Origin of the sequence: Streptomyces tremellae (assembly GCF_039540215.1) — a bacterium.
Classification (GTDB): Bacteria; Actinomycetota; Actinomycetes; order Streptomycetales; family Streptomycetaceae; genus Streptomyces; species Streptomyces tremellae.
Genome location: NZ_BAABEP010000013.1, coordinates 56,459 through 113,122, shown reverse-complemented (window position 1 = coordinate 113,122; position 56,664 = coordinate 56,459). Strand labels below are relative to the sequence as shown.

The following is a 56,664-nucleotide window of genomic DNA, read 5'->3' as shown; positions in this document are numbered from 1 at the left end:
AGCGCCTTCTCCACGCCGTCCGGGACCGGGACCCGCGTCAGCGTCGACGTGGGGAAGTCCAGTGTGATGCGGCCGTCCGCGTGCGCGTCGGCCGTCAGCACGCCCGAGAGCGTGCGCAAGCGCACGGGCCCCGCGGCCAGTCCTGCGGAGCGCAGCACGTGCGCGGTGGCGAGGGTGGCGTGGCCGCACAGGGCGACCTCGGCCTCAGGGGTGAACCAGCGCAGCGCCCAGTCGGCGCCGCCGTCCGGCGGCAGCGGGTGCGCGAAGGCGGTCTCGGAGAGATTCACCTCGGCCGCCACCTGCCGCAGCCAGGAGTCGGAGGGGAAGCCGGCGGTGTCGAGCAGCAGCACCCCGGCCGGGTTGCCCTCGAAGGGGCGCTCGGCGAAAGCGTCGACGATTCGGATACGCATGGCGCAGACCGTAGGCCGCGGGGACGCGCCCCGGCCAACGCCAATCCGCGCCGGGTGGCCCCCGCGCCGGGGCGTGAGCCCGTGCCGGTGGCCGCCGGACGGGCACACCGCCCGCTGGCAGTCCACCGGCCCGGCCGGGGCCCGTCGGCTGGTGGGGGCGGCGGCCGGGCGGGGGACTCGCCGTGCGGGCGGCCCACCAGGCGTGCGGCGCCGGGTGGGCCGGGACGGCCGGACCGCAGGCAGGCGGGGCCGGCCGGCGGGGGCCGGGTATCGGGCGGGCCATGAGCCCGACCGTCCGGTGTGCGACGTCGTGTCGGGTGGACGCCCCGGGGCCCGCGGCACAGCGGCGCACGCCGGCTCCGCGGCCGGGATCCGGCGCGGTGCGTCAGGTGCCGACGTAGGCGGCGAGGTGTGCGGCTGTGCGGGTGGTGCGGGCGGGTGGTGCGGGCGGCGACCAGGCCGGCGGGTGTGCCCCCGAACACGACCCGGCCGCGGTCGTGGCCCGCGCCGGGACCCAGATCGATGATCCAGTCGGCGTGGGCCATCACCGCCTGGTGGTGCTCCACGACGGCCACCGACGTGCCGGAGCCGACCAGGCGGTCCAGCGTCGCCAGCAACTGCTCGACGTCCGCCAGGTGGAGGCCCGCCGTCGGCTCGTCCAGCACGTACACGCCGTCGCCGCCCTCCGCGGGCTTGTGCGCCGCCAGCTTGAGCCGCTGCCGCTCCCCGCCCGAGAGCGTGGTCAGCAGCTGCCCGAGCTTGAGATTGCCGAGTCCCACGTCCGCCAGCCTGCGCAGCACGGCGTGGGCCGCGGGGGTGCGCGCCTCGCCCGCGCAGAAGAACTCCTCGGCCTCGGCCACCGACATCGCGAGCACTTCGCTGATGTCGCGCCCGCCGAGGCGGTGTTCCGCGTAAGGCCGGGCGTTCCAGCCGCCGCCGGTGGAGCCGGGGACGGTGAGGGCGCCCTCGGCCAGCGATTTCGAGGCGTCGTAGAGCCGGGCGGGGGCGATGTCGGAGACGGAGCCGCGGCCCTCGCAGCGCGGGCACATTCCGCCGGTGCGCCGGAAGGTCGCCTTCACCGCCTTGCGGTCGCCCCGCTCCACGGTGATCGCGCCGCTGGCGCTGACCGAGGGGACGTTGAAGGCGTACGCGTGGGGCGCCGGGCGGGGCGTGGGGGGGCGGGTGTGCGGATGGTGCGCCGGGCGGGCGCGGGCTGTGCGCCGGGCGGGCTCGGACCGGTGGGCTTGCCGACTGTACGGTCCCCGGCCGCGCGCCGGCAGGGCCCGTGCCGGGCGGCGCCGTGCCGTCAGCCCCTACGTGGCTGGTTGAAGCGCAGCATGTTGCCCGCCGGGTCGCGGAAGGCGCAGTCGCGGACGCCGTAGGGCTGGTCGACCGGCTCCTGGAGGACCTCGCCGCCCGCGGCGCGGATGTGTTCGAAGGTGGCGTCGCAGTCGTCGGTGCTGAAGATGACGCCGCGCAGCAGGCCCTTGGCCAGCAGCTCGGCCATGGCCCGGCGGTCGGCCTCAGAGGCGTTCGGATGGGCGAGCGGGGGTTCGAGGACGATGGCCACGTCGGGCTGCGACGGCGAGCCCACCGTCACCCATCGCATCCCCTCGAATCCGACGTCGTCGCGCACCTGGAGGCCCAGGACGCCCCGGTAGAAGGCGAGCGCCTTGTCGTGGTCGTCGACGGCGATGAAGCACTGGGAGAGTGTGATGTCCATGCGACTCAAGCTACGGGCGGGATGTCGCCTCTGCTTCTCCGTTCCTGACCGGTCGTGTGTGGAGCCTCGCGACGCAGGCCGGGATGGCGGCGCCCTCGTCGTGGCGGCGGGCCCGGTAGGTGCTCGGGCTCTCGCCGACGAGTGCGGTGAAGCGTGAGCTGAAGGACCCGAGCGACGTACAGCCGACCGCCCAGCAGACCTCGGTCACCGACAGGTCCCCGCGGCGCAGCAGCGCCTTCGCCCGCTCGATCCTGCGCGTCATGAGATAGCTGTACGGCGTCTCGCCGAAGGCGGCGCGGAAACTGCGGGAGAAGTGGCCGGCCGACATGAGCGCGCCGCGCGCGAGCGCGGGCACGTCGAGCGGCTCCGCGTACTCGCGGTCCATCCGGTCACGCGCCCGGCGCAGTCGGACGAGGCTCTCCAAGTCCATGCCCCCACCTTCGCACGGGCCTCGGACAGCGGTGGCCGGCATCCGCCCCGGCCCGGTGCCCTGACGTGTCGCCGCCCGCGCGGCCCGCTCCAGCCGCTCGCGGTAGGCCGACCGCCACGCGGCGTCGCCCGCGGGCACGTCGCTGCTGCCCTCACGCGTCCCCACGGAGGGCGCGCGGGGTCTCCCGGTGTCGGCGACCGCCCTTCAGCCGCCCTTGACCGGTGGCCACTGGTGCGCGCCAGGACAGTCCTTGCAGGTCGGGTGGGGGGTTGTCGTTGAGCTGTTTCCGATATATCGTTGAGGCATCGCGATCGGTCTTCGATCGAACGCGGAAAGGTGTACGACATCGAGGGGAGAAGGAGTACCGACATGCAGGGAGCACACGGATACGAGCACGAACACGGGCATGAGCGCGGGCCGGGGTTCGGGGGGCCCTGGGGGCGCGGGGGGTTCGAGGGGCGGCGTGCCGCCTTCGGGCCGTTCGGGCCGGGGTTCGGCGGGCCCGGCGGGCCGTTCGGCGGTGGCCGCGGACGCGGCGGCGGCCGGGGGCGTGCCCGCAAGGGCGACGTCCGCGCCTCGATCATCGCGCTGCTCAAGGAGCGGCCGATGCACGGCTACGAGATGATCCAGGAGATCGGCGAGCGCAGCGGCGGGGCCTGGCGGCCCAGCCCCGGTTCGGTCTACCCGACCCTCCAGCTGCTGGAGGACGAGGGGCTGATCGCGAGCCGCAGCGAGGGCGGCAAGAACCTCTTCACGCTGACCGACGCCGGTCGCGCGGAGGCCGACTCGGTCCCCGACGCGCCCTGGGAGGACGCGGGCAGGGGGATCGACTGGGAGACCATGAACGAGATCCGCCAGGCCGGGTTCGGCCTGATGGAGGCGTTCGGGCAGGTCTGGAAGACCGGCAGCGCCGACCAGCGCAAGAAGGCGCTCGGGGTCATCAACGAGAGCCGCAAGAAGCTGTACCTGATCCTCGCCGACGACGACGAGGGCGCCGCGGGCGACGAGGACTGACCCTCCTCGACGGCCCGTGGGGCGGTCTGCCGACGACGCCGGGGGGAGACGAGCGGGAGAACGGGGAAAGGGGGGGCGGCGGGGCTCCGTGGCCGGGTGCCGCGGGGCCACGCCGGTCTCCGGGAGGGGGCGCTTAGGGGGCGCTTACGGTGCGGACGGCGGGGCAGGCGCACCGCCCGTGCGGGAACCGCGCCGCAAGGGGCGTGGGAGACAACAGTTGGGGAGTCGTATGACCGAGACATGGACCGCGGTGGACGCGTACCTGGGAGACTGCCTGGTGCCGCACGACGAGGCGCTCGACGCCGCGCTGCGCGCCGGCGAGGCTGCGGGGCTGCCGCCCATCAGCGTCACGCCCCACCAGGGGAAGCTGCTGCACCTCATCGCGCAGATCCAGGGTGCGCGCCGGATCCTGGAGATCGGCACACTCGGCGGCTACAGCGCCATCTGGCTCGGACGCGCGCTGCCCGACGACGGCCACCTCGTGACCCTGGAGGCCGATCCTGTCCACGCCGACGTGGCGCGCAGGAACCTCGCCCACGCGGGGCTCGCCGACCGGACCGAGGTACGGCTCGGGCCCGCGCTCGACACCCTCGCCGCGCTCGTCGAGGAGGCCGTGGACCCCTTCGACCTGGTCTTCATCGACGCGGACAAGCCCAACAACCCGCGCTATCTGGAGTGGGCGCTCAAGCTGACCCGGCGTGGCAGCGTGATCGTCGGCGACAACGTCGTACGGGGCGGCGCCGTGGCCGACGCGGGAGCGGCCGACCCGGGTGTGCGGGGCATCAGGGAGTTCCTCGAACTGACCGGCCGCAACCCGCGCCTGTCCGCCACCGCGGTGCAGACCGTCGGCGCGAAGGGGTACGACGGGTTCTCGCTGGCGCGCGTCATCGCCTGAGCCGCGCCGCGCCGCGCGCGGGGCCGCGAGAGGCACGGCGGCCCCGCGCGCAAGGCGGCGCGAGCACTTCCGCCGGTGCCGGGCGTCCGTACTCCGCGATCTCATCCGCAAGGATGACGAGCCGTGCGGCCCGGCCCAACCAGTGACGGACGGGCGGATGCTTCCCGCCGGGGATGCCCTGGTGGGATGAGACTGATGTGGTGGAAGTGTGCAACGCCCCATCCCGCGGGGGAGTGGAACCCCCGCCGCCGTCCCCGTCGACCTCGACGCCCGGATCACCGTGGAACTCTCCTCGGTGGTCTCGGGCGCCCGCAGGCGCGCCCACCGGGACGGCGACGGGCAGCTCGACACCGCCCATCTGCTGCACTCGCTGCTGGAGTCCGACCCCGAGGTGCGCGCCGTGGTCGGCGACGGCGGTCAGGCGGCCCGGGTGCTCGGCTATCTGGTCCAGCGCAGCATCGGCTACGGCCTGCGCTGGCACGGCACCGTCGAGGACTCGGGCGCGGTGCCGCGTGTGACGCAGGCGGGACGCGGGGGCTGGTCGCCCGCCGCGGCCGCCGCGCTGGAGTACGCCCTCACCCGCGCGGCAGGGGACGGCGCCCGCCGGGCCCGCGGCGTCGACCTGCTGGCGGGACTCGCGGCCGACCAGGAGTGCCGGGCCGTCGAGGTCCTGGCCCGCGCGGGCGTCGACGCGGACGAGCTGGCCGGCCGGCTCGCCGAGGCGTGAAGGGCCCCGGCGGCCCGAGCAGGACCGTCGTAACCCAGGCTGCCGTACACCGGACCGCCGTACAGGGGTCACGGTGGTTACGCTCCTGACGCGGACTGTCATGATGGCGCCATGCGTCTCACTCAGGGCGGTCCCCCCGGCGGTCGGGGGAGCAGTCTCGGTCTCGCACTGGCCTCAGCCGTTGCCTTCGGCGGTTCCGGTGTCGCCGCCAAACCGCTGATCGAGGCGGGCCTCGACCCGCTGCACGTCGTCTGGCTCCGGGTGACCGGCGCCGCCCTGCTGATGCTGCCGGTGGCCGTCCGCCACCGGGCGCTGCTGACGCGCAGGCCCGCACTGCTCGCCGGGTTCGGACTGTTCGCGGTGGCGGGCGTCCAGGCGTGCTACTTCGCCGCGATCTCCCGCATCCCCGTGGGCGTCGCGCTGCTCATCGAGTACCTGGCGCCCGCCCTCGTCCTGCTCTGGGTGCGCTTCGTCCAGCGCAGGCCGGTGTCCCGGTCGGCCGCGGTGGGCGTCGTGCTCGCGGTGGCGGGGCTCGCGTGCGTGGTCGAGGTGTGGTCGGGACTGAGCGTGGACGCGCTCGGGCTGCTGCTCGCGCTGGCCGCCGCGTGCTGCCAGGTCGCGTACTTCGTCCTCTCGGACCACGGCAGCGGCGGCGCCGGCGGCGCCGACCCGCTGGGGGTCATCGCGTACGGGCTGCTGTTCGGCGCGGTCGTCCTGACGGCGGTGGCCCGACCCTGGCAGATGGAGTGGGGCGTGCTGGACGGCAGCGTGCGGATGGACGGCACCCCGGTCGCCGCCGCCCTGCTGCTGTGCTGGATCGTGCTGATCGCCACTGTCGTCGCCTACATGGCCGGTGTGGTCTCGGTGCGCCGCCTGTCGCCGCAGGTCGCGGGCGTGGTCGCGTGCCTTGAGGCGGTGGTGGCGACGGTGCTCGCCTGGGTGCTGCTCGGCGAACACCTGTCGGGTCCGCAGCTCGCGGGCGGCGTCGTGGTGCTCGTCGGCGCGTTCGTCGCGCAGCGCGGCGCGCCGGGCAAGCCCGTGGAGAGCGTCGTGGCGGCGGGCGGTGTGCCGTCGCGGACGGGGCCCGAGCCGGATGGCGCGGGGGAACCCACCGCGGTGGACGAGCGGTTGTCCGGCGGCGGCCACGGCACGTAGGCTGCGGATCATGCATTCGACCGTGCTGCCGCCGCCCGCCGCCTGACGCGGGCGGACACCACCGACGACGCGAGGCCCCGGGCAGTCCCCGGGCCGGCTCGTCGCTGCCCGCGTACCCGGGAGCAAGCGACCAGTCCGCGCGTTTCGTCCACGGAGCACTCACGTGTCGAGTTCGTCCCGTCCTTCGGAGTCTTCTTCCACGGCCTCCTCCTCCCTCCCGGCCTACCCGGCCGCCGCTTCCTCCGCACCGGCCGCTTCCGCCGCGGCCGTACCCCTGTCGCCCCTCGTCGCCCCGGCCGCCGCGCCCCTGCCGCCACGGAGCGGGGGCGCGCTCTCCGTCGGGCGCGGACTGCTGTTCCTGACCGTCGCCGGGCTCGCCTGGGGGACGGCGGGGGCCGCGGGCACGCTCGTGTACCGCGTCAGCGACCTGAGCCCGTTCGCCCTCTCGTTCTGGCGCTGCGCGGGCGGCCTCGTCCTGCTGCTCGGGGCGCTCGCGCTGCGCGGGCGCCGACGCGGGACCCCGGGCGCCGCGCCGTCCGGCGCGGCCGTGCCGGCCCGCCGCCGGGTGCTGCGGATCGCCGGGTCGGGAATCGCGTTCACCGTCTTCCAGACCGCCTACTTCGCCTCCGTCCACTCCACGGGGCTCGCCGTGGGCACCGTCGTCACGCTGGGCGCGGGTCCCGTCTTCATCGCGCTGGGCGCGCGGGTGCTGATGGGCGAGCGGCTCGGCGCGGGCGGCCTCCTCGCCGTCGCGGGGGCGCTCGCCGGACTCGGCGTGCTGACCCTGGGCGGGGACGGCACCGGCTCCGCCGCCGTACGGCCCGCGGGGGTGGGGCTCGCGGTCCTGTCCGCCGCCGGGTACGCCGCGATGACCCTGCTCACCCGGTGGCTCGGCCGCGAAGGATCGCGGTCGGACGCCACCGCCACCACGGCCTGGGCCTGCGCGATCGGGGTGGTGGCACTGCTGCCGTTCGCGCTGGTCTCCGGCGAGGGCGCGCTGCCGCACACCGCGCGGCCGTCCGAGGTGGTGTGGCTGCTGGTGTACGTGGCGGCCGTGCCGACCGCGCTCGCCTACGTGCTCTACTTCGCGGGCGCCGCCGTGGTGCGGGCCGCGACCGTCTCGGTGGTCATGCTGCTCGAACCGGTGAGCGCCGCGGTCATCGCCGTCGCGCTGCTGGGCGAGCGGCTCACCGCGGCCACGGTCGCGGGCACGCTCCTGCTGCTCACGGCGGTGGTCTGCCTGACCGCTGCCGAGGCGCGCGCGGCGCGCCGCCGCAGGCGCGCCCCGGTCGCCGCGGGGTGACGTGGGCGGCCCCGCGCCCGGACTCCGGTCGCGGGGCGCGGCCCGTCAGTCCCCCGAGCGGGCCCGGGTGTGGTGGGCGAGCGCCGCCGCGTCCCGCGGCGCGCCCCGGGAGCGCAGGCCCTCGGCCGTGCGGTCCTTCGCGTCCTCCGGCTTGTGCGCGCCGTACTTGAACTTGGCCCGTACGCCGGTCACTTCGAGGCGCAGGGCCCTGATGCCCGGCAGCATCCGGCCGAACGGCGGCTCACCCGGCGCGACCTGAGCCGTGACGCCCTCCTCCTGGAAGTGCCCGACCTGCCGGTTCAGCAGGGCGGCCTTCTCGGCGGGATCGTCCACCACATGGGCGTGGCAGGCCAGTTGGACCGCGGCGTAGAAGCTCGTCGGCGTCCCGTGCTCGGGCGGGGCGCCGCCCGTCGCCTGCCACGGACCCGGTATGTACGCGTAGTCGTCGACCACGCTCAGCAGTACGTGCGGCGACGCGCGGAGCGCGGCCCACAGCGGGTTGGGCCGCGCGAGGTGGGTGACGGCCTCGCCCAGCTCCCCGGCGGCCGGGTCGTACGCGAAGTGCAGCGGCTGGACGAACGGCGGGTCGCCCGGCAGGCCGCCCACCGCGAGCTGTCCGAAGTCGTGCTCCGCGAGCCAGGCGCGCCAGCTCCGCTCGTCGCGCGGCGCGTCCCAGGGGTGGACGAGCATCAGGACACCGCCCCCGCCAGATAGCCGGGCAACCCGATCCCCGGGGCGAGGCCGTCGGCGGGGACCGGTGTCCCGTGCGTCAGCGCGACCGGGACCACGCCGCTCCAGTACGGCAGGGCGAGGTCCTCGGGATCGTCGTCCGGGCCGCCCGTGCGGACCTTGGCCGAGACCTCGTCCAGGTCGAGCCGTACGACCGCGGTGGCCGCGAGTTCCCTGGCGTTGGCCCTGCGGGAGTCCTCGGCGCGGCCCGGCACGATGTGGTCGACGATGGCGTCGAGCGCGGTGCGCCGCTCTGCCTCGTCGGTGACCTGGCGGGCCACCCCGTGCACCACCACCGAGTGGTAGTTGAGGGAGTGGTGGAACGCGGAGCGCGCCAGCACCAGGCCGTCGACCTGGGTGACCGTCAGGCACACCGGCAGTCCCCGGCCCGCGCCGTCCCGGGGCCCGCCCGCCGCGCGCAGCGGGCGCGAGCCGGTGGAGCCGTGCACGTACAGCCGCTCGCCGATCCTGCCGTACAGCGTGGGGAGCACCACCGGCGCGCCGTCCCGTACGAACCCCAGGTGGCAGAGGTACGACGTGTCGAGCACCCGGTGCACCAGCTCCCTGTCGTACCGCGCGCGCTCCCTGGCGCGGGTGGGCACGGTACGGCCGCTCGCGCGGTACGCGCCGGCTTCGGGGGAGGGCGCCCCGGTGTCCGCTTCCGACATGAGGACTCCATTGCACTAGTGCATACTGTTCTTTGTGCTAGAAGAATATCGAATCGAGGGCCGCCGCGCAGCCGAGATCGCCGCGAGCGTGGAGCGCGGGGTCGCGTCCGGCGATCTCGCACCGGGTGAACTACTTCCACCTATGCGGGAGTTGGCGGGCCATCTGGGGGTCAATCCGAACACCGTCGCGGCCGCCTACCGCACTCTGCGGGAGCGGGGCGTGATCGAGACGGCGGGCCGCAGGGGCAGCCGTGTACGGCACCGGCCCGCCAGCACCCCCCGCGGGTCGCTCGGCGTGGAGGTCGCCCCCGGCGTGCGGGACCTCTCGGACGGCAACCCCGACACCGCCCTGCTGCCCGCGCTGGACGGCGCGTTGGCCGCCGCGGCCCGGCACAGCGCGGAACACCCCACCCTCTACGGGCACAGGACGGCCGTCGACCCCGACCTCGACCGCCTGGCCCGTGCGGGCTTCGACGCCGACGGCGTCCCCCCGGGGCCCACCGGGGTCGCGTCCGGCTCGCTCGACGTCGTCGAGCGGGTGCTCGCCGCCCACCTCAAGCCCGGCGACGCCGTGGCCGTCGAGGACCCGGGCTGGGGCAGCCTCCTCGACCTGGTGCCCGCACTCGGCCTGCGGCCCGTACCGGTCGGCGTGGACGACGAGGGTCCCCTCCCCGGCGACCTGGCGCGCGCCCTGGAGTCGGGCGTCCGCGCCGTCGTCGTCACCGACCGGGCGCAGAACCCCACGGGCGCCGCGATCGGCGCGGCGCGCGCCGTCGAACTGCGCGCCCTGCTCGCCGCCCGCCGCGAGGTGCTCCTCGTCGAAGACGACCACGGGCACGCGATCGTGGACGTACCGCTGCACCCGCTCGCCGGCACGACGGACCACTGGGCCCTCGTCCGCTCGGTCGCCAAGGCGTACGGCCCCGACCTGCGGCTCGCGGTCTTCACCGGGGACGCGGTGACCGTGGACCGGGTGATGGGGCGCCAGCGGCTCGGGCCCGGCTGGATCAGCACCCTGCTCCAGCGCGCCGTCGTCGCGCTGTGGGATGCGGGGGCGGTGGACGTGCCCGCGGTGGCCGCCGCGTACGGGGCGCGCCGCGACGCCCTCGTGCGGTCGCTCGCGGAGCACGGCGTCACGGCGTACGGGCGCAGCGGGATGAACGTATGGGTGCCCGTGCCGGACGAGACGGGCGCGGTGGCGCGGCTGCTGCGCGCCGGGTACGCGGTGGCGCCCGGCGCGCGGTTCCGTACCGCCTCGGCGCAGGGGCTGCGGATCACCGTCTCGCCGCTCGCGGCCCGCGACGTCGCGCCGCTCGCCGAGGCGGTGGCCGCCGCGGCGGCCCCGGTGCCCGCGCGCAGCTACGGGTGACGCGCGACGGAGACGCGGCCGGCCCCGTCCTCTCCCCGAGAAAGGACGGGGCCGGGGCTCTGCCTGGCGGGCGTACGGCGTCAGGCCAGCGAGATGGAGCCGCCCGCGACCTTGATCTGCTGCGCGGGCAGCGGCTTCGGCGCCGGCCCGCCCTTCACGCTGCCGTCCTCGATGCTGAACTCGCTGCCGTGGCACGGGCAGTGGATGATGCCGTCGCTGATCGACGCCACCGTGCAGCCCTGGTGGGTGCAGACGGCGGAGAACGCCTTGAACTCGTTCGCCTTCGGCTGGGTCACCACGACCTTCTGGTCGCTGAAGATCTTGCCACCGCCCTCCGGGATGTCGGTCGTCTTGGCGAGGGCGTCACCGCCGGCGGACCCGGAGCCCGCGCTCTTGCCGGCGTCGGCGGGGGCGGACGAGGTGTCGGAGCCCGACGCGCTGTCCGAGCCGCCGCCGCAGGCGACGAGGGCGGCCCCCAGGCCGGCAGCTCCGGCGGCGGCGACCACGGTCCTGCGCGTCACGATGCGCGCGGCTCCCTGCGTACCCGTCATGGCTTGCTCCCCTTGCGTTCTCGGTGATCCGGTCGTTCCGCTCGCGGCCGGCTGCCGCGCGAGCAGGTCACCCGGGGGTACGGGCGGTGCGCCTGGTGCGTTCAGCGGTACCGGGATTTTCCCCGCGCCGCGCCGGGAACTCCTCGCGGCCCGCGGTGGCGGAGCCTGTGTGATCTCTTGACGGCCCGGAGAATGGACCATACATTCATTCCGCATTTCAGAACCATTATTCCATAATGTGGAAATTGGAGAGCCCGTTCTCGTACCACGTTCCAGAGTGCAGGCGCGCGGCCCGTGCCGCCGCCGGCGAAGGACTAAGGAGCCGCAGTGGCGATGAAGCCCAGGTTCACCAGGCAGGGCAGGACAGCCGGCACCGCGACAGGGGGCCGCGCGGCCCCCGCCCCCCACCCTGTCGACGAGAGACTGCCGCCGCTGCGGATGGCGATGACCGGCCTCCAGCACGTCGCCGCGATGTACGCCGGGGTCGTGGCGCCGCCCCTGATCGTCGGCGCAGCCGCCGGACTCTCGCCCGCCGACCTCACGTTCCTCACCGGCGCCTGCCTGTTCACCGCGGGCCTCGCCACCTTCCTCCAGACGCTCGGCATCGGCCCGGTCGGCTCGCGCCTGCCGTTCGTCAACGGCGTCACCTTCGCCGGCGTGGCCCCCATGCTCGCGGTCGCCCACTCCGTGCAGGACGGACGGGACGCGCTCCCGCTGATCTTCGGCGCGGTGATCGTCGCGGGGCTCCTCGGGTTCCTCGCCGCCCCGTTCTTCTCCCGCATGGTCCGCTTCTTCCCGCCGGTCGTCACCGGCACGGTGATCACCCTCATCGGCGTCTCCCTGATGCCCGTCGCCTTCGACTGGATGCAGGGGCCCGACGCGGCCGCTCCCGACTACGGCTCACTGGCGAACCTGGGCCTCGCGGCCGCGACCCTCGTCATCGTGCTGCTGCTGCGCCGCTTCACCAAGGGGTTCGTCAAACAGATCGCCGTACTCCTCGGCATGGTGGCGGGCACGCTCGTCGCCGTCCCCTTCGGCAAGGCCGACCTCGGTCCCGTCCGCCACGCGGACGTGCTCGGCTTCCCCGCGCCGTTCCACTTCGGCGCCCCCCAGTTCGGCGGCGCGGCGATCGTGTCGATGTGCGTGGTCATGGTCGTCTCCATGACGGAGTCGACCGCCGACATGCTCGCCCTCGGCGAGATCGTCGGCCGGCCCGCGGACGAGCGCACCATCGCGGCGGGACTGCGCGCCGACACCCTCGGATCGGCGCTGAGCCCCGTGTTCAACGGCTTCATGTGCAGCGCGTTCGCGCAGAACATCGGCCTGGTCGCGATGACCCGGATCCGCAGCAGGTTCGTCGTCGCGGTGGGCGGCGGCTTCCTGGTGCTGCTCGGACTGTGTCCGGCCGCCGCCTCGCTGATCGCCGTCGTGCCGCGGCCGGTACTCGGCGGGGCCGGCGTCGTGCTGTTCGGCTCGGTGGCCGCGAGCGGCGTACAGACGCTCGTCCGCGCGGGGCTCGACAGGGACAACAACGTCCTCATCGTCGCCGTCTCGCTGGCCGTGGGCCTGATCCCCATCGCCGCGCCGGACTTCTACCACGCCTTCCCCGCGCAGGTGAAGATCGTCCTGGACTCGGGCATCTCGACGGGCTGCGTCGCGGCCACCGCGCTCAACCTCCTCTTCCACCACACGGGACGCGGACGCGCGGCCTGGGAGGAGACGGCGGAGCCGATGGAGCCCGCGGTGCGCATCGCCGCCTCCGCGGGGCCCGACGTCGGGGCGCCGGGGGCGCGCGCCTCGTGACGTGACGCCGTGGACCGGCGGACCCGGGACCCGGCCGGTGTCGTAGGGCTGCGCGTCGGGGTGGGCCCGCCGGTGCGGAGCCAGGGCCTCTCCCCGCGCCCGCGCGGACGGGACGTCACGCGCGAGCCCTTACGGGCCGGTTCGTGGCGATGTGCCGGACGGGCCGGCCCGCGCCGTCGCGATCGGTCCGCCCTGCGGAGGTTGGGCGTCCCCTCCAGGGGAACCCGGGTGTGGCCGAACCCGGCTCTCGGAGGTATGCCGTATGACGTCTGGCCCCGCCCCTTTCCTCGTCGATCCCGCCGTCCCCGCCACGCCCGACCGCGCTGTCCGGCAAGCGGGTGAACTGCCGTGGATCGAGGACCCGCAGGCGGTGGCCCCCTCCGACGCGCGAGCCCTGTCCAAGGTGTTCTTCGACCGGCTCCAGACCCTGGAGGAGGGCACGGCCGCGCACGCCTACGCGCGCAACACGCTCATCGAGATGAACATGTCCCTGGTCCACTTCGCGGCCCGCCGGTTCAACCGCAGGGACCAGATGGAGGACGTGGTCCAGGTCGGGATGATCGGGCTGATCAAGGCCATCGACCGGTTCGACCTGTCCCGCGAGAACGAGTTCGCCACCTTCGCCATCCCCTACATCGTCGGCGAGATCAAGCGGTTCTTCCGCGACACCAGCTGGGACGTCCACGTACCGCGCCGCCTCCAGGAACTGCGTACCGAACTGGCCAGGGCCAGGGACGTCCTGTACGCGCGGCTCGACCGCGACCCGACCGTCGCGGAACTCGCGGCGCACCTGCACCGGCCGCCGGAGGAGATCCGCGACGGTGTGGCAGCCGCCAACGGGTACAACAGCGCCTCCCTCGACATGCCCTACGACAACGGGACGGGAGGCGGCTCGCGGCAGACCAGCCTCGCCGACTTCACCGGCGCGGCAGACCCCGGAATGGCCCTCGTGGAGGACCTCGCCTCCCTGGCACCCCTCCTCGCCGCGCTGGGCGAGCGCGACCGGCGGATCATCCAGATGCGCTTCGGCCGGGAGATGACCCAGTCCCAGATCGGGGAGGCCCTCGGCTGCTCGCAGATGCACGTCTCCCGGCTCCTCGCCCGCGCCCTCGGCAGCCTGCGCACCGGCCTGCTCGCCGACGACTGAAGGACCGGAGCACGAGACGGGTCCGGCGCCCGGAACAAGCGCTGGCGTATCCCAGGCGAGAAGGAGCTACGGTGCCGATTCCGGCGTCCGGTGTGGAACGGTCCAGGGACGTCGGGGGATGGGCGCTGCTGGTCCTGTGGGGGGAGGCGGACGCGGCCGTGGTGCCCGCGCTGCGGGCGGCCGTCGACGCGCTGGTCGCCCAGCACAGGGCCCACATGGTCTGGGACCTCCAGGACGTCACGTTCATGGACTCCGCGGGACTCGGCTGCCTGGTCTACGCGATGCGGCTGGCCGAGGCGCGCCAGGGCGTGGTGCGGCTGGCCGGGGCGGTCCCGCAGGTACTGCGGCTGTTGGACCTGACGGGGCTCGGCACCGTCGTCGAGGTGTTCCCCGACGTCCGCTCCGCGGTCGCGACCGCACGCGGATGAGCGCGGGCGGAAGACCCTCGCTGCGGTACGGGCCGTGATCCGGGCACACTGGGCAGCGTGGACACCGGTCGTGGAGCCGACAACCCCGCGTCCCCGCTCTCGGGCGAGGCGCTGATGGCCGCGCTGACCGCGTCGGCGGGTGCCGGTGTGTACGCGGTCGACGCGGACGGGCACGTCATCGCGTGCAACCCGGCGGCTGAACGGCTGCTCGGCCATGCGCCGGGGGCACTGACCGGTGTCGACGCCCGAGCGGTCCTCGGCCCGGGTGCGGCCGGGGCGACCGGCGACACCGGGTGGGGGCCCGCGGACGCGCCGCCGCAGCGGCCCGGCGCCGACCGCGCCGTCCTGCTGCGGGCCGACGGCACGGCGCTGACGGTGTGGCGCTCCGTGGCGCCCCTGCCGCCGGGCGCGGGCCGCGGACCGGGCTCGGTGGTCGTCTTCCACGACATCTCGGCTCAGCGCGCCGGGGCCGACCGGCGCGCCGAGCGCTACGCGCGCAGCGAGACGAAGCGCGAACAGGCGGAGTACGACCTCGCGGAGATCACCTGGCTGAGCGAGCTGACGCTGGCCATGGTCAGCACGCTGGACGCGGACGAGGCGCTCGGGCGACTGGTGCGCCTGCTGGTGCCGCGGCTCGCCGACACCGCCGTCATCGACCTGGTGGAGGGCCGGGTGCCGCGCCGCACCGCCTGGGCCCACCAGGTGCCCGGGGTCCTGCCCGCCGACCCTGCCGGCCCCTCGGAGGTACCCGAGCACCCCGCGCACCGCGCCGCCCTCGCGGGCGTCCGGCAGGGCGCCGGAATGCGGAACGTCGGCCTGTCCGGGGCCGACGCCCCCGCGCACGGCGACCTGCTGGGCCTGGTGGACGCCGCCCACGCCCTGGTCGTGCCCCTGCGCCTGCGTGCGACGACGCTGGGGACGCTCACCCTGGCCCGCTCGGCGGACGGCCCGCCGTTCGACGAGGGCGACCGCGTCCTGGCGGACGAGGTCGCCAGGCGTACCGCCCTCGGGCTGGAGAACACCCGGCTGCACGCCGCCCAGGCCGACATCGCCGCCACGCTCCAGCGGGCCCTGCTCACCGACCTGCCGACCGTGCCGGGACTGGAACTGGCAGCCCACTACCGGCCCGCGCAGCGCACGGCCGAGGTCGGCGGGGACTGGTACGACGCCTTTCCCCTGCCCGGCGGCGACGTCGCCCTCGTCGTCGGGGACGTGACAGGTCACGACATCCAGGCCGCTTCCCGCATGGGTGAACTGCGCAGCATGCTGCGCGCCCTCGCCGTCGACCGCCCCGAAGAGGACCCGGGCCGGATCCTGCGGCGGCTGGACACCGCCCAGTCCCGGCTCACCCTCGCCGACTCGGCCACGCTCGTCCTCGCCCGGCTCCACCCGCTGCCGGGCGGATGCTGGGAACTGTCCTGGTCCGTGGCGGGCCACCCCCCGCCGCTGCTCCTGGGGCCCGAACCCGCCGCCGCATACCTCGACGGGGCCCACGCCATGCTCCTCGGGGTGCGGCCCACCGCGCAGCGGCCCACCGCGCGGACGACCCTGCCGGCCGGTGCGACCCTCCTGCTCTACACCGACGGCCTCGTGGAGTCGCGCGTCCAGAGCATCGACACCGGGATGACCCGCCTCCGCAGGCATGCCGTCGCCCACCGCGATCTGTCCCTGCCCCGCCTCTGCGCCCGGCTGGCACGGGACCTCGGCGACGTGCGCGACGACATCACCCTCATCGCCGCGCGCCTACAGGCCCCGCCGCGCGGCGGGCGGCGTCCGGGGTGAGGAGGAGACCCGCGCCGACGCGGGCCGGGGAGCGCGCGGCCTCGCACCCGCGGGGAAGTGGTCAGGCGGGCGCCTTCCCGGCGGGCGCGGGGCGCTGCGGGTAGAGCGCGGCGCGGGCCCTTGCCGGGTCGAAGTCGTCCTCCCACTTGCCGATCACGATGGTGGCGACGGCGTTGCCGAGGACGTTGATGAAGACGCGGCCCTCGTTGAGGATGCGGTCGATGCCGACGATCAGCGAGAGCGCGGCCAGCGGCACGTGCCCCACGGCGGTGATCGTGCTGGCCAGCACGATGAACGCGCCGCCCGCGATGCCGGCGGTGCCCTTGCTGGTGAGCATCATGATGCCGACCATGGCCAACTGCTGCTGCCACGACAGGTCCACGCCCACGGCCTGTGCGAGGAACAGCGACGCCATCGTCAGATAGATCGCCGAGCCGTCCAGGTTGAACGAGAAGCCGGAGGGCACCACGATGCCGACCACGGGGCGGCCCACGCCCATCGTCTCCAGCCTCCGCACCAGTTGGGGCAGCACCGCCTCACTGGAACAGGTGCTCAGCGCCACCAGCAGCTCCGCCTTGAGGAACCGCATCAGCGAGAACAGGCCGAGCCCGCAGGCCCGCATGACCGCGCCGAGCACCACCACGGTGTACACCACGCACGTGCCGGTGAACAACGCGATCAGATAACCCAGTTGGCGCAGGCTCTCCGCGCCGTAGGTGGCGACCACGGTGGCCAGCGCGCCGAACGTGCCGTACGGGGCGAGCCGCATCACCCAGCCGACGATCCGGAACACCACCTCGGAGAGCGCCCGGACGCCGCGGGTCAGCGGCGCGGCCTGCTCGCCCGTCAGGTTGAGCGCCACGCCGAAGACGATCGAGACCACGAGCGCCGCCAGGATGTTGTCCCCGGTCACGGCGCCGAACAGGGACCCGGGGATCAGCGAGGAGACGAAGCCGGTGAAGGTGGCGTGCTCCTTGGCCTCCGCCGGGACATCGCCCGCGTTCAGTGTCGACGGATCGACATGGAGACCCGATCCCGGATGGAAGACGTTGGCCACGACCAGGCCGATCAGCATGGACACCAGCGAGAGCGCCACGAAGTAGCCGATGGCCTTCACGCCGATGCGGCCCGCCTTGCGGAGATTGTCCATGGCGGCGATGCCGGTGGTCACCACGCAGAAGACCACCGGGACCACGATCATCTCGACCAGTTCGACGAACCAGTCGTTGAGCGGCTTCAACTGCTTGCCCACACCCGGGAACAGCAGGCCGACCGCGATGCCGAGGACCGCGGCGAGCACCACCTGGAACCACAACTCGCGTATCAGGCGGCCCGCCAGTGGCCGGGGCGGGCGCGCGGGCGCCGTGGTGGCTGTCATCGTTGGTGCTCCTTTGCACGACGATCGTCGGTGGTGGTGCCGCCGGGCGGTGCCCTGCGGCGGTGCGGCGCGCCCCGGCGCGGCTCAGGCGTGCAGCCCCCGCAGCACCCGGTAGAAGGCGGCCTTGCCCTCGAAGCCGATGCCGGGGGTCTCGGTGAGGCCGACGCGGCTGCCGCTGACCCGCGCGTCGTCGGCGAAGCCGCCGGTGGGCTGGAACTCGCCCGGATACGACTCGTTGCCGCCGAGCTTCAGGGCGGCGGCGATGTGCAGCGAGAACTGGTGGCCGCCGTGCGGGACGCAGCGCCGCGACGACCAGCCGTGCGCCCGCAGCATCTCCTGGATGCGCAGGTACTCCACCAGCCCGTAGCTGAGCGCCGGGTCGACCTGGATGACGTCGCGGTCGGGGCGCAGCCCGCCGTAGCGGATCAGATTGCGGGCGTCCTGGAGCGAGAAGAGGTTCTCGCCGGTCGCGATGCGGCCCCGGTACTGCTCGGCCACGACCGCGTTGAGCCGGTAGTCCAGGGGGTCGCCGATCTCCTCGTACCAGAACAGCCCGTACGGCTCGATGGCCCGCCCGTACTCCAGCGCGGTGGCGAGGTCGAAGCGGCCGTTGACGTCCACGGCGAGCCGGGAGCCGTCGCCGCCGAGCACGTCGAGCACGGCCTCGATGCGCCGCAGGTCCTCGGCGAGCGGGGCGCCGCCGATCTTCATCTTGACCACGTCGTACCCCTGGTCGAGAAAGCCCCGCATCTCGTCCTTGAGGTCCCCGAGCGTCTTCCCCGGCGCGTAGTAGCCGCCCGCGGCGTAGACGAAGACCGAGTCGTCGGGCTCCCCGTCCCCGTAGCGGTCGGAGAGCCAGCGGTAGAGGGGCTTGTCCGCGATCTTCGCGGCGAGGTCGAACAGCGCCATGTCCACCACGCCGACCGCGACGGAGCGCTCGCCGTGGCCGCCGGGCTTCTCGTTGCGCATCATCACGTCCCACGCCCTGGCGGGGTCCAGTTCGCCGCGCTCGTCGAGCAGCGCGTCCCGCGGCGCGTCCAGCAGCCTCGGCAGCACCCGGCGGCGCAGGATCTCGCCCGCGCTGTAGCGGCCGTTGGAGTTGAACCCGTAGCCGACGAGGGGCTTTCCGTCCCGCACCACGTCGCTGACGACCGCGACGACGGAGCAGTCCATCGCACTGAAGTCGATCCAGGCGTTGCGGATGGAGGAGCTGATCGGGACGGTGCCCTCGTGTACGGCAGTGATCTTCACAGTGCTTCCTAATATCTTATAAGATGCGGGCGCTGTTAGGGTGGGATGATCCACTGGGTGCTGTCAAGGGCCGTGACGTACGGAAGAGGGCGGGGCATGGCGGAGGCGAACCTCTTCCTCAGCAAGAGCGACCTCGCCTACGCGGAGCTGCGCGGCCGGATCCTCTCCGGCAGCCTGTCCGCCGGCTCCCGTCTCGCCCAGTACGAGCTCGCCGCCTCCCTCGGCATGAGCATCACCCCGCTGCGCGAGGCCATCAGACGGCTCAGCAGCGAGGGCCTCGTCGAGGTCGAGACCCACCGCGACGTCCGTGTCTCCACGATGAGCTCCACCGAGGCGCGCCAGCTGTTCGAGGTGCGGCTCTCCCTCGACCCGACGGCCGCGGGCCTCGCCGCCGAGCGCCGCACCGACGCCGACCTCGACGCGATGCGCGCCGCTGTCGGGCGCCTGCTGCCGGTCACCCGGCGGTGGGGCGAGGAGGCGCTCAGCGCCCACCGCGCGTTCCACCGGGCGCTCTACGCGGCCTCGCACAACGACGTCCTGGTCCGGCTGCTCGACGACCTGTGGGACAAGTCGGACCGCTACCGCCGCCTCGGCCTCGAACTCCCCCCGGGCGACGGCCCCCGCACCCGCGACCTCGACGACCACCACCGCCTCGTCGACCTGGTCGCCGCCCGGTGTTCCGGGGAAGCGGCCGACCTGATGCGCACCCATGTCGCCCACAGCCTCACGGCGACGGCGATCAGCGCCCTGGAGGACCGGGAGGAGCACGAGGAGGCCGGCGCGGGACCCGCCGTCGCGGGCGGTCAGGGCTGAGGGTGTCGTCCGGGTGCCCGCGCCGTGGACGCGGGAACTCCGCGTGGGCGGACGGCATCCGGCAATGCGTCTGCCAGGAGGGAGGCCGCTCCTGAGCTGCGGCCATCGTCCGAGACCCCGCGCACCCGCACGCGCCGAGCGGTGCATGGCCGCCCCCGCAGGCATCTTCGCCGGGCGACGGGGCAAGCGAAGGGCGACTGAGGGCCGGGCCGGGGTGCGGGGGTGCGGGGGGGCGATCACGATGCCGCCTCGCGCCGTGCGGCCGGAGCGACCTGGCGCCGCCCGGGAGTCGGCACGGCGGGCGGCGCCACGACCTGATCGAGGAGTGCTGTGACCCTGTACGAGAAGCCGCTGACCCCGGCCGGTTCCGCGAAGCCCGCCGACGGGGAGGCAGGGCGGATGTTCCAGATGATCACCGGGTACTGGGTGACCCAGGTGGTGCGCACCGCGGCGGAGTTGCATATCGCTGACCACCTCGCCGAAGGGCCTGCGACCGCGGGGGACATCGCGCGGGCCGAGTCGCTCGATCCGTCCGCCGCGTTCCGCTTCCTGCGGGCCTGCGTCGCCGTCGACCTGGCGTCCTGCCACGACCGTGAGCACTTCGCCGCCACACCCCTGCTGGAGACGCTGCGCACCGGCCGGCCCGGCTCGCTGCGCGACCTGGCGCTGTGGGGCGGGATGACCTCCCACTGGCGGCCGTGGGACCGGCTGGCGGACGCGGTGCGCACGGGCGAGGCGCAGGCGCCGGCCGTGATGGGCAAGGACCTCTTCGCGTACTTCGCCGAACACCCCGACGAGGGAGAGATGTTCACGGCGGCCATGTCGGCGATGACGGACGGGGTGGCCGAGCACCTGGCCGGTGTCATCCACCTCACCGGGACCGAGACGGTCGTCGACGTCGGCGGCGCGGCGGGCGCCTTCGTGCAGAACCTGATGACGCGGCACCCCTCGCTGCGCGGCGCGGTGCTCGACCTGCCCCATCTGGCGGGCGCCGCCGCGGAGTCCGCGGCGGCCGCGGGCGTCCGTGACCGCTTCGACTTCGTCGGCGGCGACTTCTTCGACTCCGTGCCCGCGGGGGACGTGTACCTGCTCAAGTACGTGCTGCACGACTGGGACGACGACTCGGCGGCCCGCGTCCTGCGCACCTGCCGGGCGTCGCTCAACCCGGGCGGCCGCATCCTCGTCGCCGAGCTGGTCGTCGAGACCGAGGACGCCACGGGCCTGCCGCCGCTCATGGACCTCAACATGCTGACGCTCTCCAACGGCGGCCGGGAGCGCAGCCGGCCGGAGTTCGAGGCGGTCTTCCGGGAGGCCGGGCTGCGGCTCGTCGGTGTGACGCCCTCCGCTTCCCTGGTCTCCGTGCTCGAAGCCGTACCGGCGTAGGCGAAGGCCCCCGCTGCGGAGGCCGCCCGCGCGCGGGCCGCGAGGGGCGGCAGCGGAACGCGCCGCCGCGGCGGCCAGGCGCAGGGGCGGCCCGCGGCGCGGCCGCCCCCGTCAGCCGCCCGAGGCGACCGCGACCGCCGGGGCCTGCGCGGTGCGCCAGAAGCCGGAGAAGGTGATGCGCTCCTTCGGCATGCCCGCGCCGTGCAGATGGCGGCGGCCCTCCGCCGCGAGCGTCCGCTCGCCGACGACGAAGGCGTAGCCGCGCGGGTCGATGCCGGCGCACTCCCTCAGCGCCGCAAGCGCCTTGGCGCCCGGCACGGCGCGCGCGTCGGCGCGGGGCAGCCACTCCACGCGCATGCCGGGCGGCGCGCTCAGGGCCCGGCGGTCGGCCTCAAGCGGCACCTCCTGCAGCACCCGGCCCACGGTCCCCGGGGGCAGCGAGCGCAGGATCCCCGCCACCGCGGGCAGGCCGCTCTCGTCGGCGACGAGCAGCACGCTCGCCGCGTCGGCGGGCGGGTCGAACAGGACGCCCTGGTCGAGCAGGGCCAGCTGCTCGCCCGGCGCCACGGAGGCGGCCCAGATGGCGACCCCGCCTTCGAGCGCGCCGTCGTCCCCGCGGTGCAGGACCACGTCGATGTCCAGTTCGCCGCGCTCGGCGCGGAAGCCGGCCACCGTGTAGTTGGCGCAGTAGGGGCGGGTCTCTTCGGGCATCGAGAGATACGGCTTCCACCACGTCGTGCCGACGACCTCGGGCGGGTGGAAGCGGTCCTGGTACGGGTGGCGGAAGAAGAGGCGGAACCAGTGGTCGTAGCCGCGCCAGGGGAAGTCGAGCAGCTGCTCGCCCTGTACGGTCACGCGCTGCATGCTGGGCGTGAGGCGCGTGCTGGCGAGGACGGAGGCGCGGAACAGCGCGGGGCTGTCCGGCTGGATACGCGTACGGGAAGCCATGAAGGTAAGGCTAAGCTAACTTCGCCCTCGATGGTGACGGCCGTGCCGAAATCGTCTCGGCCGTGCCGAAATCGTCCGCGCGACCGGAATGCTCCGCGCGGGAGACGCGCTCCTGCGGCCGGGCCGAGGCCGAGCCCCCGGCAGGGGCGGGCCGCGCGGCCGTGGTGCCTCAGTCGCCCCGGTACCGCCGCCGGCCGTTGCCGAGCAGCGCGTACAGGTCGGCTGCGGGCGAGACCGTGCCGCCCGCGGGCGGCGCAGGCGCAGCGGCGGCGGGCGCGGGCTCCGGCTCGGCCTCCGGGTCGGGTCCCGCGGGGGCGTCCCCGGGAGCGGCCGCCGCCCGCGCCTCCGCGTCGATCTCCGTGTCGCGCCGGAGCAGGATCCACCAGCCGAGGGGCACGGCGGCGGCGAAGATCCACCACTGGATGGCGTACGGCAGGTGCACGCCCTGGCCGACCACGGCCATCGAGTTGGTGTCCTGCTGCGGCCCCGGCACGAGTTCGGCCTCCGCGGATGCGGCGGGCTTCGGTGAGGTGGCGGTGAGCTCCATGTACCCCGCGACGACCGGGTCGGGGATCTCCCGCGCGTGCTCGGCGCTGTTGATGATCACGGACTGGTGCGGCGGCAGGCTGGCCCGCTTGTGGATGCCGGTGCTCGCGTAGGTCTCGTCCGGGCGCAGCCGTCCGGTCACGGTGACCTTGCCGCCCGGCACGTCAGGGACCTCGGGATAGGCGGTGCCGCTCTGCGACGCGGGCGCGACCCAGCCCCGGTTGACGAGGACGGCCTCGCCCGTGGAGGTGATCAGCGGCGTGACGACCTGGAAGCCCACCGCGCTCGACGCGTTGGTGCGCTGCCTGACGACGAACTGGTGTGCCGCGTCGTAGTGCCCTGTCGCCGAGACCGTGCGGTAGGTCAGGGAGAACGGCACGGTGCCGCCGGGCTTGGACAGCGAGGTGACCGGCGCGGGCGCGGCGCTCTGGTTGCGGTCGATCATCCGGTTGAGCGCGTTCGCCTGCTCGTATCGGTGGTACTGCCACAGCCCCAGCCGGTAGAAGGTGGGGATGAGGGCGGCCAGCACCAGGGTCAGGACGATCCAGCGCCGGGTCAGCAGGGTTCGCAGCACCCGTCGAAGGTACCCCGGCCGCCGATGAGGGCGTTCACGGGGTGCGGGTCTGCCCAGGAGAGGACGGGTCGGGGGGAATCCCCGCAACCGGGACCAGTGCTTCACAACGGGCCGGCGGTAGCGTGTCGGTCGTCCTCGACACCGCCATATGGGGGAGACACACAGGGCACACAGCACAGGTTCACGAGAGCGTCAGCAGGCGTCCTGACCGCTGCGACTCTCACCACCGGCGGTCTCGTCGGCGCCTCCGCGGCCACCGCCGCACCCGTCAGGCCCGCCACCGCGAGCGCCGCCGCCATCCAGGCGGCCGTCGACAACCTCGGCCTGAACACCGCAGAGGCCAAGAGCGTCCAGTGCTACGTCCGCGACGCCGGGTACAGCCCGGGCGCGATCGACGGCCAGCTCGGCACCGGCAGCTGGAAGGCCTGGCAGAGCTTCCTCAACGCCCTCGGCTACAACGCGGGCAGCCTCGACGGAGCCGTGGGCCCCCACACCGTCCGCGCCCTCCAGCGCTTCCTCAACTACGTCGGCTACGACACCGGCGGCGTCGACGGCATCGCCGGAGCCAGGACCAAGGCCGCCTGGGCGGCGTTCTCCAACCTCGGCGGAGGCTGGTGCTGACCAGCGGGCCGCGGCGAGCGCCGACGACCCCCGGGGCCCTCCTCTTGCCCCGGTCCGCCCTGACCCGGGTGCCAGGGCCGTCGCGCCGCCCCTGACGGAGGAACACGGGGCGCGGGGCGCGGGCGACAGGCCCGCCCGCGCCCCGCGCCGTCGCGCGGTACGTTCCCGCCCGGCCGCGCGCCACGGGGCAGGACACCGGCTTGCCCGGGGAATCCGCGCGTTCCTAGGCTCGGCCGCATGCCCTCACCGAGCCCCGCGGCATCCGCCGCTCCCGCCCCTTCCGGCGCCGCAGCCCCTTCCGCGACCGCGACCGCCCCCGTTCCCACAGCCCCGGAGCGCGCGTCCCGCCGCACCCTGACCGCCGCGGTCGTCCAGGCGGCCGCGCCGCTGTTCGACACACCCGCCGCGCTGGCCCGCGCCGAGGAACTCATCCGGGCGGCGGTACGCGACCGGGGCGCGGAACTCGTCATCCTCCCCGAGGCGTTCCTCGGCGGCTACCCCAAGGGCCTCGACTTCGGCATCACGGTGGGCAGCCGCACCCCGGAGGGGCGCGAGCTCTTCCGCCGCTACCACGCCGCGGCGATCGAGGAGTCCGGCCCCGAGGTCGGCGCCCTTGCCGCGCTCACCGCAGAACTCGGCTGCCACGCCGTCGTCGGAGCCGTCGAGCGCAGCGGCGGCACCCTGTACTGCGTGGCCCTCTTCTTCGGCCCCTCCGGCTACCTGGGGCTGCGCCGCAAGCTCATGCCGACCGCGGCCGAGCGCTACCTGTGGGGGCAGGGCGACGGGTCCACCCTCCCGGTCGTCGACACCGGCGCCGCCCGCGTCGCGGCGGGCATCTGCTGGGAGAACTACATGCCGCTGTTCCGCGCCGCCCTGTACGCCAAGGGCGTCGACGTGTGGTGCGCGCCCACCGTGGACGACCGGGACGCCTGGCAGGCCACCATGCGGCACATCGCGCTCGAGGGACGCTGCTTCGTGCTCGCCGCGGCCCCGTACTTGCGCCGCGGCGCCCTGCCCCCGGACCTCCACCCCGTCCAGGGCGACGCGCCCGACACCGTCCTGATCGGCGGCGGCTCCGTCATCGTCTCCCCGCTCGGCGAGGTCCTCGCCGGTCCGCTCCGCGACGGCGAGGGCATCCTCACGGCCGAGCTCGACCTCGACGACCTCGCCAGGGCCCGCTTCGACTTCGACCCCGTCGGCCACTACGCGCGCCCCGACGTCTTCACCCTGCACGTCGACGAGTCCGCCCGTACGCCCGTGTACGGCGGCTGACGGCGACCGGCGGCCGGGACCGGGGGCATCAGAGGCTGATCGCCGCGATGCCGGCGAGGACCGCGGCCGCGCCGACGAGGCGGCGCGCCAAGTGGGCCTCGTGGAACAGCCGCCAGGCGAGGAGCGAGCCGACGACGATGGACGACTCGCGCAGCGGCGCGACCAGCGCGACGGGCGCCGTCCGCATGGCGGAGAGCACGAGGATGTAGGCCAGCGGCGAGAACACCGCGACGGTGAGGACAGGTGCCGCGTTGCGTCGGACGGTGGACGCGATCTGTTCCCGGCGGCGCAGGGCGCTCGGGGTGAGGAACAGGCACTGGAGCACGAGTGTGCCGGAGTAGTAGCTGACGGGCGCCAGGTGCAGGGACGCGACCGAGTAGCTGTCCCAGAGGGTGTACGCCGCGATCGAGGCGCCCGTCGCGGCGCCCCAGCCCACCCCGCGCACCGGGCGGCTCCCGCCGCCGCGGCGGAACGGGTTGCCGGTGACGACGACGATCCCGGCGACGACGGTGAGGCCCCCCAGCACCGCGGCCGCGGTGGGGCGTTCGCCGAGGAACAGGATCGCGGACGACATCGTCAGCAGCGGCCCGGTGCCGCGGGCGACCGGGTAGACCACGCCGAGGTCGGCTCGGTCGTAACCGCCTTGCAGCGTCAGGGAGTAGGCCACGTGAAGGGCGGCCGACACGGCCGAAGCGGCGGCGAGCTGCCGGGTGGCGGGCTGGGTGCCGTCCACCGCCAGGAGGATGCCGATCGGGACGCACAGCACCGCCGACGCGCAGGTGTACGCCCAGACGAACAGGACGGTGTCGCCGCGCTTGTACTTCGACACGATGTTCCATATCGCGTGCGCGGCGGCGGCTATGAGGACGAGCGCGATCGTTCCCGCCCGCATCAGACGATGTCCGGAAGGTCGATGCCGGTACGCTCCGCGCGGCGGCTGCGCTCGGGATCCCGCAGGGCCAGGGCCGCGCCCAGCGCGTCGACGACGACGAGTTGGGCGAGCCGGCTGCCCGCGGCGGCCATCTGCGCCGGCAGCGGCACGCCGCCCACGACGAGGGCGATGTCGGCGAGGTCCGCGAGCGGGGTGCCGTACTGGTTGGTGATCGCGATCAGCGTGGCACCCGCAGAGGAGGCGGCGTCGGCGACGGCGAGCGTCGTGGCGGTGCGCCCCGTCGAGCTGACGGCGACGAGCACGTCACGGGGGCCGAGCAGCCGCATCGCGATCATCGCGGACTCGTGGTCCTGGATGCCCGAGGTCCGCGCGCCGAGCGCCCGCAGCCGGAAGACGGCGTCCGCCGCGACCGTCGCCGAGGGGCCCGCGCCGTAGGCGAGCACCTGATCCGCCTGCCGCACCGCGCGCACCGCGTCGTCCAGCCGGGCGGTGTCGAGGGCGCCGCCGAGCGCGGTCAGCGCGTCGCTGCCCGCGCGGATCGCCGTCTCCAGCACCGCCGCCGTCGAGGCGTCCGCCGTGAGCGTGTCGGGCGGCGAGAAGAACTGCGCGGTGCCGCGGGCGCGGGCGATCTCCATCTTGAGTTCGGCGAAGCCGCTGAAGCCGATGGCCCGGGCGGCGCGTACCACGCTGGGGGCGGAGACGCCCGCCCGCGCCGCGACCTGCGCGGTGGTGCCCGTGCCCACGAACAGCGGGTCGGACAGCAGGAGTTGCACGACCTTCGCCTCGCTCGCCGCGAGACCACCGCTGCGGGCACGCACCGTTCCGAGCCACCGGGTGAGCGCCTCGCTCGCAGTAATGGGATTACTGTCGTCATTATTCATCCGTAACAGGGTAACGTGGTGGTATGGAGCGGAACAGCGGCTCTCGGCAGCCGAGTACACAGGACGGCACGGCCATCGCTGTGGTGGGCCCGGGGGCGATCGGCACCACCGTCGCCGGGGCGCTGCACGAGGCGGGCCGCACCCCGCTGCTCTGCGGCCGCACGGCCCGCGAGCGCCTCGAACTGCGCGATGCCGAGGGCGTCGTCACCGTGCCGGGCCCCGTGCGGACCGACCCGGCAGGGATCGGCGCGCCGGCCGGCCTCGTCTTCCTCGCGGTCAAGGCGACCCAGCTCGACGCGGCGGCGCCGTGGCTCACGGCGCTGTGCCGGCCGGGCACCGTCGTCTGCGTCCTGCAGAACGGGGTCGAGCAGGAGGCGGCCGTCGCACCCCTGGCACCCGGCAGCCGGGTGCTGCCCTCGATCGTGTGGTTCCCCGCGCAGGCCCAGCAGGACGGCTCGGTCCTGCTGCGTGGCGAGGCGCGCCTGACCCTGCCGGACACGCCCGCGGCCCGCCTGGTCTGCGACGCGCTGCACGGCACGCGCTGCGCCGTCGACCTGGCGGCCGACTTCACGTCCGCCGCGTGGCGCAAGCTGCTGCAGAACGCCGCCGCCGGGCTCATGGCCCTCACCGGCCGCCGCGCCGGCGTGTTCGCCCGCGCCGACATCGCGCGGCTCGCCGTGGACTACCTGCGGGAGTGCCTGGAGGTCGCACGGGCCGAGGGTGCCGTCCTCGACGACGGTGTGCCGCGCGAGATCCTCGAACTCTTCCGGTCGTTCCCCGCCGACCTGGGCACCTCCATCCTCGCCGACCGGGAGGCGGGCCGGCCGCTGGAGTGGGACATCCGCAACGGCGTCGTCGCGCGGCTCGGCCGGGCCCACGGGATCCCCACGCCGATCAGTGACGTGGTGGTGCCGCTGCTCGCGGCCACGAGCGAAGGACCCGGCTGACCGGCCCCCGGCCCGGCGTGGCATAGTGCGGTGCCGACAGCGCCTAGGGTTCCGGTGCCTCGCGGCACGGCTGGTCCGAGCGGCGCCACCGCGCGCCACCGGAGGGGTGCGGTCATCTCAAAGGACAAAAGCCTGGAGGAGCGGTTCCGCCGCGCCCGCGACGGGACGGAAACGGTCCTCGCATGCCCGCGCTGTCCCTCCTCTCCCTGCTTGCCCTCGCTGCCGGCGTCCTCAGCGGTGTCGTCGGCACCGGCTCCTCGCTGATCCTCCTGCCGGTCCTCGTCGTCCTGTACGGGCCGCGCGTCGCCGTCCCGGTGATGGCGATCGCCTCCCTGTTCGGCAACACCGGGCGGGTGATCGCCTGGTGGCGCGAGATCCGCTGGCGGCCGGTGCTCGCGTACGCGCTGACGGGCGTCCCGGGCGCCGTGCTCGGCGCCCACACGCTGCTGACGATCCCGCCGGCCGCGGTCGACATCTCCCTCGCCGTGTTCTTCCTCGCGATGATCCCGCTCCGCCGCCTGCTCCGGCGCTCCCGCCTCCGCGTCCGCCTGTGGCACATGGCGGCCGCGGGGGCGCTCGTGGGCTTCCTCACCGGCCTCGTGCTGTCGACGGGCCCGCTCAGCGTGCCGGTGTTCACCGGGTACGGGATGAGCGGCGGCGCGTTCCTCGGCTCGGAGGCGGCGAGCGCGCTCCTCCTCTACGCGGGCAAGCTCGCGACCTTCGGCGGCGCCGGCGTGCTCGCCCCGGCCGTGGTCGCCCGCGGCCTCGTCATCGGCACCGCCCTGCTCGCCGGCTCCCTGCTCGCCAAGCGCCTCGTGCGCCGGCTGCGCCCCCGCACCTTCGACCTCCTCATCGACGCCGTACTCGTCACGGGCGCCGCGGGCATGCTCCTCCCGCTCCGCTGAGCCGCCGCCGCGGGGCGCCTCCGGCGCGTGCGGTCTCCTCCCGCCCGGCCGCCGGCGCCGCCCGGGCGGGGCCCGCGGTCAGTGCTTCGCCGCGGGCCGCAGGGCGTCCACCACGAGGTCGAGCAGCCGCTCTGTCAGCTCCGGGCTGTTGCCCGCCGTCGTCGAGAGGAACACGCCGAGCAGCATCATCGTGACCTCCTCGGGCCGTACGTCGGCCCGGAGGGAGCCCGTCCGTACCCCGGCGCCGAGGATCTCCGCGAGGGCGGCGGTGATCCGCTCCCTGGTGGCGGGCGTCGCGATGGTGCCGGCGGCCCACCCTGCGCGCAGGGTGTCGGAGAAGCTGCGCTTGGTCGCGAAGAAGGCCGCGTAGCGGTCCATCCACGTCCGCAGCGCGACCTCGGGAGGCAGCCGGGACAGCAGTTCGGGGGCGCTGGTGACGACGGCGTCGAGCTCGGCCGCGTACAGGGCCTCGACGAGGGCCTCGCGGGTGGGGAAGTGCCGGTAGAGCGTGCCGATCCCGACGCCCGCCTCGCGGGCGATGGCGTCGAGGGTCGCCCTGCCCTCGGTCGCGGCGAAGGCGTCGCGGGCCACGGCGAGCAGGCGCTCGCGGTTGCGCCGGGCGTCGGCGCGCACCGGGCGCCCGGTCCCCTCCGCGGGCAGGCCGGAGTCCGGTAGATCGGACGAGGACAAAGCGGAGGACCTCCGTTTGGTGTTACGGTGCGTTTAGCGGAGCCTCTCCGCTTATCGCCATCGTCTCACGAAAGCGACCGTGCCATGAATCCCACCGCCCCGTCCGACCACCTCACCGCCAGCGGGGCCGCCAGGCCCGGCGGCCCCGGCGCGCTCATGGGCCGCACCGTCTCCCGCGTCGGCTACGGCGCGATGCAGCTGGAGCGCCTCGACCGGGACGCCGCGGTGGCGCTGCTGCGCCGCGCCGTCGAGCTCGGAATCGACCACGTCGACACCGCCCACTTCTACGGCAACGGCTTCGTCAACGAGGTGATCGGCGCCGCGCTGCGCCCCGCGGACGGCGTCCTGGTCGTCAGCAAGGTCGGCGCGGAACCGAACCCGGCGGGACCCGTGCCGCTGCGCCTCGCCCAGCGGCCGAAGCAGCTGCGGACCGCCGTGGAGGACAACCTCAGGGGCCTCGGTGTCGAGCAGGTGCCGCTCGTCAACCTGCGCCGCGCCGACCACGGCCCGGGGCTGCGCGCGCAGGGCGACCAGGTCGTCGACCTCGACGACCAGCTCGCCGTGCTGACCGAGCTGCGGGCCGAGGGGAAGATCGGGGCCATCGGCCTGAGCAGCGTCACCCTCGAAGGGCTGCGGCGGGCCCTCCCGGCGGGCATCGCGTGCGTGCAGAACGCCTACAGCCTGGTGGCCCGCGGCGACGAGGACACCCTGCGCCTCTGCCTGGCCGAGGGCATCGCCTGGGTGCCGTACTTCCCGCTCGGCGGCGCCTTCGCCGGGCTGCCGAAGATCGCGGACGAGCCCGCAGTCGCCGCCGCGGCGCAGGCGCTCGGCGTGAGCCCCGCGCAGATCGGCCTGGCCTGGCTGCTCCACCACAGCCAGAACACGCTCCTCATCCCCGGCACCGCCGACCCCGCGCACCTCGTGGCGAACGCCGAGGCGGGCAGCGTCGTCCTCGACGGGGAGACGCTCGCCGCACTCGACGCGGTCCCGTCCCGCACGGGCGACATCGCGCTCTGACGGCGGCGGCGCCCGGCGGGAGCCCGCCGCGCTTCAGGGCTTCCGCGCCACGGCTCCGTACATCGCGATGTCCCGGTCGTCGATGGCGGCCTGCTCGGGCCCGGGACGCCAGGTGTGGACCTGGGTGACCCCGGGTTCGACCAGGTCGAGGCCGTCGAAGAACGACGTGGCCGTGGCGAGGTCCCGCAGGGCCATCGGCATGCCCTGCCGCCCGTACTCCTCGGCCACCCGGCCGACCTCCTCGGGGGCGAAGTCCGCGGTGCCGATGGTCATCGCCAGATAGCTGCCCGACGGCAGCGGGTCGAGCAGCCGCCGGACGAGGCGCCGGTCGTCGGGCGGCAGGATGAAGTGCATGATGCCGATGACCATCAGGCCCACGGGCCGGTCCAGGGCGACGAGGTCGCGGAACTCGGAGCTGTCCAGGATGGTGTCAGGGTCGTGCATGTCGGCGTCCACATAGGCCGTGGCGCCCTCGGGGGAGCTCTGGAGCAGGGCACGCGCGTGGGCGAGGACGATGGGGTCGTTGTCGACGTAGACCACATGCGACTCGGGCGCCGCCTCCTGCACCACCTCGTGCAGGTTCGGCGAGGTCGGCAGGCCGGTCCCGATGTCGAGGAACTGGCGCACCCCCTGCTCCTCGGCGAGGAAGCGGGCGGCCCGGTGCATGAAGCGCCGGTTCTCCCGCATGTGCACGGGCAGCGCGGGCCAGTGCTCGCACATGGCGTCGCCGGCCTTGATGTCGACCGGGTAGTGGTCTTTTCCGCCCAGGATGTAGTCGTAGACGCGGGCGGAGTGCGCCCGTGACGTGACGATCCGGTTCTGGCGATCCTGCGACGTGCTCACACGGCACCTCTCTCTGTCACAGACGGCTCATCAGACGCTACAAACACCAGGTCCGAGAGGCAAACGCCGCAGCCCAGGCGCGTGAGCGGCGCCCGCGTCCACGGCTGGCCGTGCCGATGACGCCGAGTGACTGTCCGGACGGCAGACGAAGCCGCCGCACTCGTACTCGACCGCCCCTCCTCCTCATCAGCTCCTCCTCATCAGCCCAGGAGAGCGCGCAACAGGCCGTCGAGGGGGAGCGCCCCTCGGCCGACCCGGTGGTTTGTCAGGCGCAGCAGCGGAGCGGCCGGCCGCCGTTGAACTGCACCAGCTCGGCGAACAGGTCGGGTACGGGCAGCGCGGCGCCCTCCGGGAGCCCGGCGAGTTCGGCCGCCGCACGGTGCAGGTTGCCCACGAGGCGCTCGGGGTCGAGGAGGCGGCCGAACCGGCCGAGGTCGGTGCGCCGGGCGAGTTCGAGGGGGGTGGTCCCGTCGCGCAGACCGGTGCGCGCGAGGTCGAGGAGCCAGCTGAGGTACGCCTCGGTGGCGTCGAGGATCTCGGGGCCGCCGACGGCGCCGTGCCCCGGTACCACGACGAGCGGTTCGAGAGCCCGCAGACGGGACACAGCGCGCAGGGCGCCGCTGACGGAGCCCATCATCACGAACGGGGTGACGCCGTTCCACAGCACGTCGCCGGCGAAGAGGACTCGCTGCTCGGGGAGCCAGACGACGGTGTCGTTGGTGGTGTGGGCGGGCCCCACGTGCAGCAGGTGTGCGTCGTGCCCCCCGACGTGCAGCTGCATCCTGTCGGTGAAGGTGAGGTCGGGTGGCACGACCGGGGAGACTCCCCAATCGACGTCGGACCACAGGGTTTTGAGGCCTTCGCCGTTCTCGATCATCTCGTCGCGGGCCAAGTGGTGGGCGACGATCGTGGCCTCCGGGGCGAAGACAGCGTTGCCGAAGGTGTGATCGCCGTGGGAGTGGGTGTTGATCAGGATGCGCGGCGGAGTCTCGGTGACCGCGGTGAGCGCGCCGCGCAGCGACCGGGCACGCCGCTCGGTGGCGGTGGAGTCGATGAGGGCGCTGAGCCGGTCGCCGACGATGATCCCCGAGTTGCTGACACACCAGCCGCCGTGAGGCTGGACGTATGCATAGATGCCGTCGGCGACGGCATCTATGTGTGCGGGCGGGGCTGGTTCGCGGGTGCTGAGCACCGGTGCGCTCATAGGGCCGTTCTCCTTGTCCGGATGCGGACGACGGCGGCTGCGGCGGCCGTCGGGCCACGGGTGATGTGGCGGTGACGATCAGTGGGAGACTGCAGGCGGGACGCCGCTGCGGGCATCATGTGGCAGTGGCAGTGGCAGTGGCAGTGGCAGCGGCAGTCTGCGGGTGCCGGGGTCAGCGGAGCCCGAGGCCGATGCGCGCGTCCGGCTCCTGCCGGTGGGCCGCGGCGAGCAGGTCCTTCAGCGACTCCTCCAGCGAGTGGGCGGGCTTCCAGCCGAGCAACGTCCGGGCGCGTTCTGTGTCGAGCTGCTGCCACTCGATCCCGTTGCGGTCGGTGTGAGCCGGTGATCTCTCGACCACGGGCATGTCCAGGCCGCTGAGGCCGATGAGTCCGGCCACGAGGGTACTCACACTGACCGCCTCGCCGCGCCCGATGTTGAGGAGCCGTTCGTGCGGAGGCGCGTCCGCCGCCCTGGCCACGGCGGACGCGACGTCACGTACGTCGACGAAGTCGAGCCGGGCGCGCAGCGGAGCGAGACGGAGGGGTGCGGGCGGTGTTCCCGGGTTGCGGGCGGCCTCGGCCAGGTGAGCCGCGATCAGGCCGAGGAGGCTGTTGCGCGGGGAGCGGGGACCGCAGACGTTCGCGACTCGCAGGACGGTCGCGTCCACCCGTCCTTCCCGCACCGCGGCCAGTACGGCCTCGGTGGCGAGGAGCTTGGCGCGCCCGTAGGCGCTCACGGGCCGCGGTGGTGTGTCCTCCCGTACGGCGAGGCCGGGCGTGCCTGGCCCGTACTCCTGCGCCGACCCCAGGTGGATCAGGCGGGGGCGCTGGGGGGAGTCGAGCCCTGCGAGGGCGGACAGCAGGCGGCGGGTGAGGGTGACGTTGCCCTCCTCCAACTGCTCGGCCGACACTCCCCAGACGGCGCCGGCCGCGTTCACGACGACGTCCGCGGCGTGGGCGTACAGGAGCGCGGCGACCTCGTGGACGGGGGAACGCGTCAGGGAGAGCCGCCGGTAGCGTACGGTCCCCGAGGGGGCCGGCAGCGGCTCAGGAACGGGGGACCTGCTGATGCCGAGGACACGGCCGCCCCGGGCCGCGAATGCCTCGCACACGGCGCGACCGACGAAACCCGATGCGCCCAGGACGATCACGGACACGTGAGTGCCTCCCCTGCTTCTGGCCCGGCAACGTGAGCATCATGCGCATCGGGACTTGAGATCCGCTCGAATGACGGCCTCTACTGTCCCGCTCATGGACATCGAGGAAATGGCCGTGCCGGACGCGTACCGTCTGCTCCCGCGATTGATCAGGGACGAGCGGGGATGTTTCTACGAGTCGTACAAGTACACGGAGCTGGCCGATGCCACCGGGCATGTCTTCTGCCCGCTCCAGGTGAACTACTCGGTGTCGGCCCGCGATACGTTGCGGGGCCTGCACGGGGTGCGACACCCGCCTGCCCAGGCCAAGTTGGTGACATGCGTCCGGGGTGTCCTGTGGGACGTCGTCGTGGACGTACGCCCCGGTTCGCCTGCCTTCGGCACGTACGACGTGACGCGGCTGGACGCCCGTGAGGGTACCGCCGTCTATGTCGCGGAGGGGCTGGCGCACGGCTTCCTGGCGCTGACGGACGACGCCAGCATCTGCTATCTGTGCTCGACCGAGTTCGTGCCGGGCACGCAGTTCGGGATCGACCCGTTCGATCCCGGACTGGGCGTGCCCTGGGCGAGTGTTCTGAGCGGCCCACCGCTGCTGTCGCGGAAGGACGCGGAGGCGCCGAGCGTGCGCGAGGCGGCGGACCGGGGGCTGTTGGCGGATTACCAGGAGTGCCGCGCGCTGTACGCCCGGCTCAGGTCGCAGGCGGGGCGGCAGGACGACACGAGGAGCGCTGCCGGGTTCCTGCCGCGGCGTGCCTGAGGACCTCCGTCGGGATCGGATCCCGCCCGGGGGCCTTGAGCAGGCGCCGGGAGACGCCGCCGTGGCGAGCCGTCGTCCGGGGCGCGCGGCGGAGCGGACGAGTCCCACGATCCGGGACGGCGTGCGCTGCGACGCCGTTGCACGTGGCCGCGCAGGACCTCGCCCCGGACGCAACGGGTGGCGGCCGCCGGGCGCCTCGCGTCCCGGGCGCAGGCGCGCCGACGACGGGCGCGACCATCCGGCCGAACGGCCGTGCCCGGTCGCGGACTTCGGGCTGCCGCCCGGCCGGGACGCCCTGTCACCTCACGACGGGGCACCTCTGTACGAGGCCATATCCGAAGCGGGGAGAAGGGCGGCGAGCGCCGCCGCGTCGAGTCGGCTGCCGCGCGCGGCGACGTATCCGTCGGGGCGGGCGAGGATCCAGCCGTCCGGACCCAGACCGAGATCGTGGAGGACCGCCGCGTCGTCGGTGGTGACGGTCGTGAGTCTGTCTCGATGGGCGTCGAGCCAGGGCGGCGGTGAGCCGGCTCGCGGGGAGGCGATGACGAGCGTCCAGCGGGGGTCGCGCAGCGCGGTCAGGACGCTCTGCCAGCCGGGCGAGTCCGCGAGGCGTTGCGAGGTCACGCGGGCCAGGCGCTGTCCGACGCCGTCGGTGGTGGAGGGGGAGACACGGGGCGCCGGGTCCCGGTAGACGAGATCGAGTGCCGACATCCCACCCATGATCGTGCGTTGGATCCTCGCTTTGAGGGGTGGCACACTGCGGACGACGGTGGTGGCGGCACGCAGGATCGCGGCGATGTACGGACTGCGCTGCTGGATCATGACCGTGGCACGGCCGGTCGTCTCCAGCAGAGCGGCGCCGATCGGGACGCGCTCCGCGCTGTAGGCGTCCAGGAAGGTCGGGGAAGCACCGTGGTGGACGGCTGCGAGGCGCCAGGCGAGGTTGACCGCGTCCTGGATGCCGGTGTTCATGCCCTGCCCGGAGGCGGGGCTGTGGACGTGTGCGGCATCGCCTGCGAGAAGGCAGCGGCCGACGCGCATGCGGTGGATCATGCGCTGCTGGATGGTGAAGACGGAGATCCAGTCGGGTGTGTGGACGGTGGCAGGCAGCCCGCTGCCGTCGGTGATCTTGCGTGAGAAGCGCTCGGCGAGAGCCGTCTCGCTGGTGTAGTGCGTCTCGGCGGTGTCGAGGAGGCGCCACTTGCCCGGAGCGGGGAAGGGCACGAGCATGATGGTGCCCTTCCGGGTGCGCAGCCAGTGGATGGAGTCGCGGCGCAGCGGTGTGTCGATGTGGGCGTCGGCGATGAGCCACCTCTCGTTCGAGGTCCCGCTGAGGGGGAGGCCGAGTTGCTTGCGTACGGTGCTGTGGCCGCCGTCGCAGCCGACGAGCCATTCGGCGCGCGCGTGCTCCGGCGTGCCGTCGGGACGGCGCAGCCGGACCTCGACGCCGTCGCCCAGGTCCTGGAAGGTCTCGACTTCGACACCCCACTCGACGGTGACACCGTGGCGTGCGGCCGAGGCGCGCAGGACCTCCTCGGTGATGGTCTGGTCGACCATGAGGGTGTAGGGGAAGCGGGTGGGGAGATGGCTGTAGTCGGTGTCGAACCGTACGAGGCGGCGGCCGTTCTGGTGCAGGGTGAAGTGCTCGACGCGCTGTCCGCGGGGCAGGAGCTCGTCGAGGATGCCGATCTGGTCGTAGACCTCCAGGGTCCGGGCATGGGTGGCCAGGGCGCGCGACGTGGTCGCGGGCCCTGGTGCGCGATCGACGACGCGTACCGAGACGCCGTGTCGGGCGAGTTCGTGGGCTGCGGTCAGGCCGACGGGGCCTGCGCCGACGACGAGGACGGACGGCGGGACGGCTTTCATGCTGCCTGCTCCTCTCCTTCGGTCAGGGGTTTCCACCAGTCCGGGTGGTCGCGGTACCAGCGGACGGTGTCGGCGAGGCCCTGTTCGAAGGGGACGCAGGGGCGGTAGCCGAGTTCCGTCCGGATCTTGGTGTCGTCGAGGCTGTAACGCAGGTCGTGGCCCTTGCGGTCGGTGACGTGCCGAACGCGGTCCCAGCCGGCGCCGAACAGGTCGAGGAGCATCCCCGTGATGTCGTGGTTGCTGTGCTCGTCACCGCCGCCGATGTTGTACGTCTCCCCGGCCCGGCCCTTGGTGAGGACCAGGTGGACGGCGCGGCAGTGGTCGTCGACGTGCAGCCACTCGCGCACGTTGCGGCCGTCGCCGTACAGCGGCAGCCGCCTGCCCTGCAGGAGGCGTGTGGTGAAGTGCGGGATGAGCTTCTCGGGGTGCTGGCAGGGACCGTAGTTGTTGGTGCAGCGCGTCACGGACACGTCCAGGCCGTGGGTGCGCCAGGCCGCCCGGGCGACCAGCTCGGAGGCCGCCTTGGACGCGGCGTAGGGGGAGTTGGGCAGCAGAGGGCTCGACTCGGTCCAGGAACCGGTCGTGATGGTGCCGTAGACCTCGTCGGTGGACACGTGCACGACACGGTCCACTCCCGTGGCCCGGCAAGCGTCGAGGAGGGTCTGCGTGCCGCCGACGTTCGTGCGGACGAAGGCGTCGGCGGAGTCGAGGGAGCGGTCGACGTGGGACTCGGCTGCGAAGTGCACCACGGCGTCGTGGCCGGGCAGCAGTTCGAGCAGGAGATCCCGGTCGCAGATGTCGCCGCGCACGAACGTCAGACGCCGCTGCTGCGGCAGATTGGCGCGGTTGCCCGCGTAGGTGAGCTTGTCGAGGACGGTGACGTGCTCGTCGGCGTGGCCGGCGTACGAGCCCCCGAGGAGGCAGCGTACGTAGTGGGAGCCGATGAACCCGGCTGCCCCGGTGACCAACAGTCGCATGGCTGTCATCCCTGTTCGGTCGAGTGGTGGGGCTGATCGTGGTGGTGCGGGGCTCTAGGGAGCGGCGACGAGCGTGCCGGCGCTGTGGGCGGTGTCCATCACGTACTGGCCGTACGGTGAGTTCGAAAGCCGCTCGCCGAGCCGGTAGCAGTCGTCGGGACTGATGTAGCCCCTGCGCAGCGCGATCTCCTCCAGACACGCGATGCGGATGCCCTGCCGGCGCTCCAGGGTCTGGATGTACTGCCCGGCATCCATGAGGGAGTCGTACGTCCCGGCGTCGAGCCAGGAGAATCCGCGTCCCAGATTCACGAGTCGCGCCTGTCCTGCGGCGAGGTAGTGCAGGTTGATGTCGGTGATCTCCAGTTCGCCGCGGGGCGATGGGCGCAGGCCGCGTGCGATGTCCACGACCTGGCCGTCGTAGAAGTACAGCCCCGTGATGGCGAGGTTCGACCGCGCCGTCACGGGCTTCTCCTCCAAGTGGATCAGCCGTCCCGCTGTGTCGACCTCCCCGATCCCGTAGCGTTCCGGGTCCGCGACGGGGTGCGCGAACAGCACGCAGCCGTCGGTGAGGCGGGTGTGTGTGCACAGCAGCTCGGACAGGTGGTTGCCGTGGAAGATGTTGTCGCCGAGGACCAGCGCACACGGCTCGCCGTCGAGGAACGGTGCCGCGATGACGAAGGCTTCGGCGATGCCGCGCGGAGCGGCCTGCGGCGCATAGGTCAGGTTGATGCCGAGGCTGCTGCCGTCCCCGAGGAGACGCTGGAAGAGTGGAAGGTCGCCGGGCGTCGAGATGACGAGAATGTCGCGGATCCCCGCCAGCATGAGGACGGACAGCGGGTAGTACACCATGGGTTTGTCGTAGACCGGGAGCAGATGTTTGGACACGCCTTGGGTGACGGGGCGCAGTCGGCTGCCCGTCCCTCCGGCGAGGATGATGCCACGCATGGCCAAGTGGCTCCTTTGCTGTAGAGGCGTCGCCCTGGCCAGCGACCCTGCCGTGGAGCCGTCGAAGAGCGCCCGAGCGCTGATGGAGCCGCCGGTCGCCCACTCCAGCAGGCGTCCGATGGGGGACGGGGTGTTCCCGGAGGCGGTGCGGACGAACAGCAGGCAGAGGTGGGCAGCGCGGAGCGGCGCGGCGCCAGGGCTGCGCCGCTCCGCGCTCGTGTGTTCGGCGGCGCCGGTGTCGCCGACGGCGGACACAACACGGTGCAGGACCGGGGTGGGCGGTGGGTTCCGCGGAGGTTGCCGCGTGGGCGTCGGACAGCCGTGGCCCCGGCGTGCGCTGTGGCCGTGGCCGGTGCGGGCACTTGCGCGACGGGGCCTTGGGCGCACGTCCCCGCCGCGGTTCCTGGAACCTCGCGGGCCCGGCTCCCGAGCGCGGCCCGCGGGGCGGCACCGCCCCGCCCGGGCTCCCCGGGCGGGGCGCGCGCGGAGGCGTCAGCCGAAGTCCGGGCCCGGCATGACGGGGGCCGAGACGAAGCCGAGGACGAGCTCGCCGACGAGATGCGGCTTTTCGAGCGGGAGGGCGTGGGTGGTGCCGGGCACGACCGCGAGTTGCGCCTGGGGGAGGGCGCGCGCCATGGCGTCGGCGTGCCCGACGGTTACCTCGTCGTGGTCGCCGATGGCGACGAGCGTGGGCGTGGGGATGTCTTTGAGGTCGTTCAGGGCGAGTTCGGGCCCCTGCCGCCACATGTCCGTGAGCTTGCCGAGGACGACCGGGAAGTGACCGGGGCCGTCCGGGGAGAGCGCCGCGTACGGCGCCTGGAACATGGCGCTCAGGAGCTGCCGGTTCTCCTCCGAGTCGGTGAAGAGGGCCTGCGTGGAAGCCTCGACGCCCTCGTCGGTCGATGTGCCGATGACTGTCAGGGTCCGTACGAGGTCGGGCCTGTGCAGCGCGAGATGGAGGGCGACCACGCCGCCGTCGCTCCAGCCGACGGCGTGGACGGGGCCGGTGCCCAGGTGGTCGATCAGGGCGGCGGTGTCCTCGGCCATGGTGCGGTAGGTGAAAGGGCCCGGCAGGTCCTGGGTCCGCCCGTGGCCGCGTCGCTCCGGCACGAGGACGCGGTGCTGGGCGGTGAGCGCGGGCAGGTGGACGGACCAGCTGTCCGCGGTGACGCCTCCGCCGTGCAGCAGCAGCATCGGCGGTGCCGGCGTTCCGGACTCCTGCTCCCGCGAGGTCGCCGGGTGGTCCTCGTAGTACGTGCGAAGACCGTTGACGGTGGCGTAGGTGCCGGTCAAAGGGGGGTGTCCTTTCTCGTCAGGCGATGTCGTCCCGGGTGACGGTGCGGCGGTACACCTGTAGCCGGCCGTTCTCATCGCGGGTGAGTACGTCGTGGCAGAGGGTACTGCGGTGCAGGCTCGTTCCGCCGCCGAGACGGGTCTGGACGACGAGGGCGTACGAGCGCGCGGTGATGGTCCGGTCGTCGTTCTCGCTGATGGTCAGCATGCCGAGCCAGTGACGGTGGACGAGCCCTTCGGCTTCCAGGCGGCTCGTGGCGGCGCGGGCGCCGGCGGCGATGGCGGCGCGTCCCGTGGAGGGCGCCGGCAGCCCGTTGGCGTCGAAGGTCCCGTCGGAGGTGAAGGTGTCGGCCCACTCCTCGCAGGCGTGGTCGTCGAGGAGCTGCATCTGGCGGGCGTAGAAGTGCTCCACCTCCGTGCGGAGTTCGTTCGCGGTCGTGGCCGTACGGGTGTTCAGGTCGCTCATCGTGAAGTCCTTTCGGAGTGTGCGGGCGGGTACCGGTGCGCGTGCCGTCCCGCGGGGCTGAGGGGCGGCGCAGCCCTGTCCCGCTACGGGCGGAAGAGGTCGGTCCTGGTGGCGACGGGCGTGCGGCCGTGGGCGATGCGGTGGGTGAGGTGGGTGCCCAGAGGCGTGTGCTGGACGAGCCGGGCGAGGACCGGACGCACGGTGTCGGCGAGCGGGCTGGTCCGGAGCATGGTCTTCGCCTGGGCGGTCTGGAACCGGAAGACGCTGTTGACGGCCGGGGCGCGTTGCCGCGCGTACCGGTGGAGGAGCTCGTCGGCGCGAGGGTCGCCCTGCGCGGTGCCGAGCACGTCGAGGAGGTGGGGATGGAGCGTGGCGGCATCCTGCAGGGCGAGGTTGATGCCCTGGGCGCCCAGCGGGCTGTGGGTGTGGGCGGCGTCGCCGATGAGGACGAGTCCGGGGGCTGTCCAGGTGCCGGCGCGGGCGGCGAAGACGTCGAGGAGCGTGAGGTCGCCCAGCCCGTCGAGTTGGTCGTGGACGAGGCGCCGGTGGGCGGGCAGGGCGCCGGCGATACGGTCCTTGACGCCTTCGATGCCCTGGCCGGCGAGGGTGTTCCAGCTGCGGTGGGGGATGGTCCATCCGACGCTGAGGGTACGGGGGTGGGAGGCGTGGACGAGGAACGCCTGCCCGGCGTTGCGGTGGACGCGGACATGGCGGGGGAGGGGGCCTGAGGTGCGGAGCTTGAACCACACCACGTCGTGGTCGAAGACGTCCATGCGCTCGTGGCGGATACCCGCCAGTCGCCGGGTCTGCGAGTACCGTCCGTCGGCGCCGACGATGACGCGTGCGTGGACGGTGGTGTGGCCGGCAGCGTGCCGGGTGGTGGCCGCCGTGTAGCGCTCCCGGGTGGTGGTGAGGGAGGTGAGGCGGTGGCCCGAGAGGTAGGTGAAGCGGGGGTGTTGCCGGCAGGCGTGGAGGAGTTCGGTCAGCAGGTGCCGCTGGTTGAGGGCGAGAAGATGGTTGTGAGGGCCCGTCAGGCGGCTGTAGTCGATGTCGAGGAGGATGCGTCTGCCGTCGACGAGTTGGAAGCCGGTGTGGGACTGGGCACCGTGTCCGCTGGCAGCGGCGAGGACACCGAGGTCGTCGAGGACGCGGAGGCCGCCGGGCTGGAGGATCTCCCCACGGAACTCGCGGGTGAAGCCGCGTGAGCGCTCGGCCACCGCGACGGTGGCTCCGGAGCGCAGGAGGAGCAGCGCCAGGGTGAGACCGGCGGGTCCGGCACCGATGACGCACACGTCCGCGTGGAGTTCCGCGTGCTGTCCCGCCGGGCCGTGCGCGTCGCCCTCAGGCCGGCGCTCGTCCTGGCCGGCGCCGCCCCCGGGCAGGCAGGGACCCAGGGCGTCGTGGTGTTCCCGGTCGTGGAAGCGGGCGTACGGACCGGGCCCGCTGCCGTCACCGGACGGCGGAGGCCTCACCGCTGCCCGCCGTTCTCCTGCGCGCCGGACGGGTTCCCCGCCGCCCCCGGGACCGCGGGCTCGGCGCTCAGGACGGTGGCGGCGTTGAAGCCGCCGTGGCCGCGCCCGATCACGAGGGCGTGTGTGAGGGGGGCTCGGCGGGGCCGGCCCGTGACGAGGTCGAGGTCGTGGCGCGGGTCCGGGACGGTGTTGACGGTGGGCGGGACGGTGCCGTAGCGGAGGGCCCGCAGGGCGGTGGCGATGTCGAGGGCACCCTGGCCGGCGCCGAGGCGTCCGGTCATGGTCTTGGGAGCGGTGGCGGGGACGCCGTGCGGGCCGAAGAGGTCGCGCAGCGCCTCGCTCTCCGCGCGGTCCGCTGCGGCGGTGCCGGCGGCGTCGAGGAAGACGATGTCGATGTCGCCGGTGTCCAGACCGGCGTCGGAGAGGGCCTGCTGCATCGCCCTGATGAGCCCGTCGGGCCGGTCGGGGACCGGATCGAAGGCCGTGGCGTAGCCGGTCAGGGCACCGTAGGAGCGGGCACCGCGGGCCCGGGCGGTGGCCGGGTCCTCAAGGACGAGAAGGGCGCCGCCCTCGCCGATGATCTGGCCAGTGGGGTCACACGCGTAGGGCCGGTAGGCGGTGGCGGGGTCGTCTCCGGTGGAGAGCGTGCCCGTGGAGAGGTGTGCGGTCCAGGCCCAGGGGCACAGGGTCGAGTCGATGCCGCCGGCCAGGAGAGTGTGCGTGTCGGTGCGCAGGTGCCTGCGTGCCTCGGCGAGCGCGCCGTGGCCCCCGGTACTGTCGGAGACGAGTACGCCGCCCGGGCCGCGGAGCTGATGGCGGATGGAGATCTGGCCGGTGTTGACGGCGTAGAACCATGCGAACGCCTGGTAGACGCTGACGAACCGGCTGCCCTTGCTCCACAGCGCCTGCAACTCGCGTTGGCCGAACTCGAAGCCGCCGGCTGTGGACGCCGTGACGACGCCCGCGGCGTAGCCGGGGAGGGCCGCCGGATCGATGCCGGCGTCCGCAAATGCCTCGGCGGCCGCGTACAGGGCCAGGCGGGTCATGCGGTCCGTCTGCGGCAGGAGCCGGCTGGGCACGTGCGCGGTGGGGTCGTAGTCGGGGATCTCGCCGGCGAGCCGGCTGGGGTAGCCGGAGGCGTCGAAGAGAGTGACCGGGCCGATGCCGCTGCGGCCCTCCACGGTCGCCCGCCACCAGGCGCGTGTACCGAGGCCGTTGGGGGCCACGACACCCATCCCGGTGATGAGGGGAGCGGCTCCGCGGCGGTCGTACGCCGCACCCGCCGGGGCGTCGCCGGGCATCGGGGACGTGGCCGGTGTCCCGGCGCCCGCGGAGGTGCGGGCGGCCGCGTAGGGGGTGGTCGTGGGCATCAGATGTGGTCCCTTTCCGGCGTGGTGAGCACCATGGCGCTCTGGAAGCCGCCGAATCCGCTGCCGACGGAGACGACGGTGTCGACCTGCCGGGGCCTGGCGACCAGCGGCGTGTAGTCGAGGTCGAGTTCGGGGTCGGGCTCGTTGAGATTGGCAGTGGGAGGGACGAGGTTGTTGTCGATGGCCAGTGTGCTGGCGGCGATCTCCAGGGCTCCGACAGCGCCCAGGGCATGGCCGATCATCGACTTGATGGAACTGACCGGGGTGGCGTAGGCGTGGGCGCCGAGGCTGCGCTTGAACGCCGCGGTCTCGTGCCGGTCGTTCTGTTGTGTGCCCGAACCGTGGGCGTTGAGGTAGTCGACGTCCTCGGGGGCGGTGCGTGCCTGGGCGAGGGCCCGGTCGATGGCCTCGGCCATTTCGCGGCCGTCGGGCCGCAGGCCGGTCATGTGGAAGGCGTTGCAGCGGGTGGCGAACCCGGCGACCTCCGCGTACATCCGCGCGCCGCGGCGCCGCGCGTGACCGAGTTCCTCCAGGACGAAGACGGCGGCGCCCTCGCCAAGGACGAAGCCGTTGCGGGTGCGGTCGAAGGGCCGGGACGCGGTGTCCGGAGTGTCGTTGCGCGGCGAGGTGGCGCGTATCGCGTCGAAGCAGGCCACGGTGATCGGCGAGATCGGGGCCTCGGTCGCGCCGGCGATCATGACGTCCGCCGCGCCCTCGCGGATCAGCTCCACGGCGTGGCCCACCGAGTCCAGGCCGGAGGTGCAGCCGGTCGACACCAACTCCACCGGCCCGAGGGCGCCGGTCCTGCGGGCGACCTCGGCCGACATGGAGCTGGGGACCATGTAGTCGTACAACCAGGGAACGGCGCGGGTGTGATCGACCGTCCAGTCCTGTCCGGACCTGCTGACGTGCGCGTACTCGCGGTCCAGGCCGGTGGTGCAACCCACCGCACTGCCCAGCGTGACGCCGGTGCGCAGCGGATCGAAATCCGCGTCGAGGCCACTGTCACGGGTGGCCTCGTCGGCGGCGACCAGTGCGAACTGCACGGCCCGGTCCAGGCGTTCGGTCTCGTCGGGGCTGAAACCCCCGTACTCGGCCGGGTCGAAGTCGCACTCGGCGGCGATGCGGGACCGGTAACCGGAGGCATCGAAAAGCGAGATGGTGCGCGTCGCGGTGCGGCCGGAGCTGATCAGGGACCAGAACTCCTTGACCCCCGCGCCGCCGGGGGCCAGCACGCCCATACCGGTAATGACGACCCGTCTGTACATGGTGAGGTCTCCAAGTGATCGGTCCTGTCTGCGGTTCGGTCCCGGCTCCGGACAAAGTGGGGGCCTCGTGCCTCCCGCATGCGCACGCCGACGGGCCCGCGGCTCGGCTCAGGGGACGAGCCGTAGGACCGCTGTCGGTCCCCACGCTCGGACCACCGTGCCGTGCCTGGATCGAGTGCCGTTCGAGCAGTGACGGCCTCGTCCCTCCGCCCCGGCGCGACCGCTCGTGGGAGGGGCCTTGCGAGCCGCACGGCACACGCCGCGGACCGTGTCCCGCCGTCCGGCGCGGACGAGAGAGCGGTGCCGGCACCGGGCGGAGCGGCCGAGCGGGACACCTGGGCGGCGGCAAGGCCGGGGGAGGCGAGGAAGGTGCCGTCCGGAACGGAAGGACCCACACGTGAGTGGCCGTCGCGATGGCGGACAACCAGTCCCGTGTGCTGTCCGCCACCACCGCATCCGTCCGTCCGCACTGCCCACGCCGGCCCGTCGGAGGGGCGCGGGGACGCGGGCGTGTTCGGGGGCGGTTCTTACGTGTGGCTGCCCAGCATCAGCACGTCGTGCTGGATCTTCTGCACCTCGACAGAGGGCCTGAGGCCGAGTTCGTGGTCGAGGATGCGCCGCAGTTCCTGGTAGGCGTGCAGGGATTCACCGCGGCGCCCCGCACGGCTGAGCGCGAGAATCAGTTTTCCGTGGAACCACTCGTTGAGCGGGTGGAGGGCGACCAGGCCGCGCAGTTCGGCTATGAGATCGTGGTGCCGCCCCAGTTGCAGGTCCGCCTCGATGCACAGCTGCGTGACGAGGAGGCGCTGCTCCTCCAGGTGTGTGATGTTGCCCTCCAGGATGCGTCCCGGAGAGACGTTGGCGAGGGCGGGACCGCGCCAGCGCCGCAGTGCCGTGCGCAGGATGAGCGATGCCTCGTCGTACTGCTTCTGGGCCAGCAGCCGGCGTCCGCGGCGGGCCAGCACCTCGAACTCGTCCAGATCGACGTTGCCCGCCGCCACGTGCAGTGTGTAGCCGGGCGGGCGGGTGATGAAGAGTTCGTCCGCCTTCGGGCCGACCTCGCGCACAAACAGCCTGCGCAGATGGTAGATGTATGTTTGAGCGGTGGTTACGGCGCTGCGCGGTGGATTTTCGCCCCACAATTCCTCGATGATCGTGGAGGTGTCCACCACCTGGTTCGCCTTGAGTGCCAGCAGCGCCAGAACGCTGCGTACTTTGGGTGCGCTGGGAATGCAGGTTTCGTCACCGCAGACCACTTCAAGCGGCCCGAGAACTCTCAGGCTGATCTGTCGCGAACGAAGCGTTTCCTGGATCTTCTCCATGGCTTCTCTTCCCCCATAGCCGAGAAAGGCGACTCCCGAGCGATGCGCCTTTTGGGGCGATTCGCCGTCTTCTCTGCCCTGCTGTGCGCGGCAGGTGGGACATCACGCGGTGCGCGCTTTTCGGAGTACATGCCAAACTTGTCCGTTTTCGATTTTTCGTCACGGCGGCCCTCAGGTCTCCCGTTGGTCACGAAGCTACCTGTGGTCTCACGGTGAATGCGAGACCCCCTCGAAGCCGCCTATAGCGAGAATCAAACAGTTGGCAACTCTATGGTTGATTTTGACTGCACCTGGGTTGTGAGGGGCGGGGTGGGTGAGGTAATCGCGCGGCGAATCGCCGGGTCTCGGCGCGGCTCGTTCCCGCGTCCAGCCGGGCTCTAAGCGCGAACCGCAGGATCGAGTCCATGACTAGCCAAAAACGGCGCACCGCTCTGGTCACCGGCGGTACGAAGGGCATCGGCCTCGAGACTGTCCGCGCGCTCGCCGGGGCCGGGACACGCGTGTTCCTGTGCGCGCGGGACAAGGACGCGGTGGCGGCCACGGTGAGCGGCTTGCGCGACGAGGGCCTCGATGTCGCCGGCGGGCCCTGCGACGTCCGCGAGCCCAACGAGGTGGCCGGTCTCGTCGAGGCGGCCGTGGAGCGCTTCGGCGCCCTTGACGTCCTGGTCAACAATGCGGGCCGCAGCGGTGGAGGCGTCACCGCCGAGGTGAGCGACGAGCTGTGGTTCGATGTCATCGCGACGAATCTGCACAGCGTCTTCCTGGTCACCCGGGAGGTCCTGAGGGCTTCGGGAATGCGCGAACGCGGCTTCGGGCGCATCGTCAACGTCGCCTCCACAGCGGGCAAGCAGGGCGTGGTGCTTGGCGCCCCCTACTCCGCGTCGAAGCACGGCGTGGTCGGCCTCACCAAGGCCCTGGGCAACGAGCTGGCCCCGACGGGCATCACCGTCAACGCGGTGTGCCCCGGTTACGTGGAAACCCCGATGGCCCAGGGCGTCCGGGCCGGGTACGCCGCACACTGGGGGATCAGCGAGGCGGAGGTCCTCAGCCGCTTCCAGGCCAAGATCCCCCTGGGGCGGTACTCCACGCCCGGGGAGGTCGCCGCCATGATCGCCTACCTGACCACCGACGCAGCAGCCTCGATCACCTCGCAGGCGATCAACGTCTGCGGCGGCCTCGGCAATTACTGACCTCGCGGGAGCCCGCGGCGGATGCACCGCGTCCGCCTGCCGGTCGAGCGGCTCGCGCCGCGCCGCCGGGCAGAGCGTGTCGCCGGCGCTCCTTGGCGCTGCCGCCGCTCCCGCCGTCGATGGGCGCTCTGTCCGACCGAAGAACACGAAGGAGAGAAACGTGCCCCAAGCCTCGCCGCCCACCACACACGTCACGCGGCATCGGGCCACGGTCGACGCGCCCGGCGCGGTCGTCTTCGATCTGCTCGCAGACGTCTCGCTGTGGCCGCACCTGTTCACACCGACCGTGCATGCCCAGCGGATCGCCGGCGACGACAGCCACGAACGCATCCGCCTGTGGGCCCTGGCCAACGGCGAGGTCCGGTCCTGGATCTCCCGACGGGATCTCGACCGACGGGCCCTGCGCATCACGTTCCGCCAGGACGTCTCGCAGCACCCCGTCGCGGCCATGGGAGGCACCTGGCAGATCTCGGAGGGCCCGGACGACTCGTGCACGGTCGAGCTGCTGCACGACTTCGCCGCGGTGGACGACGACCCGCGGGGGGTCGAGTGGATCGAACGGGCGGTGGAACGCAACAGCACGGCCGAGCTCGCCGCGTTGAAAGCCGGTGCGGAGACCAGGGTCCGCTGCCCGGAGCTGGTGATGAGCTTCGAGGACGCCGTCACGATCGACGGATCCGCCCAAGCCGCCCACGACTTCATCCGCCGCTGCGACCTGTGGCCCGAGCGGCTGCCGCACGTCGCCCGCCTCGACCTGGTCGAGGAGGAGCCGGGCATCCAGCTGATGTCGATGGACACCCGTGCCCCCGACGGCACCGTCCACACCACGGAGTCCGTGCGTGTCGTCCTGGAGGACGGCAGGATCGTCTACAAACAGACCAGAGTCCCGGCCCTGATGACCGCCCACACCGGTCAGTGGCAGCTGACCGCGGGCGTCGACGGGGTACGCGCCGCCTCCCGCCACACCGTCGTCCTCAACCCCGGCACCCTGGCCGACCACGTCGGCTTGCCCACCGTCGACGCCGCACGCGCGGCCGTCCGCGCGGCCCTGGGAGGCAACAGCCTCGCCACTCTCCGCCTCGCCAAGTCCCACGCGGAGGGCGGCACCCGTGAGTGAGACGGCTTCTGGGTGGCCGCACAGGACGTCCCCCGCCCCTGTGGCGCACCAGGTCCCCGGCCTCAGGACCGAGGGCAGCCGGCTGGGCTGGGCGGCGGCCGAGACGAGTGGTCTGGACGCCCTGCTGACACGGGCGGCCGCGCAATACCCGGAACGCACCGCGATCCGCCGGGTACGCCAGGGCAGGCCGGCCTCCGATCCGGACACGTGGGCGGCCGACGAGATCACCTTCGCCCGACTGGACGACGAGGCAACCGCCTGGGCAGCGCGCCTGCGCCGCCACGCCGGTCCTGGACGGGCAGTGGTGGCCGTCGTCTCGCCGCTCAGTACGCCGTTCGTGGCCGCGTTCTACGGCACCGTGCGCGGCGGCGACATCGTCGCGCCGCTCAACCCGCTGGTACGCGCCGACGAACTCCACCATCTGCTCGGCACCACTCGTGCCCGCGTCGCGGTCGTGACCACCGAGGTCGCGGCCGAACTCGCCACGCTGCGGGACCGGCTGCCGCACCTGGCCGCGGTCATCGACCTGGACGCGCCGGACGAGGGACCCCTGCCCGGCCGGGCCCACGCGGCCCACGACACCCCCGGGATCCCCGACGACGTGGCGTGTCTGCAGTTCACGAGCGGCACCACAGGGCCGCCGAAGGCCGCGATGCTCACGCACCGCAACCTGCTCGTCAACGCGGCCCAGATGGCGGAAGCCCACCAACTGGGGCCGGACTCGGTGGTCCTCAACCACCTGCCCAAGTACCACCTGATGCACATGAATTCCGCGCTCCTGACCGGTGCCACCCAGATCCTGTGCACCGATCCGGACCCGGTGGCCGCCCTGCACGCGGCCAACGACCACCGCGCCACCCACTACTACAGCATCCCCGCGCGGCTGCTCCGCCTCGCCCGCGACGAGCGCCTCACGGGCCTGGACCTGCACACCACCCGCGTGGTCGCCTCGGGCGGTGCGGCCCTGCCGGCCGCCGTCGCCGAGACACTCGCCGGCCAACTGGGTGTGCCGGTCTTCCAGGGCTACGGGCTCGCCGAGACCTCGCCGCTGACGCATTCCGACAGTCCGGTCCGGCCGCGGCCGGGTTCGGTCGGGCCGGCGCTGCGCGACACGCAGTGCCGGATCGTCTCCCTCGACGACCCCGCCCGGGTTCTGCCGAGGGGTGAGGCGGGGGAGGTCCAGGTGCGCGGACCGCAGGTGATGCGCGGCTACCTGCGCGACGGCGCGCGCGTCGCCGGGCCCGTCGACCATGAGGGATGGCTGTCGACCGGCGACGTGGGCAGGATCGACGAGGACGGGTACCTCTTCCTCGTCGACCGCATCAAGGACGTCTTCAAGTGTGACAACTACCTTGTCGCACCCTCCGAGGTGGAGCGGGCGCTGCGGGCCCATCCGGCCGTGGCGGACTGCGCCGTCGTCGACTACCCCCACCCCCTCAGCGGTGCCGTCTGCGGCGCGCTCATCGTCCTGGCACCCGGCTCCGCCCCTCTCCCCGCCACCGGTGAGGGGGCCGGCTCGGGCGGCGACGACGGAACGCCGGCCCAGGCGGGGGAGCCAGGGGGCGTGCCGGCGGCCGTACTCGCGGAGGTCAACGCCCGCCTCCCGTACTACCAGCGCATCCAGGTCGCCGAGGCGGTCATGACCGTCGAACGTTCGGCGAACGGCAAGATCCAGCGCAGCAGGCTGCGCGACGCACTCATCGATCGAAGGGCCGAACGGGCCCGCACAGGGGGTAAGTCCGTGTCGTCAGCAGACGGTCAGGTCGTCGCCATCACGAAGTTCACGCTCCGCAAGGACCCGGCGGAGTTCGAGGAGGCGTTCCGCGGGCACGCCGAGTTCATGCGCGGTCGGCCGGGTTTCCAGCGGGCCCAGATGGTGCGGTCCGCACGCACCCCCGACGTGTACATCAACATCGGCTGGTGGCAGGACGCACCGTCCTACCTCGCCGTGCTGCGGTCCGAGGAATTCCGCGGCCATCTCGGCATGTTCGCCGAACTGGCCGAGGTGGAGCCCCTGATGGGGCCGGTGCTGTTCTCGCTGCAGCCGCCGGAGCAGGGGTGAGCGGCCTGCGTGAGCCGTCCACGGGAGGCAGCAGCCTCGGGCTGGAGGGCCGGGTAGCGCTCGTGACGGGGGCGACCCGGGGCCTGGGGCTGGCCATCGCGCGGAAACTGTGCGCGTGCGGGAGCGACGTCCTCCTCAACTATGGGCACAGCGACGAGGACGCCGAGCGGGCGATCGACGCACTCGCGCCGTTGAAGGGCACCGCGACCGCCGTGCGCGGTGACCTGTCGGATGCCCGCGCCCTGCCCCGCATCCTGGAGGAGGCCGGGGCGCGGTACGGGCGGCTCGACGTGCTGGTCCACAACGCGGCAACCTGGACCCGGATGGGCCCGGCTGCGGCCGATCTCGCGGCACTGCACCGGGACGTGGCCACCGCGCTGGACCCGCTGCTGACCGCGGTGCCGTTGCTGCCCGAACTGATGAAGGCAGGCGGTGGGCGCGTGATTGCGATCTCCAGCACCGGCGCCCACCGCGTGGTGCCCGGCTACCTGGGGCTGGGGGTGGCGAAGGCCGCCCTGGAGTCGCTGGTGCGCTATCTGGCAGTCGCCCTGAGCCCCTACGGCATCGCCGCCAACGCGGTCTCGACCGCCAAGCTCGACAAGGGCCACACCACCGGCCAGGCCTACCGGCAGGCCCGGGAACTGGCCCGCCGCACCCCGGCCGGACGCCTCACCACCCCGGCCGACGTCGCCGATGTCGTGGCCCTGCTGTGCACGGATGAGGCGGCCTGGCTGCGCGGTCAGGTCGTCACCGCCGACGGCGGCCTCGGCCTGCTTCCCTGACCCCATGGGGCCCGGCGGGACGCGGCGTTCGCCGGTGCGTGTCGGTTCGGTCCTGGCAGGCCGGCTCCGGGCCGCCCCCGCGCCCCGACGCATGCCCGGCGGTCCGGCCTCAGCCCGGACGCCTGGGCATCCCGCAGGCCCCGTAACCGACCGTCCACACATACCTGTTGGGAATCGCCCATGAGCCCCGCGCAGATCGGTACACCGGGCACCCCGCCCGACCCGGCTCCGGCGGGCGCACCGCCAGGGGCACCTCCGCTCGGTCTCGGCGTCCTGGGCTGCGCGAGCATCGCCAGGCGACGCATGCTGCCTGCTGTCGTGTCCGACCCGTCGGTGCGTCTGGCGGCGGTGGCCAGCCGCAGAGGCGCCAGGGCTGAGGCGGTGACCCGGCAATTCGGGGGTGTGCCGGTGGAGGGATACCGGCGGCTGCTGGCACGCGAGGACGTTGACGCCGTATACATACCGCTGCCGGCCGCCCTGCACGCCGAATGGATCGAGGCGGCGCTGAGGGCGGGCAAGCACGTCCTGGCCGAGAAGCCCCTCGCGGTCGACGCCTCGACCGCCGCGCGCCTGGTGGCGCTGGCCCGCGCGTCCCACCTGCTGCTGGTGGAGAACTACATGTTCACCCACCACAGCCAGCACCGTTGCGTCCGCGCCCTGCTCAAGCAGGGCGTCATCGGAGAACTGCGGGCGTTCACCGCCGCCTTCGCCATCCCCGCCCTGCCACCCGACGACATCCGCAACCGGCCCGAACTCGGCGGCGGTGCGCTGCTCGATGTGGCCGGATACCCGATCCGCGCCGCCGAGCTCTTTCTCGGCGACGGCGTGGACGTCGCGGCGTCGGTCCTCCGGTTCGGCTCCGCCGGAGGGGTCGACAGCGGAGGGGCGGTGCTTCTGCGTACGGCCGAGGGCGTCACCGGCCAGCTGACCTTCGGCATCGACCACGCATACCGCTCCTGCTACGAGCTGTGGGGCAGCACGGGGCGTCTCACCCTCGACCGGGCCTTCACCCCGCCCCCCGGCCACCGGCCGCTGGTACGTGTGGAGCGGGCCGACGGGGTCCGCGAGCACGTCCTCGCCCCCGACGACCAGTTCGCGCGTGTGATCAGCGCCTTCGCACGAGCCGTGCGTACCGGGGCCGACGAGTTGTGCGAGTCGGGCGTGCACCGGGTGGCTGACATCGTGCCGCACGCCCGACTCGTCGACGCCGTGAGGGAGGCGGCGCGCTGAGTTCCGCGGGCGAGCATCCGGCCACAGCGCGGGTGCCCTCCCCTTCCCCTTTTCTGCCGACTCATCTGGAGCTGCCGTCCATGCGTGTCCTGTTCACCACTTATGCGGCGCGACCGCACCTCTACCCGATGGTGCCGCTGGCCTGGTCCTGTCTGCTCGCCGGGCACGACGTGCGCTTCGCGAGCACTCCCTCACTGATGGACGCCGTCCACGCGTCGGGCCTGCCCGGAGTCTCGGTGGGGCGCGACATCGACGCCGAATCCTGGTACCGCAGCGGCACCTTCGTTCCCGGCCCGGCCGCCGAGGGCGAGCCGGAGAACGCGGTGTGGATGCGGGTCACCGACAAACTGGCCGCCAAGCAGTTCAGCGTCTGCGAGCACATGGTCGACGATCTCGTCGACCACGCCCGCGCGTGGCGGCCCGACCTCATCGTCCACGACCCGGTCACCTTCGCCGGCCCGGTAGCCGGGCAGGTCCTGGGCATCCCCACCGTGAGCCACCTGTACGGCCTCGCGCGCCTGCTGCGCCTCGACATCAAGGACTGGGTCGGCACCGAGCACCGCACCGGCTACCTCGACCTGTTCTCCCGCTGGGGCGTCGAGCCGCTGCTGCACCCGGAGGTGTGGGTGGACCCGTGCCCGCCCAGCCTGCGGTGGCCCCGGCAGGTGGCGATCGACCGGGCGCCGATGCGCTACCTGCCCTACAACGGGCCCGGTACCGTCCCCGAATGGCTGAGCGAGAAGCCCGGAAAACCGCGCGTACTCGTGTCGTGGGGCACCTCGCAGCAGAAGAAGCTGGGCACCTCCATCATCGAGCTGTTCGCCGGGGTCGTGCGCAGCGTGGCCTCGCTCGACGTGGAGGTCGTGCTCACGGTCGGGGCCATGGAGCCGGAGCACCGCCGCCATCTGGGAGAGCTGCCCGACAACGTGCGTACCGTCGACTGGGTCCCCCTCAGCAGCGTCGTGCCCAGCTGCCGGGCCGTCGTCCACACCGGAGGCACCGGGGTCATGATGACCGCGGCAGCGCAGGGCGTGCCGCAACTGGGCATCACCAAGATCCCCGAAGGCCGCTTCAACGTCGAACGCCTGGTCGCCGTGGGCGCCGGCCGCCACCTGCCTCAGGACGATGCCGGCGACGAGGCCGTGCGCGAGCACGTGGCCGCGCTCCTCGGCGACGACTCCTACCTGGACGCCGCGCACGCGCTGCGCCGGGAGATCGACGAGCAGCCCTCGCCGGGATCGGTCGTGCCCGTGCTGGAGGCCATCGCGGCGAAGGCGGCACCCTGACACGGGTTGTGGCACGACGGGCGCGGAGGACGGGGGGTATTCCCCGGCCTCCGCGCTCTGGCGCGGTACCACGTGTCGTCCCCGCCTGTACCCGTGTGCCCCGGGCTCTCCGGCCCGTGCGGCTGCCGGTCACCGGGGCGGCAGGACGCCCGCGAGACGGCCGCCGTCCACCACGACGGTCTCGCCCGTCATGTAGGCCGAGTCGTCGCTGGTGAGGAAGGCGACGACGGAGGCGACGTCGCCTGGGGCGCCGAAGCGGCGCAGCGGCAGCTGGGCGGCGAGCTGGGCCATTGTCTCGCTGCGGAAGCTGCTCGTCATGTCGCTGTGGACGACGCCGGGGCAGACGGCGTTGACACGGATGGACTCCACGCCCAGTTCCATGGCCGCGACCTTGGTCATGCCGACGACGGCGAACTTCGAGGCGGCATAGGCGATCAGTCCACGGTCACCCGCGAGACCCGCTGTCGACGCGATGTTGACGACGGTGCCGCCGCCGGCCCGGCGCAGGTGGGGGATGACCGCCTGCATGCCGAGGAAGGTCCCGGTCTGGTTGACCTCGACCGTGTGCAGGTACTGCTCAAGCGGCAGGTCAGCAGCCCACCCGATGCTCAGGACCCCGGCGTTGTTGACAAGTCCGTCGAGTGTGCCGAAGCGGTCGGCTGCCGCGTCCGCGGCGGCCCTCCACTGCTGCTGTTCGCGCACGTCGAGGTGGACGTACAGGGCTGCTTCGCCGAGTTCGTCGGCGAGCTGTCCGCCCTCGTCGTCGCTGATGTCGCCGATGACGACCCGTGCCCCCCGGGCGGCCAGCAGCCGGGCGTGCTCGGCGCCCTGTCCCTTCGCCCCGCCTGAGATCAGGACGACCCTGTTGTCGAGCTCGTGTGCCACTTCTTCCTCCCGATCGTTCGGCTCCGGCCTCGACGCCGCTTCGGCGTCGGCCCCGGCCCTGGTCGTGCCGGCTCGCCGGTCCTTTTCGTACTCGCGTGACCCGCTCCGGTGGCGGTGCCGTTCAGCGGGCGGGACCCCGGCGCAGGACGGCGGTGAACGCGTCGACGATGTCCTGCGCGAACGCGGCGGGCAGCCGGTCGGTCCACACGGTCGCGGTGCAGCGCAGGCCGCCGTCGGGGGCGGGTGTCAGGCGCAGTTCGAGCTGCGTCATGGTGGTCGGTGTGTCGAGGGGGAGCGCCCGGGACGTACACCCGGTCAGCCGGAGCGGGACGTCCGGGTCGTCATCGACCATCAGGACGGGCAGGTCGAGGATGGTGTGGAGCCTTCCTGAGGCGCGTACGGACCGTGCCGCGTCGAGAAACGGTACGTCCAGGGCGGCCATGGCCCGACGCGTGACGGCCGCGACCTCGTCGAGAGCAGGCGCTGCGGCGTCGGGCAGGCGCAGGCGCAGGCACATCGTGTCGACGCGGCACGTGACGGCGGCGCCGACGGTGGTGTCACGGCGGAGGAAGGGCACGAGGACCGCGAAGTCCAGCTGACCGGTGAACCGGGCGAGGACGAGTCCGTAAACGGCGGCGGCGTAGGTCAGGCGCGTGGCCCCGCGGAGGCGGGCGTCCGACTCCCACGCCTCCAACTCCTCGGCGGCCACGGTGTCCTCCGCGTGGGCCTTGGGGCCGACGAGGGCGGTGCCGGGCAGGCGCTGGGGCAGGTCGAGGGCCGGCAGCCCGGCCAGCTCCTCGTCCCAGAAGGTCTGTTGGGCCGCTGTGTCCACGGTGGCACAGCGCCGGGCGTGCTCGGCGGACACCTGCGCGAGGCTCGGCGAGGGCTCGTTGAAGGCCGGGGCGGTACCGCGGACACGCGCTGCGTAGGCGGTGCTGAGGTCGGCGGAGAGGACGGGTTCGCTGGCGCCGTCGAAGGCGATGTGGTGGACCACGAGCCCGAACAGCCACCGGCCGCTGCCCCGGCTGCGGACCAGCACACACCTCCAGACGGGTCCGCCGGCCAAGGACAGGGGCCGAAACAGTGTCCCAGAAAGTGCCGTCCGGGCCGCGGTGTCGTTCTCCTGGTCGGGCATGTGATGGAACTCGACATCGGGAATCGTGCCGCCCAGGAGGGCGGTCGGCCCCTCCTGCATCCGATAGCGCGCCCGCAGCGCCTCGTGGCGGTCCTGCACGTCCTGTGCCGCGCGGCTGAGGCAGCCGGCGTCGAGAGGGCCGTCGATCCACCAGGCCATCGGGCACACGTAGGCCACGTCGGCCCGTTCGTCGACGCCTTCGAACAGGTACAGGCCCTGATACGCGGGCAGTGCCACCGCGGTGTCGTCCGGATCGCCGGCCCGGGCCGGCGGCGGGGCGGGCGGCTGTGGGGCCGGCGCGCCGTCCACCCACGCGGCGATGGCCGCGACGGTCTGCAGCGCGAAGATCCGGGAGGGCGGGATCGGCACGCCCAGGCGCTCGTCGACGCGGGCACACAGTCTTGCGACGTCGAGCGAATTGGCACCCAGGGTGAAGAACGAGGCGTCCCGGGCGCAGTCGGGCAGGGCGAGGATCGCGGCGATCTGCGCGGCGACGGCCCTCTCGGTTCCGGTACGCGGTGCCTGTCCTGGCAGTACCGGCGCGGTGGGGCGCGGCGCGGTGCGGCGGAGCGCGTCGAAGTCGGTCTTGCCGTTGGCGAGCAGGGGAAGGGCGGCGAGGTGGTGCAGCCGGCCGGGCAGGAGGTACTCCGGCAGCCGGCGGACGAGCTGCGCCCGCAGCGCGACCTCGTCCACCGTGGCACCGTCGGCAGTGGTGTAGAACAGGGCGAGGGTTTCCGGGCGGCCGTCGGCTCCGGGCAGCGGGACGACCGCGGCGGCCGAGACACCCGTGATGCGTTCCGCGCACTGCTCGATCTCCGCGGGCTCGACGCGGTGGCCGCGGATCTTGACCTGCCGGTCGGCGCGCCCGTCGAAGTACAGGGTGCCCGTCGCGGAGAGGTGCCCGAGATCACCGGTGCGGTAGCAGCGGTGGGGCGTGCCGTCGACGTCGACCTCGACGAATGCGGCGGCGGTGAGCTCCTCGTCGCCCAGGTAGCCCTCGACGAGCCCTTCGCCGGCGAGGAGTATCTCCCCGACTTCACCGGTGGCGCACGGACGAAGCTCGTCCATGACGAACGCCTGTGTGCCGTTCAGCACGTGGCCCAGGGGGATGCCGGAGGGGTCGTCGCAGTCCGCGTGGGTGACCCGGTGGGCGGTGGCCAGGACGGTCGACTCGACGGGCCCGTAGACATTGCGCAGCGCGACCCCGGGGTGCGTGTCGAGGAACCGGCGCAGGCGTCGCGTCGAGGCCCGCTCGCCGCCCGTGATGAGCCAGCTGAAGCCGTCGAAGGCGTGGATGTCCTCGTCGACGAGCATGTTGAACAGTGCGGTCGTCAGAAAGGCGCCGTTGACGCCGTGGCGCGCGACGAGGTCGCGCACTGCGGCGGGCAGCAGGGGCTCGTCGACGAAGACGGACGTGCCGCCGTTGAGCAGGACGCTCCAGCAGTCCAGAGTGAAACCGTCCCATGGAACCGGTGCGGTCTGCGGCAGGACGTTGCCGGGCCCGAGCTCGGCGAACTCGCAGTCGTCGAAGAGGCGCACGGTGGCGCGGTGCGGTGAGGTGACGGCCTTGGGTGCTCCCGTGGTGCCCGAGGTGAAGAACACGCAGGCGGCATCGTGCGGGGCGACGTCCACCGGCGTGGGGCGGCGCGGGCCGGCCGCGGCCGTCCGGAAGTCCCACCCCGACGGGTCGAGGACCGGGACGGGCCAGGTCCCCTCGGCGCTGGTGACCAGCTGCTGGGCGGCGACCCTCCCCAACAGGTCGTCGACGCGGGCCCGCGGCCAGCGG

General features: G+C 73.3%; 51 protein-coding genes and 1 pseudogene (2 of these 52 only partly in view). 24 read left to right on the top strand and 28 right to left on the bottom strand.

What is annotated here, in order from left to right; translation table 11 throughout:
* From ABEA77_RS12625 to ABEA77_RS12610, 4 genes and pseudogenes are all read right to left on the bottom strand, one after another.
* A protein-coding gene (locus ABEA77_RS12625) for a PhzF family phenazine biosynthesis protein (RefSeq protein WP_345645496.1) crosses the window boundary here: on the bottom strand, positions 1-410 show its beginning. 421 nt of this gene lie to the left of the window's left edge; 410 of the gene's 831 nt are visible here — the first part of the coding sequence; it begins with the start codon at positions 408-410; the stop codon falls past the left edge of the window.
* 385 nt (positions 411-795) lie between these two features.
* Positions 796-1,318 (bottom strand): annotated as a pseudogene (locus tag ABEA77_RS12620) (excinuclease ABC subunit UvrA); the annotation flags it as partial.
* 398 nt (positions 1,319-1,716) lie between these two features.
* Entirely contained in the window at positions 1,717-2,133 is a 417-nt protein-coding gene (locus tag ABEA77_RS12615) for a VOC family protein (RefSeq protein WP_345645493.1), read from the bottom strand.
* Positions 2,134-2,143: 10 nt separating this feature from the next.
* A complete protein-coding gene (locus ABEA77_RS12610; protein ID WP_345645490.1) occupies positions 2,144-2,563 on the bottom strand; it encodes a helix-turn-helix domain-containing protein in 420 nt (139 codons plus the stop codon).
* A 369-nt stretch (positions 2,564-2,932) separates the two neighbouring features.
* On the opposite strand from ABEA77_RS12610, the gene ABEA77_RS12605 reads away from it, so the two are divergent.
* The 5 genes from ABEA77_RS12605 (at position 2,933) to ABEA77_RS12585 (ending at position 7,657) form a co-directional block, all read left to right on the top strand.
* Entirely contained in the window at positions 2,933-3,577 is a 645-nt protein-coding gene (locus ABEA77_RS12605; protein WP_345645487.1) for a PadR family transcriptional regulator, read from the top strand.
* Positions 3,578-3,806: 229 nt separating this feature from the next.
* Positions 3,807-4,472, top strand: coding sequence for an O-methyltransferase (locus ABEA77_RS12600; protein ID WP_345645484.1), 666 nt, complete (start codon positions 3,807-3,809; stop codon positions 4,470-4,472).
* Between the two features lie 208 nt (positions 4,473-4,680).
* Positions 4,681-5,199 carry a Clp protease N-terminal domain-containing protein gene (locus ABEA77_RS12595; RefSeq protein ID WP_345645481.1) on the top strand — a complete coding sequence of 173 codons (519 nt, stop codon included), beginning with the start codon at positions 4,681-4,683 and terminating at the stop codon, positions 5,197-5,199.
* A 111-nt stretch (positions 5,200-5,310) separates the two neighbouring features.
* Positions 5,311-6,354: an EamA family transporter gene (locus tag ABEA77_RS12590; RefSeq protein ID WP_345645478.1), complete on the top strand. Its 1,044-nt coding sequence runs from the start codon at positions 5,311-5,313 to the stop codon at positions 6,352-6,354.
* Positions 6,355-6,661: 307 nt separating this feature from the next.
* Positions 6,662-7,657, top strand: a complete 996-nt coding sequence (locus tag ABEA77_RS12585) for a DMT family transporter (RefSeq protein ID WP_345645545.1) — start codon at positions 6,662-6,664, stop codon at positions 7,655-7,657.
* A 45-nt stretch (positions 7,658-7,702) separates the two neighbouring features.
* Here ABEA77_RS12585 and ABEA77_RS12580 read toward each other — a convergent pair whose 3' ends face one another.
* Both ABEA77_RS12580 and ABEA77_RS12575 read right to left on the bottom strand, forming a co-directional pair.
* Complete coding sequence (locus ABEA77_RS12580) at positions 7,703-8,347, bottom strand: FMN-binding negative transcriptional regulator (protein ID WP_345645475.1); 645 nt, start codon at positions 8,345-8,347, stop codon at positions 7,703-7,705.
* Entirely contained in the window at positions 8,347-9,054 is a 708-nt protein-coding gene (locus tag ABEA77_RS12575) for a pyridoxamine 5'-phosphate oxidase family protein (RefSeq protein ID WP_345645473.1), read from the bottom strand. Before ABEA77_RS12575 ends, ABEA77_RS12580 begins: the two co-directional genes overlap by 1 nt.
* A 34-nt stretch (positions 9,055-9,088) precedes the next feature.
* On the opposite strand from ABEA77_RS12575, the gene ABEA77_RS12570 reads away from it, so the two are divergent.
* A complete protein-coding gene (locus ABEA77_RS12570) occupies positions 9,089-10,423 on the top strand; it encodes an aminotransferase class I/II-fold pyridoxal phosphate-dependent enzyme (protein ID WP_345645470.1) in 1,335 nt (444 codons plus the stop codon).
* Between the two features lie 80 nt (positions 10,424-10,503).
* Here ABEA77_RS12570 and ABEA77_RS12565 read toward each other — a convergent pair whose 3' ends face one another.
* Positions 10,504-10,974, bottom strand: coding sequence for a Rieske (2Fe-2S) protein (locus ABEA77_RS12565; RefSeq protein ID WP_345645468.1), 471 nt, complete (start codon positions 10,972-10,974; stop codon positions 10,504-10,506).
* A gap of 327 nt (positions 10,975-11,301) precedes the next feature.
* Here ABEA77_RS12565 and ABEA77_RS12560 point away from each other — a divergent pair, with 327 nt between their 5' ends.
* The 4 genes from ABEA77_RS12560 (at position 11,302) to ABEA77_RS12545 (ending at position 16,134) form a co-directional block, all read left to right on the top strand.
* Positions 11,302-12,777 carry a nucleobase:cation symporter-2 family protein gene (locus tag ABEA77_RS12560; protein WP_425588266.1) on the top strand — a complete coding sequence of 492 codons (1,476 nt, stop codon included), beginning with the start codon at positions 11,302-11,304 and terminating at the stop codon, positions 12,775-12,777.
* A gap of 262 nt (positions 12,778-13,039) precedes the next feature.
* Positions 13,040-13,924, top strand: coding sequence for a SigB/SigF/SigG family RNA polymerase sigma factor (locus ABEA77_RS12555; protein ID WP_345645463.1), 885 nt, complete (start codon positions 13,040-13,042; stop codon positions 13,922-13,924).
* 71 nt (positions 13,925-13,995) lie between these two features.
* Positions 13,996-14,352: an STAS domain-containing protein gene (locus ABEA77_RS12550; RefSeq protein WP_345645460.1), complete on the top strand. Its 357-nt coding sequence runs from the start codon at positions 13,996-13,998 to the stop codon at positions 14,350-14,352.
* Between the two features lie 57 nt (positions 14,353-14,409).
* Positions 14,410-16,134 (top strand): SpoIIE family protein phosphatase, encoded by a 1,725-nt coding sequence (locus ABEA77_RS12545; protein WP_345645457.1) that lies wholly within the window; start codon positions 14,410-14,412, stop codon positions 16,132-16,134.
* Positions 16,135-16,195: 61 nt separating this feature from the next.
* Here ABEA77_RS12545 and ABEA77_RS12540 read toward each other — a convergent pair whose 3' ends face one another.
* Positions 16,196-17,512, bottom strand: coding sequence for a cation:dicarboxylate symporter family transporter (locus ABEA77_RS12540; protein WP_345645455.1), 1,317 nt, complete (start codon positions 17,510-17,512; stop codon positions 16,196-16,198).
* 84 nt (positions 17,513-17,596) lie between these two features.
* Positions 17,597-18,763, bottom strand: a complete 1,167-nt coding sequence (locus ABEA77_RS12535; protein ID WP_345645454.1) for an enolase C-terminal domain-like protein — start codon at positions 18,761-18,763, stop codon at positions 17,597-17,599.
* Between the two features lie 96 nt (positions 18,764-18,859).
* On the opposite strand from ABEA77_RS12535, the gene ABEA77_RS12530 reads away from it, so the two are divergent.
* Positions 18,860-19,576 (top strand): GntR family transcriptional regulator, encoded by a 717-nt coding sequence (locus tag ABEA77_RS12530; RefSeq protein WP_345645451.1) that lies wholly within the window; start codon positions 18,860-18,862, stop codon positions 19,574-19,576.
* A 330-nt stretch (positions 19,577-19,906) separates the two neighbouring features.
* Positions 19,907-20,959 (top strand): methyltransferase, encoded by a 1,053-nt coding sequence (locus ABEA77_RS12525; RefSeq protein WP_345645448.1) that lies wholly within the window; start codon positions 19,907-19,909, stop codon positions 20,957-20,959.
* A gap of 111 nt (positions 20,960-21,070) precedes the next feature.
* Here the strand turns inward: ABEA77_RS12525 and ABEA77_RS12520 are convergent, their stop codons facing one another.
* Both ABEA77_RS12520 and ABEA77_RS12515 read right to left on the bottom strand, forming a co-directional pair.
* On the bottom strand, positions 21,071-21,907 hold the full coding sequence (locus tag ABEA77_RS12520; RefSeq protein WP_345645445.1) for a siderophore-interacting protein: 837 nt from the start codon (positions 21,905-21,907) through the stop codon (positions 21,071-21,073).
* Positions 21,908-22,076: 169 nt separating this feature from the next.
* A complete protein-coding gene (locus ABEA77_RS12515; protein WP_345645442.1) occupies positions 22,077-23,027 on the bottom strand; it encodes an SURF1 family cytochrome oxidase biogenesis protein in 951 nt (316 codons plus the stop codon).
* Positions 23,028-23,123: 96 nt separating this feature from the next.
* Here ABEA77_RS12515 and ABEA77_RS12510 point away from each other — a divergent pair, with 96 nt between their 5' ends.
* Together ABEA77_RS12510 and ABEA77_RS12505 are read left to right on the top strand one after the other, a co-directional pair.
* Positions 23,124-23,648: a peptidoglycan-binding domain-containing protein gene (locus tag ABEA77_RS12510; RefSeq protein ID WP_345645439.1), complete on the top strand. Its 525-nt coding sequence runs from the start codon at positions 23,124-23,126 to the stop codon at positions 23,646-23,648.
* A gap of 237 nt (positions 23,649-23,885) precedes the next feature.
* On the top strand, positions 23,886-24,920 hold the full coding sequence (locus tag ABEA77_RS12505) for a nitrilase-related carbon-nitrogen hydrolase (protein WP_345645437.1): 1,035 nt from the start codon (positions 23,886-23,888) through the stop codon (positions 24,918-24,920).
* Positions 24,921-24,948: 28 nt separating this feature from the next.
* On the opposite strand, the gene ABEA77_RS12500 is transcribed toward ABEA77_RS12505, so the two are convergent.
* Positions 24,949-25,812, bottom strand: a complete 864-nt coding sequence (locus ABEA77_RS12500; protein ID WP_345645434.1) for an EamA family transporter — start codon at positions 25,810-25,812, stop codon at positions 24,949-24,951.
* Positions 25,812-26,693 carry a MurR/RpiR family transcriptional regulator gene (locus tag ABEA77_RS12495; RefSeq protein ID WP_345645432.1) on the bottom strand — a complete coding sequence of 294 codons (882 nt, stop codon included), beginning with the start codon at positions 26,691-26,693 and terminating at the stop codon, positions 25,812-25,814. Before ABEA77_RS12495 ends, ABEA77_RS12500 begins: the two co-directional genes overlap by 1 nt.
* A gap of 23 nt (positions 26,694-26,716) precedes the next feature.
* Between ABEA77_RS12495 and ABEA77_RS12490 the strand changes: the two genes are divergently transcribed.
* Both ABEA77_RS12490 and ABEA77_RS12485 read left to right on the top strand, forming a co-directional pair.
* Positions 26,717-27,640 (top strand): oxidoreductase, encoded by a 924-nt coding sequence (locus tag ABEA77_RS12490; RefSeq protein WP_345645430.1) that lies wholly within the window; start codon positions 26,717-26,719, stop codon positions 27,638-27,640.
* 182 nt (positions 27,641-27,822) lie between these two features.
* Complete coding sequence (locus ABEA77_RS12485; RefSeq protein ID WP_345645427.1) at positions 27,823-28,545, top strand: TSUP family transporter; 723 nt, start codon at positions 27,823-27,825, stop codon at positions 28,543-28,545.
* 78 nt (positions 28,546-28,623) lie between these two features.
* Here ABEA77_RS12485 and ABEA77_RS12480 read toward each other — a convergent pair whose 3' ends face one another.
* Positions 28,624-29,235: a TetR/AcrR family transcriptional regulator gene (locus tag ABEA77_RS12480; protein ID WP_345645424.1), complete on the bottom strand. Its 612-nt coding sequence runs from the start codon at positions 29,233-29,235 to the stop codon at positions 28,624-28,626.
* A gap of 84 nt (positions 29,236-29,319) precedes the next feature.
* Between ABEA77_RS12480 and ABEA77_RS12475 the strand changes: the two genes are divergently transcribed.
* Positions 29,320-30,252 (top strand): aldo/keto reductase, encoded by a 933-nt coding sequence (locus ABEA77_RS12475; protein ID WP_345645421.1) that lies wholly within the window; start codon positions 29,320-29,322, stop codon positions 30,250-30,252.
* A gap of 33 nt (positions 30,253-30,285) precedes the next feature.
* Here ABEA77_RS12475 and ABEA77_RS12470 read toward each other — a convergent pair whose 3' ends face one another.
* The 3 genes from ABEA77_RS12470 to ABEA77_RS12460 form a co-directional block, all read right to left on the bottom strand.
* Complete coding sequence (locus ABEA77_RS12470) at positions 30,286-31,095, bottom strand: SAM-dependent methyltransferase (protein WP_345645418.1); 810 nt, start codon at positions 31,093-31,095, stop codon at positions 30,286-30,288.
* Between the two features lie 265 nt (positions 31,096-31,360).
* Complete coding sequence (locus ABEA77_RS12465) at positions 31,361-32,299, bottom strand: MBL fold metallo-hydrolase (RefSeq protein ID WP_345645415.1); 939 nt, start codon at positions 32,297-32,299, stop codon at positions 31,361-31,363.
* Between the two features lie 172 nt (positions 32,300-32,471).
* Positions 32,472-33,455 (bottom strand): NAD-dependent epimerase/dehydratase family protein, encoded by a 984-nt coding sequence (locus tag ABEA77_RS12460; RefSeq protein WP_345645412.1) that lies wholly within the window; start codon positions 33,453-33,455, stop codon positions 32,472-32,474.
* 94 nt (positions 33,456-33,549) lie between these two features.
* On the opposite strand from ABEA77_RS12460, the gene ABEA77_RS12455 reads away from it, so the two are divergent.
* A complete protein-coding gene (locus tag ABEA77_RS12455) occupies positions 33,550-34,212 on the top strand; it encodes a dTDP-4-dehydrorhamnose 3,5-epimerase family protein (protein WP_345645409.1) in 663 nt (220 codons plus the stop codon).
* Positions 34,213-34,515: 303 nt separating this feature from the next.
* On the opposite strand, the gene ABEA77_RS12450 is transcribed toward ABEA77_RS12455, so the two are convergent.
* The 9 genes from ABEA77_RS12450 to ABEA77_RS12410 all read right to left on the bottom strand — a co-directional run bounded on the left by ABEA77_RS12450 (position 34,516) and on the right by ABEA77_RS12410 (position 45,191).
* On the bottom strand, positions 34,516-36,078 hold the full coding sequence (locus ABEA77_RS12450) for an FAD-dependent oxidoreductase (RefSeq protein ID WP_345645407.1): 1,563 nt from the start codon (positions 36,076-36,078) through the stop codon (positions 34,516-34,518).
* Complete coding sequence (gene rfbB, locus ABEA77_RS12445; protein ID WP_345645406.1) at positions 36,075-37,055, bottom strand: dTDP-glucose 4,6-dehydratase; 981 nt, start codon at positions 37,053-37,055, stop codon at positions 36,075-36,077. The genes ABEA77_RS12450 and rfbB overlap by 4 nt, the downstream gene beginning before the upstream one ends.
* 54 nt (positions 37,056-37,109) lie before the next feature.
* Positions 37,110-38,000, bottom strand: coding sequence for a glucose-1-phosphate thymidylyltransferase RfbA (gene rfbA / locus ABEA77_RS12440; RefSeq protein ID WP_345645404.1), 891 nt, complete (start codon positions 37,998-38,000; stop codon positions 37,110-37,112).
* A gap of 492 nt (positions 38,001-38,492) precedes the next feature.
* Positions 38,493-39,293 (bottom strand): alpha/beta fold hydrolase, encoded by an 801-nt coding sequence (locus ABEA77_RS12435; RefSeq protein WP_345645403.1) that lies wholly within the window; start codon positions 39,291-39,293, stop codon positions 38,493-38,495.
* 19 nt (positions 39,294-39,312) lie between these two features.
* Entirely contained in the window at positions 39,313-39,759 is a 447-nt protein-coding gene (locus tag ABEA77_RS12430; protein WP_345645401.1) for a nuclear transport factor 2 family protein, read from the bottom strand.
* Positions 39,760-39,842: 83 nt separating this feature from the next.
* The gene (locus ABEA77_RS12425; RefSeq protein WP_345645399.1) at positions 39,843-41,231 is read right to left on the bottom strand and encodes an FAD-dependent monooxygenase; all 1,389 of its coding nucleotides are present in this window, start codon (positions 41,229-41,231) and stop codon (positions 39,843-39,845) included.
* Positions 41,228-42,532, bottom strand: a complete 1,305-nt coding sequence (locus tag ABEA77_RS12420) for a ketosynthase chain-length factor (RefSeq protein WP_345645542.1) — start codon at positions 42,530-42,532, stop codon at positions 41,228-41,230. The genes ABEA77_RS12425 and ABEA77_RS12420 overlap by 4 nt, the downstream gene beginning before the upstream one ends.
* A 68-nt stretch (positions 42,533-42,600) precedes the next feature.
* Positions 42,601-43,869: a beta-ketoacyl-[acyl-carrier-protein] synthase family protein gene (locus ABEA77_RS12415; RefSeq protein WP_345645396.1), complete on the bottom strand. Its 1,269-nt coding sequence runs from the start codon at positions 43,867-43,869 to the stop codon at positions 42,601-42,603.
* A 527-nt stretch (positions 43,870-44,396) separates the two neighbouring features.
* The gene (locus tag ABEA77_RS12410) at positions 44,397-45,191 is read right to left on the bottom strand and encodes an AfsR/SARP family transcriptional regulator (RefSeq protein WP_345645393.1); all 795 of its coding nucleotides are present in this window, start codon (positions 45,189-45,191) and stop codon (positions 44,397-44,399) included.
* A gap of 404 nt (positions 45,192-45,595) precedes the next feature.
* Between ABEA77_RS12410 and ABEA77_RS12405 the strand changes: the two genes are divergently transcribed.
* The 6 genes from ABEA77_RS12405 to ABEA77_RS12380 all read left to right on the top strand — a co-directional run bounded on the left by ABEA77_RS12405 (position 45,596) and on the right by ABEA77_RS12380 (position 52,858).
* Positions 45,596-46,381: an SDR family NAD(P)-dependent oxidoreductase gene (locus tag ABEA77_RS12405; protein ID WP_345645390.1), complete on the top strand. Its 786-nt coding sequence runs from the start codon at positions 45,596-45,598 to the stop codon at positions 46,379-46,381.
* 160 nt (positions 46,382-46,541) lie between these two features.
* Positions 46,542-47,498 (top strand): aromatase/cyclase, encoded by a 957-nt coding sequence (locus ABEA77_RS12400; RefSeq protein ID WP_345645387.1) that lies wholly within the window; start codon positions 46,542-46,544, stop codon positions 47,496-47,498.
* A gap of 40 nt (positions 47,499-47,538) precedes the next feature.
* On the top strand, positions 47,539-49,560 hold the full coding sequence (locus ABEA77_RS12395; protein WP_345645384.1) for an AMP-binding protein: 2,022 nt from the start codon (positions 47,539-47,541) through the stop codon (positions 49,558-49,560).
* Entirely contained in the window at positions 49,557-50,342 is a 786-nt protein-coding gene (locus ABEA77_RS12390) for an SDR family oxidoreductase (RefSeq protein ID WP_345645381.1), read from the top strand. Before ABEA77_RS12395 ends, ABEA77_RS12390 begins: the two co-directional genes overlap by 4 nt.
* Before the next feature lie 180 nt (positions 50,343-50,522).
* Positions 50,523-51,572, top strand: a complete 1,050-nt coding sequence (locus ABEA77_RS12385) for a Gfo/Idh/MocA family protein (RefSeq protein ID WP_345645378.1) — start codon at positions 50,523-50,525, stop codon at positions 51,570-51,572.
* A gap of 80 nt (positions 51,573-51,652) precedes the next feature.
* The gene (locus tag ABEA77_RS12380) at positions 51,653-52,858 is read left to right on the top strand and encodes a nucleotide disphospho-sugar-binding domain-containing protein (protein WP_345645375.1); all 1,206 of its coding nucleotides are present in this window, start codon (positions 51,653-51,655) and stop codon (positions 52,856-52,858) included.
* A gap of 129 nt (positions 52,859-52,987) precedes the next feature.
* Here ABEA77_RS12380 and ABEA77_RS12375 read toward each other — a convergent pair whose 3' ends face one another.
* On the bottom strand, positions 52,988-53,743 hold the full coding sequence (locus ABEA77_RS12375; protein ID WP_345645372.1) for an SDR family NAD(P)-dependent oxidoreductase: 756 nt from the start codon (positions 53,741-53,743) through the stop codon (positions 52,988-52,990).
* A 121-nt stretch (positions 53,744-53,864) separates the two neighbouring features.
* Positions 53,865-56,664: the 3' portion of an amino acid adenylation domain-containing protein gene (locus ABEA77_RS12370; protein ID WP_345645369.1), read on the bottom strand. It continues 302 nt past the right edge of the window; only the last 2,800 of its 3,102 coding nucleotides appear in the window; its start codon lies off the right edge, out of view; it ends in the stop codon at positions 53,865-53,867.

Coding starts and splice junctions, on each gene's coding strand:
- ABEA77_RS12615 (WP_345645493.1), bottom strand. CDS start 2,133: ATGGACATCACACTCTCCCAGTGCTTCATCGCCGTCGACGACCACGAC.
- ABEA77_RS12610 (WP_345645490.1), bottom strand. CDS start 2,563: ATGGACTTGGAGAGCCTCGTCCGACTGCGCCGGGCGCGTGACCGGATG.
- ABEA77_RS12605 (WP_345645487.1), top strand. CDS start 2,933: ATGCAGGGAGCACACGGATACGAGCACGAACACGGGCATGAGCGCGGG.
- ABEA77_RS12600 (WP_345645484.1), top strand. CDS start 3,807: ATGACCGAGACATGGACCGCGGTGGACGCGTACCTGGGAGACTGCCTG.
- ABEA77_RS12590 (WP_345645478.1), top strand. CDS start 5,311: ATGCGTCTCACTCAGGGCGGTCCCCCCGGCGGTCGGGGGAGCAGTCTC.
- ABEA77_RS12580 (WP_345645475.1), bottom strand. CDS start 8,347: ATGCTCGTCCACCCCTGGGACGCGCCGCGCGACGAGCGGAGCTGGCGC.
- ABEA77_RS12575 (WP_345645473.1), bottom strand. CDS start 9,054: ATGTCGGAAGCGGACACCGGGGCGCCCTCCCCCGAAGCCGGCGCGTAC.
- ABEA77_RS12565 (WP_345645468.1), bottom strand. CDS start 10,974: ATGACGGGTACGCAGGGAGCCGCGCGCATCGTGACGCGCAGGACCGTG.
- ABEA77_RS12555 (WP_345645463.1), top strand. CDS start 13,040: ATGACGTCTGGCCCCGCCCCTTTCCTCGTCGATCCCGCCGTCCCCGCC.
- ABEA77_RS12540 (WP_345645455.1), bottom strand. CDS start 17,512: ATGACAGCCACCACGGCGCCCGCGCGCCCGCCCCGGCCACTGGCGGGC.
- ABEA77_RS12530 (WP_345645451.1), top strand. CDS start 18,860: ATGGCGGAGGCGAACCTCTTCCTCAGCAAGAGCGACCTCGCCTACGCG.
- ABEA77_RS12520 (WP_345645445.1), bottom strand. CDS start 21,907: ATGGCTTCCCGTACGCGTATCCAGCCGGACAGCCCCGCGCTGTTCCGC.
- ABEA77_RS12505 (WP_345645437.1), top strand. CDS start 23,886: ATGCCCTCACCGAGCCCCGCGGCATCCGCCGCTCCCGCCCCTTCCGGC.
- ABEA77_RS12500 (WP_345645434.1), bottom strand. CDS start 25,812: ATGCGGGCGGGAACGATCGCGCTCGTCCTCATAGCCGCCGCCGCGCAC.
- ABEA77_RS12495 (WP_345645432.1), bottom strand. CDS start 26,693: ATGAATAATGACGACAGTAATCCCATTACTGCGAGCGAGGCGCTCACC.
- ABEA77_RS12490 (WP_345645430.1), top strand. CDS start 26,717: ATGGAGCGGAACAGCGGCTCTCGGCAGCCGAGTACACAGGACGGCACG.
- ABEA77_RS12485 (WP_345645427.1), top strand. CDS start 27,823: ATGCCCGCGCTGTCCCTCCTCTCCCTGCTTGCCCTCGCTGCCGGCGTC.
- ABEA77_RS12475 (WP_345645421.1), top strand. CDS start 29,320: ATGAATCCCACCGCCCCGTCCGACCACCTCACCGCCAGCGGGGCCGCC.
- ABEA77_RS12465 (WP_345645415.1), bottom strand. CDS start 32,299: ATGAGCGCACCGGTGCTCAGCACCCGCGAACCAGCCCCGCCCGCACAC.
- ABEA77_RS12455 (WP_345645409.1), top strand. CDS start 33,550: ATGGACATCGAGGAAATGGCCGTGCCGGACGCGTACCGTCTGCTCCCG.
- ABEA77_RS12450 (WP_345645407.1), bottom strand. CDS start 36,078: ATGAAAGCCGTCCCGCCGTCCGTCCTCGTCGTCGGCGCAGGCCCCGTC.
- rfbB (WP_345645406.1), bottom strand. CDS start 37,055: ATGCGACTGTTGGTCACCGGGGCAGCCGGGTTCATCGGCTCCCACTAC.
- rfbA (WP_345645404.1), bottom strand. CDS start 38,000: ATGCGTGGCATCATCCTCGCCGGAGGGACGGGCAGCCGACTGCGCCCC.
- ABEA77_RS12430 (WP_345645401.1), bottom strand. CDS start 39,759: ATGAGCGACCTGAACACCCGTACGGCCACGACCGCGAACGAACTCCGC.
- ABEA77_RS12420 (WP_345645542.1), bottom strand. CDS start 42,532: ATGCCCGGCGACGCCCCGGCGGGTGCGGCGTACGACCGCCGCGGAGCC.
- ABEA77_RS12415 (WP_345645396.1), bottom strand. CDS start 43,869: ATGTACAGACGGGTCGTCATTACCGGTATGGGCGTGCTGGCCCCCGGC.
- ABEA77_RS12410 (WP_345645393.1), bottom strand. CDS start 45,191: ATGGAGAAGATCCAGGAAACGCTTCGTTCGCGACAGATCAGCCTGAGA.
- ABEA77_RS12405 (WP_345645390.1), top strand. CDS start 45,596: ATGACTAGCCAAAAACGGCGCACCGCTCTGGTCACCGGCGGTACGAAG.
- ABEA77_RS12385 (WP_345645378.1), top strand. CDS start 50,523: ATGAGCCCCGCGCAGATCGGTACACCGGGCACCCCGCCCGACCCGGCT.
- ABEA77_RS12380 (WP_345645375.1), top strand. CDS start 51,653: ATGCGTGTCCTGTTCACCACTTATGCGGCGCGACCGCACCTCTACCCG.